The organism is Microbacterium sp. JAI119 (genome assembly GCF_013410135.1).
GTDB classification, from domain to species: Bacteria; Actinomycetota; Actinomycetes; order Actinomycetales; family Microbacteriaceae; genus Microbacterium; species Microbacterium oxydans.
Map to the genome: position 1 here is coordinate 171,393 of NZ_JACCCK010000005.1, position 50,212 is coordinate 221,604.

At 66.6% G+C, this 50,212-nt stretch carries 55 protein-coding genes and 1 pseudogene (1 of these 56 running past the window's edge); 37 read left to right on the forward strand and 19 right to left on the reverse strand.

Annotated elements, in window-relative coordinates; all coding sequences use genetic code 11:
• The 3 genes in view from HDC31_RS18025 to ndk are tightly spaced (at most 1 nt apart) and all read left to right on the forward strand, a layout consistent with a single transcriptional unit that may run on beyond the window.
• Positions 1-643, forward strand: the final stretch of a protein-coding gene (locus HDC31_RS18025; protein WP_141369348.1) for a folylpolyglutamate synthase/dihydrofolate synthase family protein. Its footprint begins 710 nt before the window's first position; the window shows 643 of its 1,353 coding nt (coding positions 711-1,353); the start codon falls outside the window, past its left edge; the stop codon is at positions 641-643.
• Positions 640-1,071: a DUF4233 domain-containing protein gene (locus HDC31_RS18030; RefSeq protein WP_218867904.1), complete on the forward strand. Its 432-nt coding sequence runs from the start codon at positions 640-642 to the stop codon at positions 1,069-1,071. The genes HDC31_RS18025 and HDC31_RS18030 overlap by 4 nt, the downstream gene beginning before the upstream one ends.
• Before the next feature lies 1 nt (position 1,072).
• The gene (gene ndk / locus HDC31_RS18035) at positions 1,073-1,489 is read left to right on the forward strand and encodes a nucleoside-diphosphate kinase (protein ID WP_017830321.1); all 417 of its coding nucleotides are present in this window, start codon (positions 1,073-1,075) and stop codon (positions 1,487-1,489) included.
• Between the two features lie 68 nt (positions 1,490-1,557).
• Here the strand turns inward: ndk and HDC31_RS18040 are convergent, their stop codons facing one another.
• On the reverse strand, positions 1,558-2,175 hold the full coding sequence (locus tag HDC31_RS18040; protein ID WP_046749244.1) for a vitamin K epoxide reductase family protein: 618 nt from the start codon (positions 2,173-2,175) through the stop codon (positions 1,558-1,560).
• A gap of 223 nt (positions 2,176-2,398) precedes the next feature.
• Here HDC31_RS18040 and HDC31_RS18045 point away from each other — a divergent pair, with 223 nt between their 5' ends.
• The 10 genes from HDC31_RS18045 (at position 2,399) to HDC31_RS18090 (ending at position 8,011) form a co-directional block, all read left to right on the forward strand.
• The gene (locus tag HDC31_RS18045; RefSeq protein WP_113681797.1) at positions 2,399-2,725 is read left to right on the forward strand and encodes a hypothetical protein; all 327 of its coding nucleotides are present in this window, start codon (positions 2,399-2,401) and stop codon (positions 2,723-2,725) included.
• Between the two features lie 550 nt (positions 2,726-3,275).
• The gene (locus HDC31_RS18050; protein ID WP_113681798.1) at positions 3,276-3,863 is read left to right on the forward strand and encodes a hypothetical protein; all 588 of its coding nucleotides are present in this window, start codon (positions 3,276-3,278) and stop codon (positions 3,861-3,863) included.
• Positions 3,864-3,940: 77 nt separating this feature from the next.
• On the forward strand, positions 3,941-4,516 hold the full coding sequence (locus HDC31_RS18055) for a hypothetical protein (protein WP_113681799.1): 576 nt from the start codon (positions 3,941-3,943) through the stop codon (positions 4,514-4,516).
• The gene (locus HDC31_RS18060) at positions 4,513-5,118 is read left to right on the forward strand and encodes a hypothetical protein (RefSeq protein WP_113681800.1); all 606 of its coding nucleotides are present in this window, start codon (positions 4,513-4,515) and stop codon (positions 5,116-5,118) included. The genes HDC31_RS18055 and HDC31_RS18060 overlap by 4 nt, the downstream gene beginning before the upstream one ends.
• Positions 5,118-5,495, forward strand: coding sequence for a hypothetical protein (locus HDC31_RS18065; protein ID WP_113681801.1), 378 nt, complete (start codon positions 5,118-5,120; stop codon positions 5,493-5,495). The genes HDC31_RS18060 and HDC31_RS18065 overlap by 1 nt, the downstream gene beginning before the upstream one ends.
• Before the next feature lie 222 nt (positions 5,496-5,717).
• A complete protein-coding gene (locus HDC31_RS18070; RefSeq protein WP_147251396.1) occupies positions 5,718-6,170 on the forward strand; it encodes a hypothetical protein in 453 nt (150 codons plus the stop codon).
• Positions 6,167-6,424: a WhiB family transcriptional regulator gene (locus tag HDC31_RS20625; protein ID WP_113681803.1), complete on the forward strand. Its 258-nt coding sequence runs from the start codon at positions 6,167-6,169 to the stop codon at positions 6,422-6,424. The genes HDC31_RS18070 and HDC31_RS20625 overlap by 4 nt, the downstream gene beginning before the upstream one ends.
• Entirely contained in the window at positions 6,421-6,873 is a 453-nt protein-coding gene (locus HDC31_RS18080; protein ID WP_179516391.1) for a hypothetical protein, read from the forward strand. The genes HDC31_RS20625 and HDC31_RS18080 overlap by 4 nt, the downstream gene beginning before the upstream one ends.
• Positions 6,874-7,005: 132 nt before the next feature.
• Positions 7,006-7,563 (forward strand): recombinase family protein, encoded by a 558-nt coding sequence (locus HDC31_RS18085; protein ID WP_113681804.1) that lies wholly within the window; start codon positions 7,006-7,008, stop codon positions 7,561-7,563.
• A gap of 49 nt (positions 7,564-7,612) precedes the next feature.
• A complete protein-coding gene (locus HDC31_RS18090; RefSeq protein ID WP_147251397.1) occupies positions 7,613-8,011 on the forward strand; it encodes a hypothetical protein in 399 nt (132 codons plus the stop codon).
• A gap of 28 nt (positions 8,012-8,039) precedes the next feature.
• Here the strand turns inward: HDC31_RS18090 and HDC31_RS18095 are convergent, their stop codons facing one another.
• On the reverse strand, positions 8,040-8,774 hold the full coding sequence (locus HDC31_RS18095; RefSeq protein WP_179516392.1) for a DUF3800 domain-containing protein: 735 nt from the start codon (positions 8,772-8,774) through the stop codon (positions 8,040-8,042).
• Between the two features lie 53 nt (positions 8,775-8,827).
• Complete coding sequence (locus HDC31_RS18100; RefSeq protein ID WP_113681807.1) at positions 8,828-9,886, reverse strand: toll/interleukin-1 receptor domain-containing protein; 1,059 nt, start codon at positions 9,884-9,886, stop codon at positions 8,828-8,830.
• A 126-nt stretch (positions 9,887-10,012) separates the two neighbouring features.
• Between HDC31_RS18100 and HDC31_RS18105 the strand changes: the two genes are divergently transcribed.
• The gene (locus tag HDC31_RS18105) at positions 10,013-10,333 is read left to right on the forward strand and encodes a hypothetical protein (RefSeq protein ID WP_113681808.1); all 321 of its coding nucleotides are present in this window, start codon (positions 10,013-10,015) and stop codon (positions 10,331-10,333) included.
• Here the strand turns inward: HDC31_RS18105 and HDC31_RS18110 are convergent.
• Together HDC31_RS18110 and HDC31_RS20440 are read right to left on the reverse strand one after the other, a co-directional pair.
• The gene (locus HDC31_RS18110) at positions 10,330-10,608 is read right to left on the reverse strand and encodes a hypothetical protein (protein WP_113681809.1); all 279 of its coding nucleotides are present in this window, start codon (positions 10,606-10,608) and stop codon (positions 10,330-10,332) included. The two genes, HDC31_RS18105 and HDC31_RS18110, sit on opposite strands and share 4 nt — an antisense overlap.
• Positions 10,605-11,660, reverse strand: coding sequence for a site-specific integrase (locus tag HDC31_RS20440; protein WP_147251398.1), 1,056 nt, complete (start codon positions 11,658-11,660; stop codon positions 10,605-10,607). The genes HDC31_RS18110 and HDC31_RS20440 overlap by 4 nt, the downstream gene beginning before the upstream one ends.
• A 328-nt stretch (positions 11,661-11,988) precedes the next feature.
• Between HDC31_RS20440 and HDC31_RS18120 the strand changes: the two genes are divergently transcribed.
• Positions 11,989-14,586, forward strand: coding sequence for an Rne/Rng family ribonuclease (locus HDC31_RS18120; RefSeq protein WP_113681814.1), 2,598 nt, complete (start codon positions 11,989-11,991; stop codon positions 14,584-14,586).
• Here the strand turns inward: HDC31_RS18120 and HDC31_RS18125 are convergent.
• Entirely contained in the window at positions 14,551-14,817 is a 267-nt protein-coding gene (locus tag HDC31_RS18125) for a DUF4031 domain-containing protein (protein ID WP_113681811.1), read from the reverse strand. The two genes, HDC31_RS18120 and HDC31_RS18125, sit on opposite strands and share 36 nt — an antisense overlap.
• A gap of 246 nt (positions 14,818-15,063) precedes the next feature.
• Here HDC31_RS18125 and rplU point away from each other — a divergent pair, with 246 nt between their 5' ends.
• The 10 genes from rplU to HDC31_RS18175 all read left to right on the forward strand — a co-directional run bounded on the left by rplU (position 15,064) and on the right by HDC31_RS18175 (position 22,427).
• The gene (gene rplU, locus HDC31_RS18130) at positions 15,064-15,372 is read left to right on the forward strand and encodes a 50S ribosomal protein L21 (RefSeq protein WP_028501602.1); all 309 of its coding nucleotides are present in this window, start codon (positions 15,064-15,066) and stop codon (positions 15,370-15,372) included.
• 18 nt (positions 15,373-15,390) lie between these two features.
• Positions 15,391-15,648 (forward strand): 50S ribosomal protein L27, encoded by a 258-nt coding sequence (gene rpmA, locus HDC31_RS18135; protein ID WP_028501603.1) that lies wholly within the window; start codon positions 15,391-15,393, stop codon positions 15,646-15,648.
• A gap of 101 nt (positions 15,649-15,749) precedes the next feature.
• On the forward strand, positions 15,750-17,249 hold the full coding sequence (obgE, locus tag HDC31_RS18140) for a GTPase ObgE (RefSeq protein WP_046749240.1): 1,500 nt from the start codon (positions 15,750-15,752) through the stop codon (positions 17,247-17,249).
• Positions 17,246-18,031: a glutamate 5-kinase gene (gene proB / locus HDC31_RS18145; RefSeq protein WP_046749239.1), complete on the forward strand. Its 786-nt coding sequence runs from the start codon at positions 17,246-17,248 to the stop codon at positions 18,029-18,031. Before obgE ends, proB begins: the two co-directional genes overlap by 4 nt.
• A gap of 9 nt (positions 18,032-18,040) precedes the next feature.
• On the forward strand, positions 18,041-19,294 hold the full coding sequence (locus tag HDC31_RS18150) for a glutamate-5-semialdehyde dehydrogenase (protein WP_113681812.1): 1,254 nt from the start codon (positions 18,041-18,043) through the stop codon (positions 19,292-19,294).
• A gap of 65 nt (positions 19,295-19,359) precedes the next feature.
• A complete protein-coding gene (locus HDC31_RS18155) occupies positions 19,360-19,584 on the forward strand; it encodes a hypothetical protein (RefSeq protein ID WP_021198522.1) in 225 nt (74 codons plus the stop codon).
• A 6-nt stretch (positions 19,585-19,590) separates the two neighbouring features.
• Entirely contained in the window at positions 19,591-20,196 is a 606-nt protein-coding gene (gene nadD, locus HDC31_RS18160) for a nicotinate-nucleotide adenylyltransferase (protein WP_021198523.1), read from the forward strand.
• The gene (locus HDC31_RS18165; RefSeq protein ID WP_046749237.1) at positions 20,193-21,353 is read left to right on the forward strand and encodes a hypothetical protein; all 1,161 of its coding nucleotides are present in this window, start codon (positions 20,193-20,195) and stop codon (positions 21,351-21,353) included. Before nadD ends, HDC31_RS18165 begins: the two co-directional genes overlap by 4 nt.
• Entirely contained in the window at positions 21,353-21,736 is a 384-nt protein-coding gene (rsfS, locus tag HDC31_RS18170) for a ribosome silencing factor (RefSeq protein ID WP_046749236.1), read from the forward strand. The genes HDC31_RS18165 and rsfS overlap by 1 nt, the downstream gene beginning before the upstream one ends.
• Position 21,737: 1 nt before the next feature.
• The gene (locus HDC31_RS18175) at positions 21,738-22,427 is read left to right on the forward strand and encodes an SDR family oxidoreductase (protein WP_058631412.1); all 690 of its coding nucleotides are present in this window, start codon (positions 21,738-21,740) and stop codon (positions 22,425-22,427) included.
• Between the two features lie 18 nt (positions 22,428-22,445).
• On the opposite strand, the gene HDC31_RS18180 is transcribed toward HDC31_RS18175, so the two are convergent.
• A complete protein-coding gene (locus HDC31_RS18180) occupies positions 22,446-24,101 on the reverse strand; it encodes an ABC transporter ATP-binding protein (RefSeq protein ID WP_179516393.1) in 1,656 nt (551 codons plus the stop codon).
• A gap of 169 nt (positions 24,102-24,270) precedes the next feature.
• On the opposite strand from HDC31_RS18180, the gene HDC31_RS18185 reads away from it, so the two are divergent.
• The 8 genes from HDC31_RS18185 (at position 24,271) to HDC31_RS18220 (ending at position 32,517) form a co-directional block, all read left to right on the forward strand.
• Positions 24,271-25,476, forward strand: coding sequence for a dipeptidase (locus HDC31_RS18185; RefSeq protein ID WP_046749234.1), 1,206 nt, complete (start codon positions 24,271-24,273; stop codon positions 25,474-25,476).
• Positions 25,476-27,095, forward strand: a complete 1,620-nt coding sequence (locus HDC31_RS18190; RefSeq protein ID WP_046749233.1) for an ABC transporter substrate-binding protein — start codon at positions 25,476-25,478, stop codon at positions 27,093-27,095. The genes HDC31_RS18185 and HDC31_RS18190 overlap by 1 nt, the downstream gene beginning before the upstream one ends.
• A gap of 32 nt (positions 27,096-27,127) precedes the next feature.
• Positions 27,128-28,090: an ABC transporter permease gene (locus HDC31_RS18195; protein ID WP_046749232.1), complete on the forward strand. Its 963-nt coding sequence runs from the start codon at positions 27,128-27,130 to the stop codon at positions 28,088-28,090.
• Entirely contained in the window at positions 28,087-28,986 is a 900-nt protein-coding gene (locus HDC31_RS18200; protein WP_179516394.1) for an ABC transporter permease, read from the forward strand. Before HDC31_RS18195 ends, HDC31_RS18200 begins: the two co-directional genes overlap by 4 nt.
• A gap of 9 nt (positions 28,987-28,995) precedes the next feature.
• Positions 28,996-30,174, forward strand: coding sequence for a Xaa-Pro peptidase family protein (locus HDC31_RS18205; protein WP_046749231.1), 1,179 nt, complete (start codon positions 28,996-28,998; stop codon positions 30,172-30,174).
• A gap of 28 nt (positions 30,175-30,202) precedes the next feature.
• Positions 30,203-31,102 (forward strand): alpha/beta fold hydrolase, encoded by a 900-nt coding sequence (locus HDC31_RS18210; protein WP_113681540.1) that lies wholly within the window; start codon positions 30,203-30,205, stop codon positions 31,100-31,102.
• Positions 31,048-32,133 carry an Lrp/AsnC family transcriptional regulator gene (locus HDC31_RS18215; RefSeq protein ID WP_242868633.1) on the forward strand — a complete coding sequence of 362 codons (1,086 nt, stop codon included), beginning with the start codon at positions 31,048-31,050 and terminating at the stop codon, positions 32,131-32,133. The genes HDC31_RS18210 and HDC31_RS18215 overlap by 55 nt, the downstream gene beginning before the upstream one ends.
• 99 nt (positions 32,134-32,232) lie before the next feature.
• Positions 32,233-32,517: a hypothetical protein gene (locus tag HDC31_RS18220; protein ID WP_046749229.1), complete on the forward strand. Its 285-nt coding sequence runs from the start codon at positions 32,233-32,235 to the stop codon at positions 32,515-32,517.
• 103 nt (positions 32,518-32,620) lie between these two features.
• Here HDC31_RS18220 and HDC31_RS18225 read toward each other — a convergent pair whose 3' ends face one another.
• The 4 genes from HDC31_RS18225 to HDC31_RS18240 all read right to left on the reverse strand — a co-directional run bounded on the left by HDC31_RS18225 (position 32,621) and on the right by HDC31_RS18240 (position 34,779).
• A complete protein-coding gene (locus HDC31_RS18225) occupies positions 32,621-33,295 on the reverse strand; it encodes a CueP family metal-binding protein (RefSeq protein WP_257022314.1) in 675 nt (224 codons plus the stop codon).
• Between the two features lie 70 nt (positions 33,296-33,365).
• The gene (locus tag HDC31_RS18230) at positions 33,366-33,959 is read right to left on the reverse strand and encodes a DUF305 domain-containing protein (protein WP_257022315.1); all 594 of its coding nucleotides are present in this window, start codon (positions 33,957-33,959) and stop codon (positions 33,366-33,368) included.
• 102 nt (positions 33,960-34,061) lie between these two features.
• Positions 34,062-34,541, reverse strand: coding sequence for a DUF6153 family protein (locus HDC31_RS18235; RefSeq protein WP_218867905.1), 480 nt, complete (start codon positions 34,539-34,541; stop codon positions 34,062-34,064).
• A gap of 61 nt (positions 34,542-34,602) precedes the next feature.
• Positions 34,603-34,779 (reverse strand): hypothetical protein, encoded by a 177-nt coding sequence (locus HDC31_RS18240; RefSeq protein WP_179516395.1) that lies wholly within the window; start codon positions 34,777-34,779, stop codon positions 34,603-34,605.
• Between the two features lie 469 nt (positions 34,780-35,248).
• Here HDC31_RS18240 and HDC31_RS18245 point away from each other — a divergent pair, with 469 nt between their 5' ends.
• Positions 35,249-35,584, forward strand: coding sequence for a helix-turn-helix domain-containing protein (locus HDC31_RS18245; RefSeq protein ID WP_257022317.1), 336 nt, complete (start codon positions 35,249-35,251; stop codon positions 35,582-35,584).
• A 55-nt stretch (positions 35,585-35,639) separates the two neighbouring features.
• On the opposite strand, the gene HDC31_RS18250 is transcribed toward HDC31_RS18245, so the two are convergent.
• The 7 genes from HDC31_RS18250 to mobF form a co-directional block, all read right to left on the reverse strand.
• Positions 35,640-37,973, reverse strand: a complete 2,334-nt coding sequence (locus tag HDC31_RS18250; RefSeq protein ID WP_197464258.1) for a S8 family peptidase — start codon at positions 37,971-37,973, stop codon at positions 35,640-35,642.
• A gap of 205 nt (positions 37,974-38,178) precedes the next feature.
• Positions 38,179-39,144: an AAA family ATPase gene (locus HDC31_RS18255; protein WP_034228238.1), complete on the reverse strand. Its 966-nt coding sequence runs from the start codon at positions 39,142-39,144 to the stop codon at positions 38,179-38,181.
• A 548-nt stretch (positions 39,145-39,692) separates the two neighbouring features.
• Positions 39,693-40,073, reverse strand: coding sequence for a sulfate permease (locus HDC31_RS18265; RefSeq protein ID WP_067162206.1), 381 nt, complete (start codon positions 40,071-40,073; stop codon positions 39,693-39,695).
• A gap of 154 nt (positions 40,074-40,227) precedes the next feature.
• Positions 40,228-41,982 carry a ThiF family adenylyltransferase gene (locus HDC31_RS18270; RefSeq protein ID WP_005049384.1) on the reverse strand — a complete coding sequence of 585 codons (1,755 nt, stop codon included), beginning with the start codon at positions 41,980-41,982 and terminating at the stop codon, positions 40,228-40,230.
• On the reverse strand, positions 41,979-42,974 hold the full coding sequence (locus HDC31_RS18275) for a cyclic GMP-AMP synthase DncV-like nucleotidyltransferase (RefSeq protein ID WP_095376730.1): 996 nt from the start codon (positions 42,972-42,974) through the stop codon (positions 41,979-41,981). The genes HDC31_RS18270 and HDC31_RS18275 overlap by 4 nt, the downstream gene beginning before the upstream one ends.
• The gene (locus HDC31_RS18280; RefSeq protein ID WP_005049382.1) at positions 42,971-44,077 is read right to left on the reverse strand and encodes a CBASS cGAMP-activated phospholipase; all 1,107 of its coding nucleotides are present in this window, start codon (positions 44,075-44,077) and stop codon (positions 42,971-42,973) included. The genes HDC31_RS18275 and HDC31_RS18280 overlap by 4 nt, the downstream gene beginning before the upstream one ends.
• Before the next feature lie 44 nt (positions 44,078-44,121).
• Entirely contained in the window at positions 44,122-47,661 is a 3,540-nt protein-coding gene (gene mobF / locus HDC31_RS18285; RefSeq protein WP_067162861.1) for a MobF family relaxase, read from the reverse strand.
• Positions 47,662-47,986: 325 nt separating this feature from the next.
• On the opposite strand from mobF, the gene HDC31_RS20360 reads away from it, so the two are divergent.
• A complete protein-coding gene (locus HDC31_RS20360) occupies positions 47,987-48,217 on the forward strand; it encodes a DNA cytosine methyltransferase (protein ID WP_255249017.1) in 231 nt (76 codons plus the stop codon).
• Positions 48,205-48,912 (forward strand): DNA cytosine methyltransferase, encoded by a 708-nt coding sequence (locus HDC31_RS20365; protein WP_255249018.1) that lies wholly within the window; start codon positions 48,205-48,207, stop codon positions 48,910-48,912. Before HDC31_RS20360 ends, HDC31_RS20365 begins: the two co-directional genes overlap by 13 nt.
• 322 nt (positions 48,913-49,234) lie before the next feature.
• On the opposite strand, the gene HDC31_RS18295 is transcribed toward HDC31_RS20365, so the two are convergent.
• Positions 49,235-49,705, reverse strand: coding sequence for a CueP family metal-binding protein (locus tag HDC31_RS18295; protein ID WP_218867906.1), 471 nt, complete (start codon positions 49,703-49,705; stop codon positions 49,235-49,237).
• Between the two features lie 128 nt (positions 49,706-49,833).
• Here HDC31_RS18295 and HDC31_RS18300 point away from each other — a divergent pair.
• A pseudogene (locus tag HDC31_RS18300) lies at positions 49,834-49,980 on the forward strand (MFS transporter); the annotation flags it as partial.
• Positions 49,981-50,212: the final 232 nt, after the last annotated feature.

Genomic DNA, 50,212 nt, shown 5'->3' on the forward strand with positions numbered 1-50,212 from the left:
CGAGCAGAAACTCGCGGTCGGTGGGCAACTGCTCACGATCCGTGGCCTGGCGGGGGACTACACCGAGGAGTACCTCCCGCTGTACGGGGCGCATCAGGGGCACAACGCCGCCCTCGCTGTCGCCGCGGTGGAGTCGCTGATCGGGGGCGCCACGCAGCGCATCGCGGCCGACATCGTCACCGCGGGCCTGCAGGAGAGCACTTCTCCCGGCCGACTGCAGCTGCTCGGCATCGCGCCGACCGTGATCGTCGACGCGGCGCACAACCCGCACGGCGCCAAGGCGCTCGCGCAGGCACTGGACGACAGCTTCGACTTCGACGAGTGGGGTCTGGTGCTCGGTGTGCTCGCCGACAAGGATGCCGCGGGCATCGTCGCCGAGCTGGCCCCGAGGGCGGCACACGTCTTCGCCACCGCTCCGGATTCGGATCGAGCGAGCGATGCTGATGCGATCGCCGATCTCGTGGAGCAGAGCGGCCAGCGGGCGACCGTGCACCACTCTCTCGCCGACGCCGCCGACGCCGCGCGCGAGTGGGCCGCCTCCTCCGACCGCCGCGCGGTGATCATCGCGGGCTCGGTGGTGCTCGCCGGAGAGGCGATCGCGCTGTCGCAGGACGAGGACTGGAAGGCGGGGTGGCGCGCATGAGCGCCGATGCCGCACCAGCGCGTCGTCCGCGCCCGCCGCGCACCCTCGTGCAGAAGCTCGCACCCGTCGTGCTGGGGTTCGAGGCGATCGTGGTCTTCCTCGTCGGACTCACGATCTTCGGGTTGCGTCAGCTCCCCGATGGCGTCGAGCAGTGGTGGGCGATCGTCGCCGGGGCGGTGCTCGCCCTCGCGTGCATCGCGATCGCGGGGATGATCACGAAGCCCTGGGCACTCACCGCCGGGTGGGTCGTCCAGGCCCTCGTCGCGCTGTCGGCGTTCTTCGTCCCCTCCATCCTGCTCGTCGTCCTGATTTTCGGCGGGATGTGGGCGTATGCGACCATCGGAGGGGCCCGACTGGACGCACGACGCCCCGTCGAGCCCTCGACCGAGACTCAGACCACGCAGATCTCAGACACAGAGAGTGAATGACATGGCCACCGAAGAAACCCTCGTCCTCGTCAAGCCCGATGGCGTCGCTCGCGGCCTCACCGGCGCGATCCTCGCCCGCATCGAGGCGAAGGGCTACGCCCTCGTCGACATCCGCCTCGTGGAGCCCGACCGTGACCTGCTCGCCGAGCACTATGCCGAGCACGAGGGCAAGCCGTTCTACGAGCCGCTGCTCGAGTTCATGCTCTCCGGCCCGTCTGTCGCGATCCGGCTCGCGGGCAACCGCGTGATCGAGGGCTTCCGCTCTCTCGCAGGCACGACCGACCCCACGACCGCCGCACCGGGCACGATCCGTGGCGACTTCGGTCGCGACTGGGGCCTCAAGGTGCAGCAGAACCTGGTGCACGGCTCCGACAGCCCCGAGTCCGCCGCGCGCGAGCTGGGAATCTGGTTCGACTGAGAACCCGTCCACATGCGAAGAGCCCGTCCACCGAATCTCGGTGGACGGGCTCTTTCCGTGCTGCAGCCTCAGAAGATCATGCCGATGACCTCGCCGAGGAGGTCGAGGCCGCGCAGCTGAGCGAGGAGGATCACGACGGCGTACGCGAGGATCGTGGCGAGCGGGACCCAGGCCATCAGCCGGTTCGCGCGCTCCTGCACCTTCTCGTTGCCGGTGAAGCTGCCGTTTCGTGTCAGGTGCAGCATGGTGGCGAAGAAGGTCGGGATGGTGACGGACCAGGTGAGCATGCACCACGGGCAGAGCACACCGAGGTTGGGGGCGTAGATGCTCTGCCAGATCAGCCAGCAGACGAGGCCGAAGGCGAAGGTCACGCCGGCGCCGAAGGTCAGCCAGAACCACCGGGGGAACCGTGAGCCGGCGAGCAGTGCGACGCCGACGAAGAGGGGTGCCATCCACCCGGCGATACCGAGGATCGGGTTGGGGAAGCCGAAGACCTCTCCCTGCCACGACTCGAGGTTCTTCCCGCACTGGATCATCACGCTGACGTTGCAGCTCAGCACGGCGTCGGGATTGGCCGCGAGGACGAACTTCTCGACCGTCAGCTGGAATGCGGCGAACCAGCCCACCACACTCGCGATGATCAGCCAGACGGCGTAGACGACGGGGCGGGTGCGCTGCTCGCTCATACTGGGGATTATCCCAGCGCCTGCTATGGATGGGGCGAGAACAGGCCGGACAAAACTCGCTGCGGACGACGGGATACCGCGAACCGACCCACTTGGTGCGATAAAGACGGATCGGCCCAAATCGTCCCGCTATTTCTGAAATCAGGCGGAACTCTCAGGCCAACAGTAGCAAGGTGGGCCGTAGATCACGGCCCACCTCACGGCCCACCGATAGGGTCGCTGCATGAGCTACATGGTCCCGAACATCACGCCGGAGATGATGGCGTCGCAGGATCGATACCGGACGACGCTGGCGGCTCAGCGCACCGCACGAGCTGCGGAGGGCACCAAGAAACGACTGAAGCGAGTTGTCGGCGCGCTAGAGGATCAACTAGATGTTGCTCAGGCCACTCAGCTAGCGATGGAGACACAGCTCGAACTAGCCAAAGCCGCACAGGCCTCGGCGGAGGCGGCTCAGCGCTTCTCCAAGTGGATCTCAATCAGCTCGCTGATCGTCGCCGTAGCGTCACTGGGCGCGGCGGTCGCGGCGATAGTCGTCACGATTCAGTGAGCGCGGAGTGCGGCGAGCGCGATCCTGGGGATAAGCCTGTGGACATCTAGCGCGTATGCAGCACTAATTAAGCGCAGATGAGAGGGACTATCCGCGAGGTCGACAGCGCGCCGCCTACGGAGTAGTCTCGCCGGGTAGGGGCTAAGCCAACTTCACACTCATGCCGCCTCGGGTGGGCGCTCGGATACGAGAAAGCCGCCCGGTCTGCCAGGACACGGGCGGCGAAGGAATCTCTATGCTCAGCCTACCTGCCGTCGTACTCCCTCGCACCCCTCGCCGGGTACCCTTCACTCGCGAGCAGCGAGCCCGAAACGAGCGTGCCGACGCGCGTCGCGCACGGCTCCTCCGGCGAGCGCGGTCACTGTCCATCCATCAAGACACGGTAACTATAGGCACCGCACATGATGCGCGTTACGCACTAAACGCGACTCAGAGGGTCTACTCGCTACGCAGCAAGCTCCGCAACTGCGGGCAGGTCGGCCACAAGTGCGGCTCGGCGCTCTGCGCCGTCTGCTCGACAGGCCGGGCCAGCCAGCACCGTAGAGACCTGATGAGCGCTCTGGGGAGCCAGCACCACGGCACCGCACTCATGTGGACCGCCACGATTTCCAGCACGCCCGGACGGGCGCTCAGGCCGCAGTGGGGAGACCTCTCACAGGTCCTCGCAGCGACCCTCAAAGGCGGATGGCTGAGGCGCAGGGGCGTAGCCGGAAGCGCTCGCGCCATCGAGCCCAAGCGGGGCAGTGAAGCGTGGCACGTGCATGCTCACAGCCTGATCGTATTTTCAGAAACGAAGAGCCGGGAGGATTCCGTCGCGTTCGCGCTATCCCTCCGAGATCGCTTCCTCCAGCAGGCCGAAGCGCTGGACATCGACGCCGGGCCTCAGGGGCAGCATGTCCGCGTGGTGACAGACCTCAGCATTGCCGTGGACTACATCACGAAGGATCGGGTTAGCGCGAACGGCACGAATAGCGCTTCTCGCCTGTGGGCATCGGTTCACGCCGGTGACGCAGACGCCCTCTCGCTCATTCACGAGCTGGAGGCTGGGGCGTTCCGCCGCCGCGCGTGGGAGGTGACCGGCGTCTGTCAGCCGCCCCTGGACTTTGATGATCTTCTCCGCCGTGGGGCTATGGGTTAGCGCGTACGCGCGCGATAGAGGACCGGGTATCGGTCGCTGATGACCGAACGATGACGGTGCGGTCGATTACTTAGTACATGAGCATCGAGATCACCGCAGCACGTACCCGCAGCGCGGGGAGACCGTGCGCGGTGTGCTCTCTCCCCTCCGCGCAGCGCACAGCCTTGGAGACCGCCCTCGCCGCAGGCAGCTCGATTTCCAGCATTGCCAAGCAGGATTGGGCCCCCGGACGCGAGTCGATCACGCACCACCTGAAGGGTGGGCACCTTCCCGCGCAACTCCAGCAGCAGGCTGAGCGCGCCACCGGCCTGGACTACACCTCCGTGGTGGGCCGGATCTCCGACATCGCGGAGCGAGCACGGAGCACCGCTATCGAAGCCGCCGAGGCAGGCGACCGTGCAGGCGTCCTACGAGCTGGAGACAGCGAGCTACGCGCCCTGTCGATCCTCGCCACGAGCGGGGAGACCTCCGAATTCGAGATCACGCAGCGGAGCGCGCACCGTGACCTGAGCGTCGCAGTCGTGCGCCTCGCCCGTGAGGGCTCTGTCGCCGTCCAGGCCATCGCAGACGAGCTGGAGAGCATGCACCGCCCGCTCCTCGCAGATGAGATCCGCGAGCAGTTCCCTGAATCAAGAAATGAGATCGCATCATGAGCAGCAAGCAGACTGAGACGCCGAGCGAGAAGCTGGACCGACTGCGCGCGGAAGTCGCCACTCACCAGAAGAGCGAGACCGCCGTGCCTGTGGTCCAGGCGGGCGATGTCATCCACGCCCTGGCCACCGGCCTCTCGATCTCGCGCACCGCATCCCTTTGGGGAGGTCTCCCGCCGCTCCTCCTCACCCGCGGCGACCGCATCGTGGTCACCGCGGAGATGGTCGCCGCCGACCGCGACAGACACGGTCGCCCCGGTTGGACGTCCATGGTCCACGACCCCGACCGGCAGCTCCGCCGCTGGGGGAAAATCTTCCTGGCACCGGGCGAGCCGCCCGAGGGCATCGAGCCTTGGGAATACGGCTCCAGCGAGTGGGCAGAGGCCCGTGAGACGGCACGGAAGGCCGCGTGGAACGAACCGAACCCGCAGCGCCGCGCCGTGGCCCTGGACGACGTGCAGCGCGTCTACGGGGCCGCGCCGACGACGTCCACGATCACGGCGACGATCAAGGGCGATGCCGACTATGACGCGCAGCAGCAGCGCATCGCGGCGAGCGCGACCACTGGCGGTCCGAACCTCGGCCCTTCTCGGACGAGCTACTGATGCCCGCGGCGTACGGCAACAAGAGCAGGTCGGTGCACACAGCCGTCCGCGATCTCGTGAGCCTCTACCTGGACGCCCGAGGCATCCCCTCGACGTCGAAGCGCACGCCGACGAGCCTGTCGGACTCGCTGGGGGAAGATGCACTGGACCCTGATCTCGCCCTCGATGGCGTAGATCTGAAAGTGACCTCGCGGCTCCGCCCGTTCCGGATCTCGGAGGATCTGGAGATGGCGCAGCGCACCGCCGCGATCAGGGGCACCATGCTGGGCGCACTCATCCAGTGGAGGTCCGAGCAGCCCATCGAACAGGCGTACGCCATCGTCAGCCTGGACGACTTCGCCAAGCTCGTCCGCGGCGATCACCTTCCGCCGCCTTGACCCGCAGACTCCCGTGCAGCCGCGCTCCTTCCTTGGCCTCCTGCACGGGTACCGCTGGGTGAGTTTCAGAATCCTCACCTGGCACCCGGCCCCGCGGCGGATTCGGACACGTCGCGGGGCCACCCCCTCAGCCCCGGCCCCTCACAAACCACCCCCATGGGGAAGCTGGCAGTGAGGTCGAAACCCTCGTGAGGGGTCGGTCTCTCACTACCTGGAGTCATGATGAGCAGCAGCAGAGCAGCCAGAAAGATCCACCCCCGCGCGCCGTGGGTGAAGCATCCCGGTGTGTACGCCGCGCCCGATCCCTGGCTGCTGTGGGAGGCTCCCCGCGGACGTACGGCGCACCCGGCTACCCCAGGGGCACGGGGCACCAAGTCGAGCGCTCAGGCGCGTGCAGACGCCGCCACGGGGGTCTCTCTCGTAGACCCGCCGAAGGTGCCCGCGACGAGCACCTTGGTCCCCGTCTTCATCGACGGCAAGCGTGTGCGCGTACCAGTCGATTGGGACATCGCAATCGACTCCAGCCACGAGCGGAGTCAGCTCTACCTCCGCGAGCCGGGCGGGACGCTGCACGTGCTTCTCCTCGACCAACAGGGCCTTCTCCGCGAAATGGCCGGACTCCCTGCGGATCTCGTCTCCGACCTCGTCGCCAAGTACTTCCCTGGACGACGATGAGCGCAGCAGCGGCCTGGGCGGAGCTGAGCCGAGCCCTCCTGGTACTCGCGCCCGCGTGCGACGGCGACGACCGGTTCATCTCAGACGGTCGTAGCTCAGCCACCTCCACCGAGCTGGCTTCGATCTGCGCTGACTGCCCAGTGCTGACCGTTTGTCGCTCGTACGCATCCGAGGCGAGGCCACACACGATGGCTGGATTCTGGGGAGGGCGCTGGAGGGGCAAGCCGCTCCAGCATGAGGCGGTGAAGACGTGACCTTGATCCCCATCGGGCGCAAACTCGTCTCCGCCGATGCTCGACCTCTTGGCCCTGACGCCGTGGTGGATGCTGTCCTCGCGGTGAAGCACTCACGCGCGACGCCGACACCCGATCTCCTCGACGCTCTCCGTGACGTCGGCCCCGTCGCCGTCGATCTCGTCGTCGTCAGCTCGGAGTGGATCGAAGGCAGGCCGGTGCTCACTTTTGGAATCGAGAACTACGAGCCCCTACCGACAGTGCCGCCGCAGCTCTTCCGGTACGCAGAGACCGCCGCGGGCGTGTGGTGGAGTGGATCGAAGTTCGACGCATGGCGTGAGGGCTCAGGCCGTCACGCACAGCCGAGCGTGTGGATGGCCGATACCGATGACCTCGATGTGCTCGCATCGCTCCGATGCCGGTTCGGGAGACAATACGCGCCGAGGGAGTTCGTCGCTATCAGACACTGACCGGCGTTGAGTGTCCGTAAACGATCATCTACGGACACTCAACGTAGCGCTCCGAAATCTCGGCGTGTCGTCGTCCAAAACTCGTGTACGAAATCTATGTAACTCCAGCACCGTTTCTGTTACATTTGATCCATGAGCACTCGACGCATCGGCATGGGCCGCGTATCCACCACCGATCAGAACCCTGAGTCACAGCACGACGCTCTGACCGCAGCCGGGTGCGACAAGGTCTATGTGGAGAAGTACACCGGCACCAAGTCCGAGCGCCCCGTGTGGTCCATGGTCCGTGACCATGTACTCACCGAGGGCGACACTCTCGTCATCACCCGGCTGGACCGTCTGGGCCGATCCACCAAGGATCTCCTCCAGATCGCCGCCGACCTCGAAGCGCGAGGCATCAACCTCGAAGCGACCGAGCAGCAGATCGACACCACGACGCCGGAGGGGAAGTTGTTTTTCACCATGGTGGCCGCGTTCGCAGAATTCGAGCACAGCATGATGCGCGCCCGCACGATGGATGGACTCGCAGCAGCTCGTGCACGTGGTCGCAATGGTGGACGTCGAGCCAAGCTCACCCCGCAGAAGGTCGCTGACATCCGCGAGCGCGTCGAGAAGGGCGAGTCGATCACCGACATCGCCGCCTACTTCGACGTGAGCCGCCCGACGATCTATCGGGCGCTCAGTGCCTGAGATCCACCGAACCGAGGTGACGATTCGGAGCCTCGTGGCATCGGTTGTAATGCTGGGCATCATCACCTCCGCCGCCGCTTGCGCACCGACCGCGACCGGGCCAACGCAGCCAGTGGAAGAGCAAGCGAGCGTCACCCTCGCTCCTCACCAGGTTCGCTCGTTCATGATCGACGGTACGGGCTCCGTTGAGAGCAACACGGACTATTCGACCACGACGCTATCCATCGACGTCACCAAGCTGGACAACTCCATCGCGAGCGACATGGGCGTCGCGATCATGTTCGGTGACGTGCGGTGCGAGAGCCGCCGCCCCTTCTCGGTGTACGCCGCCGACCAGATGGGCGGGAAGCTGTTCGAAGGTGAAGCCGGTTACCACCTGCTAACGTGCGAACCGTTCACGCCTGCTAGTGAGTTCGCGGATCTCCCTCCCGGTGAGGTGGAGCGATGATGTCGGCGCAGCCTGTCGGGCACGCGCGTTAGGGCCAAGAGCCAAGGGCGTAGAGCTTTCTCGATGTCTCAGCTCTCTTCCACAGCTCTTTCATGGCTGCCTCGGCGAGAGGGTTGCTCTCTTTGCCCGCTAGCCGGCGTCGGTAGAGAAATGCGAACACGTCAGCCGCCTGCAAAGCCCGCGAGCGATGGCTAGGCGCGAAGTGGATCGTATCGATGACGCGTTCTAGATTGGTGCGCATGTACGCGCCCGGCGTGCCGATCAGCTTGAAATCACTGAAGAGGTCGCGCATCTCGGCACTGTCGTGCCGTTCGTCAGCGATGACAAGCGTCGTACGCTTCCGCGCAATTTGCTCGACGCGTTGTAGCAGGTAGGTCAGCGCAACTCGTTCCGCGGAGTAGACCTCCGGGTAGTTTTGACGCGTCTGCTTACGCAGCAGCCGTTCACGTGAAACACCCTGCAGGACGATCCGCTGGCTGTGCCCGATCACAGCATCAAGCACCTCGGTGAAGATCCTGATGCTATCGTCCGCGGAGATACCTGCCCAGTCATTCTTCATGTGGAAGACGTCGTAGGCGTGGATCTCAGCCGTCCTCGGCACTCCAAGCTGTCGAGACGCCCGGGCCACGATCCCGTCTAGATCACGCGTCAGTCGGAGAACTCCCTTGCCCTTCAGGATCACGCCCGAGAACACGAAGAAGCCACCCTCGTCGGATTCATCCGTGTAGCAGAGCAGCATCTGCTCATAGTCTCGGATGGCCACCTCGCTACTTGGCGACACTCCGGGAACGGAATGAAGCACCGAGAGCATCTAGATCAGCGACGTCGGCGTACGAACGCCTTCAGCGCGGCCTCATAACGCTTGCTCACTGCCTTTGTGATCTCGAACTCAATGCGCATGGTTAGGTTGACGTTCTCGCCCGCCAACAGCCGAGCCGACATCCCATCCATGTTCTGTTGAAACTCGGAGACGAAGGCGTAGATAGCCTCAATCGGTTGCGCGGCATACTCAGCCAGAGCCTGGAGGAGTTCTCGACCTTCATCACTTCCTGTCGCTGTGCTCCGGATGCGGTTCGACCAGTCCAGGAGGGCCTGGTAGACGGCGATCATGCGTGATGCCAGGTGCTTGATAAGGGCGGGATCACCCGGCTCACCCGGAGCGCCGAGTGCTGCCACCTGAGCCGGGCCAAGCAACAGATCTTCAAAGCTCTGGGCGAGAGCGAGAAGTTGAGCTTGCTGAGACTGCGCGAACGCGACCAGCGCGTCTTCTGGGATGGTGTCAGTGGGCAAAGCGAACCGAAGTCGGTGATCGTTGAAGGCGTCTTGCCGTGCATCGATTCCCTCGCGGAGCCAGTACGCGAGGGCCAAGTACTCCCACGCCGGAGGGCGCTCGCCCAACATGGTCGCGAATTCGGTGTCCGTGCGCGGAACGCGCCCGTTGAACTTGCGCTCGCCCGACGTCGCCGGAGCACCCAGCTTGGCCTTCAGCGCGTTGGCCACCCCCGTGGGCGTCTCTCTGAGCCCGTCCAGATAGCCGATGGTGGATCTCACGCCGGGGAGCTCCGTCGAGTCCAAACGGACGGGAAGCAGGTACGGCGATGATTCCTGCATCGCTCGCGCAAGCACGCTCCGACGTTCGAGTCGGGTCCACGGCTTGGCGGCGTAATGGACCGAGACGAACATCATCGCGTACCGAGCGCGGCGCTCGTAGATGTCCGCGAAGAACTCGGGGAGGTCCACGCCCCACATCTCGGACTTGGCGTCCTCGTCATAGAACACCGTGAACCCCGACGCCTTCACCTGGGCGACCACGGCCTCAACAAAGGCGCGGTCCTCCCCAGCGAAGGTGACCGCGACGTCGTAGTCGTGCGACATGTGAATTCCCCCTCGTGAGTATCACGAGGCTACTAGGCGGTAGAGCCAATCCTGATCCCGAATCCCGAATAGAACGTATGTTCGACTCTTGCTACCCTCGATTTAGGTCGCGAGAGGAGGCTGACCGTGGGCGCGAGCGACCGACTGAAGTACGCCACCGACGTCCGCAGCGCGCGTGCCTCCGTCTCAGCAGCGGCCCGGCGCGGCCCGCTCCAGACCCTCTCAGATCGAGAATTAGCCCTGCGAGAGCATCCTGTCACGGTCTACCCGCACGCCTTGCAGCGGCGGGTGCAGGCGTGGGTGCGATTCGGCGCTGAAGCCGTGCGGGTGAATGCCAAGATCATGCGCTCCACGCCGCTCGCAGCCGGGATCGAGTTCCAGGGGGAAGACGAGACGTTCCGGTGCTGGGTGTGGGGGAATGCCGTGACCGTCAGCGAGGATGTTTAGCCCTCGGCGGCATCGCGCTCCGCCTTCCGTGCCGCTCTTGCAGCCACACCGAGAGCACTGGCCTTCCGGGCGCGCTCGCTACGGGCGGTGCTATCCCGCTCGAACTCGATCACTCGATGCACCTCGTTGGCCAGCTCGATGACGAGGCCGACATCCGAGCGAAACGCTGCCTTAGCCTCCGCCCAGAGGGCCGCGAATTTTGACTTCATCCGCGCGTCTGCCTCTCGCTTCTCTTCCTCTCGCAAAATCGCGTCAAAGTCCCGGGGCTCAGTCACGAGAACGCCTGCGCCATCTTCTCGACCAGCGCACGGTCGCGCTCACGGCTGGCGTGCTGGTAACGGAGCGCCGTTCTCATGTCGGAGTGTCCGCCCCTCTGCATGATCTCGGCCAACGTCGCGCCGGTCTTGCCGAACTCGGTGAGGGCGAGATGGCGGAGGTCGTGAATCGTGAAGGCGTCCAGTCCTCGGGACCCCCGGATCGAGTCGAAGATCCGGCGCGCGGTGTCGTAGTGCATCCGGCCTCCGCGGCTGTGGGTGAACAACGGCTGGTGCATCACCCGCTTGCACTCCTCCAGGTGGATCTTGATGGCCTCCCGGGACTGCGGGAGGAGCGAGAGGTGGCGGATCTGATCGGCATGGGCCTTCGTGCCCTCCACCATGGTCGTGCCGACCACGTGGGCCTTGACCGTGATGTCGCCGTTGCCCAAGTCCACGTCCTCCACATTGAGCGCGAGGGCTTCACCGATGCGGCATCCCGACCCGGCGAGCACCCAGAGGAGGGCGCGCTCCTGGTTGTCCGCTGCGGCCTCCACGAGGACGTGGAAATCCTTGATGCTCCACGTAGGCCTCCGCTTCGATTTCGTCGCGCTGACGCCCTCCAGGACGCACGGGTTGGAGGTGATCTCCTCCATGATGACGGCGCGGCGCATGATGAGGGACAGCACGGCGTACCGCTGGCCGTTGCTCGGGGAGCCCTCAGGCAATACGTGGTTGAACCACCGGTCCACATCACGGGATCGGATGTCTCGGAGCTTCATCTGGCCGAAGGTGGGGATGATCCAGCGCTGGAGCATCGAGTTGTAGTTGGTCCAGGTGCTCGGGCTGACGCGGCGCTTACGGTCCAGGACGGTGCGTTCCGCGAAGGTCACGAACAACTCTCCACCCTTGGCCCTGTCTTCAATCACCCTCGGGAGGCGGCCCTGGCTGCGCTCCAGGCGGGCCTGTGCGATGACTAGGTCTCGCTCCTCCGGGGTCTCGTAGTAGCCCAAGTCATCGTGCTTCTGGGCGGCGGGATTCCAGATCCTCGCGCGGTGCTTCTTGGTGGACACAATGTGCTCCCTTCTGACCGTGTTACGTCTGAGAGAGAGCCGCCGAACACCTTCGGAGCGGGTGATTTTGGCCCACCGCCTTCGGCCCACCACCCCGACATGCCATGTGCCGACTGGGAAGTAGGCGGTTGGCGTGCAGCGTGCGATAATGGCCTGTGATGCGATGAACGGCGTTTGCCGCGACACGCGTCGAGAAGACTTCGGGGTCCAATGCCCCACGCGATCAGAGCCATGAGCCGGTCGCAGACCGAGTGAGTTCGCGGAACCCGCGGGTACCGCATGAGATTTCACGGGGCACCTAGTGTCCCGTGCAGGGAGTAAGCCAGAGATGGCCGATGAGAACAATGACAACAACGCCCCCACCCTCGACTTCCCGGCTGACGCCGCGGGAGAGCTGACGGAGCCCACCGCTCCGGATGTCGACGGCCCTGCAGAGGCGTCGATCGAGGGTGACGAGAACTCCGACGCCGCTGAACGGGCCGAGGACGCCGCTGCCGATGCTGTGGCCGCCGGCTACGCCGCGGCGGACGATGCCGCGGCTGCTGCCGACGATGCCGCTGCCGCGGCCGATTCCGTCGCTGATGCCGTGGCTGAGGCGGAAGCCGAAGCTGCCGCTGACGCGGAAGCGGCTGCCGAGGCCCAGGCTGCTGCTGAGGCGCTCGAGGTGCCGGAGGGGGAGTCCGCCGTCGCGGAGAAGCCCTCGGAAGCCGGAGTCGTCGAGGAAGCCACCGCAGAGGAGTCGGTCGCGCAGTCGACGACCGCCGTCGAGGCGACCATCACCGAGGAGGAAGCTCCGGCCGCTCCCGAAGCTCCGGGTCTGGTGACTGCTGTGTCGCTCGGTCTGCTTCCCGAGGTGTTCGTCTCGCAGGTCTCCACACAGCTGCACTTCTACGCGCCTGAGATCGTCCCGCTCCCCGCGCAGCCGGGGCGCGAGCGCATCTTCGACCGGATCGCCGAGCGCGAGCAGTCGCAGGACGAGCCCGCGGGTCGCGGCCGCGGCCGTCGCCGCCGTGGCGGTTCCGAGGGTGACGACCAGCGCGAAGAGCCGCGTCAGCGTCAGCGCGTCGTCGAGTACATCACCGAGCCGAAGGCCATCAAGGGATCCACCCGCCTCGAGGCGAAGAAGCAGCGTCGCCGGGACGGGCGTGACGCTGGTCGTCGTCGCCCCGTCGTGACCGAGGCCGAGTTCCTCGCACGTCGCGAGTCCGTCGACCGCAAGATGGTCGTGCGCTCCAAGAACGGCCGCACGCAGATCGGTGTCCTCGAAGACGGCGTGCTGGTCGAGCACTACGTCGCCCGGAACCAGGACGCGTCGTTGATCGGCAACGTCTACCTCGGACGCGTGCAGAACGTGCTTCCCAGCATGGAGGCCGCGTTCGTCGACATCGGTCGTGGACGCAACGCCGTGCTGTACTCCGGCGAGGTCGACTGGGACGGCGTCGAGACGGGCAACCAGCCGCGCCGCATCGAACTGGCGCTCAAGCCCGGCGATCGCGTGCTCGTCCAGGTCACCAAGGACCCGGTCGGACACAAGGGTGCTCGTCTCACCAGCCAGATCTCCCTGCCCGGCCGCTACCTGGTCTACGTGCCGGGCGGTTCCATGAACGGCATCAGCCGCAAGCTTCCCGACAACGAGCGGGCACGCCTCAAGCGCATCCTCAAGGAGGTGCTGCCGGAGTCCTCCGGGGTGATCGTCCGCACGGCGGCCGAGGGTGCCACCGAGGACCAGCTCACTCGTGACGTGCAGCGTCTCACCTCGCAGTGGGAGCACATCCAGAAGCAGGTCGAGAACCAGCAGGCGCCCGCGCTCCTGCACGCGGAGCCCGACCTTCTCGTGAAGATCGTCCGCGACGTCTTCAACGAGGACTTCACCAAGATGCTCATCCAGGGCGAGGATGCGCAGCAGACCATCCGCGCCTACCTGGAGAGCGTGGCTCCCGACCTGCTCGAGCGCGTCGAGGCGTATGAGGACGAGACCGATCCGTTCGATGCGTTCCGCATCACGGAGCAGATCGAGAAGGCTCTCGATCGCAAGGTGTGGCTGCCCTCCGGTGGCTCGCTCGTGATCGACCGCACCGAGGCCATGACGGTCGTCGACGTCAACACCGGCAAGTTCGTCGGCTCGGGCGGAAACCTCGAGGAGACGGTCACCAAGAACAACCTCGAGGCAGCGGAGGAGATCGTCCGCCAGCTGCGCCTGCGTGACATCGGCGGCATCATCGTCGTCGACTTCATCGACATGGTCCTGGAGTCCAATCGCGATCTCGTGCTGCGGCGCCTGATCGAATGCCTGAGCCGCGACCGGACCAAGCACCAGGTCGCCGAGGTCACCTCGCTCGGGCTCGTGCAGATGACGCGCAAGAAGCTGGGGCTCGGCCTGCTCGAGACCTTCAGCGAGGCCTGCGAGGTCTGCGCAGGTCGCGGCGTCATCGTGCACCACGACCCGGTCGTGAAGCACCGCTCCAACGGCAACAACAACGGCGGCGGCAACGGGCAGAGCGGGCGTCGTCAGCGCGGCGGCGGTGGCAACGGGAACGTTCAGAACCAGAGCGCTCCGGCTGCCTCCGCGGTCACCCACAGCATCACGGAGGGGGCGAAGTCGGCCCTCGCGCAGATCGCCGCCTCCACCATCGCTCCGGCGGCGGATGGGGCGCCGGAAGCCGAGGCGGCCGACGTCACGTCGGAAGCGCCCGCAGGTGCCGATCGTCCGAAGAAGGCTCGCAAGAAGCGGGGCGGCGACCGCAAGGGCCCGAAGTCTCCCGCCGAGGCGCTGCTCGACTCCGTCCTCGACGCTCTCCCGGAGCCGAAGGCGCCGGGTCAGGGGCGAGGACGTCGTCGGGTGAGCACAGCGGCGCTCACCGGCACGCCCGTCTCGGTGAACAACGAGCCGTCAGCGCCGGTCGCGGCTGCGGACTCGGAGTCCTGAGGCGATCAGTCGGCGCACCAGCTCCTTGCCCGTGACGTGCTGGGCGCCGGCGGCGACGAGCCGGGGGATGGTCTCCTCCGGCACGTCGTAGTGGTCGAGATCGAAAGCGCGTGCGGCGACGTCGTTCTCGCGCGCGAACGCGTGCAGCTCGTCGAGGCTCTCGTCGCTCACGAGGTGCGCCCACAGGCGTCCGTGGGCGGGCCAGAGCGGGTCGTCGACGAGTACGGTCACCCTTTCAGCCTAGGTCCGCGCCGGTGGGGCAGGGGCTGCTGGAGCGAGCCGCGATGTACGGACCCACCTCGCTTTGCGACACCGACCCGCATCCGGTAAAGTAGTCCCTTGGTGCGTATGCCGCGTCGTCCTCGTCGGTCGAAGCGGAGAGCCTTGCGTTCGCGCCCGCCGTTCCACGGTGCATGCAAGCAACAGTCTTCCCGTGAGATCTCGGAGCCGCGAGCTCCCCAACGAAACAGGTATGAAGTGGTTTACGCAGTAGTGCGCGCCGGTGGGCGGCAGGAGAAGGTCGAGGTCGGCACGATCGTTCAGCTCGACCGTGTCAAGGCTGCCCAGGGCGAGAAGATCGAGCTGGCCGCGGTGCTGCTCGTCGACGGCGCCACGGTGACCACCGACGCTGACTCGCTGGCCAAGGTCAAGGTCACGGCTGAGGTCATCGGCAACCTCCGCGGCCCGAAGATCATCATCCAGAAGTACAAGAACAAGACCGGCTACAAGAAGCGCCAGGGCCACCGTCAGGAGCTCACGCGCGTCAAGATCACCGGCATCAAGTAAGCCAGAGGGGACTAGGACATGGCACATAAAAAGGGCGCAAGCTCAACCCGTAACGGTCGTGACTCCAACGCTCAGCGCCTCGGCGTGAAGCGCTTCGGCGGTCAGCAGGTCCTCGCCGGCGAGATCATCGTCCGCCAGCGCGGCACGCACTTCCACCCCGGCGTCAACGTCGGCCGTGGCGGCGACGACACGCTGTTCGCTCTGGCCGCCGGTGCGGTCCAGTTCGGCGCGAAGGGCGGCCGCAAGGTCGTCAACATCGTCGCCGCAGCTGAGTGATCACAGCGCGACACTAGTTATCCGGTTCGGGGCGGGCTTCGGCTCGCCCCGTCCGTGTATCTGCACGCCGAAACACCACTCACATACAGGGGAATCCGCACATGGTCACGTTCGTCGACACCGTCACACTGCACCTTCGTGCGGGTAAGGGCGGCAACGGCTGCGTTTCCGTGCACCGCGAGAAGTTCAAGCCGCTGGGTGGTCCCGATGGAGGCAACGGCGGCGACGGCGGAGACGTCGTCCTCGTGGCGGACCCGCAGACCGGAACGCTGCTGTCGTACCATCACTCGCCGCACCGGTCCTCCGGCAACGGCGGTCCCGGCATGGGCGATCACCGTTCCGGCTTCCTGGGTGAGACGCTCGAGCTCCCCGTGCCGGTCGGCACCGTGGTGAAGAACACCGCGGGTGAAGTCCTCATCGACATGATCATCCCCGGCGAGCGGTTCGTCGTCGCGAAGGGCGGGATGGGCGGGCTCGGTAACGCCGCTCTCGCCACCCCCAAGCGCAAAGCACCGGGCTTCGCCCTGCTCGGCACGCCCGGATACGAGGGCGACGTGGTCCTCGAACTGAAGACGGTCGCCGATATCGCTCTCGTCGGCTACCCGTCCGCCGGCAAGTCGAGCCTGATCGGCGCGATCTCGGCGGCGCGGCCCAAGATCGCCGACTACCCCTTCACGACCCTGCACCCGAACCTCGGCGTCGTTCAGCAGGGCGACTTCCGCTACACCGTCGCGGACGTGCCGGGTCTCATCGAGGGCGCCAGCGAGGGCCGCGGGCTCGGTCTCGAGTTCCTGCGCCACGTCGAACGCTGCTCCGCACTGCTGCACGTGCTCGACTGCGCGACTCTCGAGCCGGGGCGCGATCCGATCTCCGATCTCGACGTCATCCTCGCCGAGCTCGGCGCGTACGAGGTCCCCGAGGGGCAGACTCCGCTGCTCGAGCGCCCGCAGCTCATCGCGCTGAACAAGATCGATGTGCCGGAGGCGCGCGACCTCGCCGACCTCGTCCGCCCCGATCTCGAGGCTCGTGGGTTCCGCGTGTTCGAGATCTCCACCGTCTCGCACGAGGGGCTGCGCCCTCTCACCTTCGCACTGGGTGAGCTGGTGGAGAAGGCCCGCGCCGAAGCGGCGCTCGAGACACCGCCGGAGCGCGTCGTGATCCGCCCGCGTGGTTCCAAGAAGGACTTCACCATCCGGGTCGAGGGCGGCACCTACGGCAACGTGTACCGCATCCTTGGCGAGAAGCCGGTCCGCTGGGTGCAGCAGACCGACTTCCAGAACGAGGAGGCCGTGGGCTACCTCGCGGATCGACTCGAGAAGCTCGGCGTGGAGGACGAGCTGTTCCGACTCGGCGCCGTGCAGGGGTCGACCGTCGTGATCGGCGAGGGCGACAGCATCGTGTTCGACTGGGAGCCCACCATGACGTCCGCCGCCGAGGCGATGGCCGCGCCGCGCGGAACCGACCCGCGTCTGGCTCCGAACGCACGCCGGACCACCTCCGAGCGCCGTGAGCAGTACTACGAGCGCATGGACGCGAAGGCCGAAGCCCGCGCCGAGGTGGAGACGCAGCGTCTCGCCGCGTACCGCGAGGACGGCGAGTGACAGCACGCACCCGCGCGGACCTCGCCACCGCGTCCCGCATCGTCGTCAAGGTCGGGTCGTCCTCGATCAGCGGGGACTCCTCATGGCGGATCCCCGTCATCGTCGAAGCCCTGGCTGCGGCGCACGCGCGGGGGATCGAGGTCGTGCTGGTGTCGTCGGGTGCCATCGCGTCCGGCATCCCCTTCCTGCGGCTGGATGCTCGTCCGACCGACCTCGCGACCCAGCAGGCCGCGGCCGCCGTCGGCCAGAACATCCTGATGTACCGCTATCAGGAGTCGCTGCGTCCGTTCGACATCGTCGCGGGCCAGGTGCTCCTGACGACCGGTGACCTCGAGAACCCGACGTCGCGTTCCAACGCCCGTCGCGCGATGGAGCGCCTGCTCGGCCTGCGCACGCTTCCGATCGTCAACGAGAACGACACGGTCGCGACACAGGAGATCCGCTTCGGTGACAACGACCGGCTCGGTGCGCTGGTCGCTCAGCTGATCGAGGCGGACGCCCTCATCCTGCTCAGCGACATCGAGTCGCTGTACACGAAGCCTCCGACCGATCCCGGCGCCGAGCCGATCGACGTGGTCGCGCCGAACGCCGATCTCACCGGCCTGGAGTTCGGGGCGACCGTCGTCAACAGCGTGGGCACCGGGGGAGCGGCGACCAAGGTCTCCGCCGCCCGTCTTGCCGCGGCGTCTGGCATCGGTGTGCTGGTCACCAGCGCCGACCTCGTCGCGCAGGCCCTGGCCGGCGCCGAAATAGGGACCTGGTTCGAGCCGGCCACCTCATAAACTGGGCGGATGACCGACCAGACCCCGCAGGTGCGCCTGGAGCGCGCCAAAGAGGCCTCTCGCGCCACGGCTGCACTCACGAGCGATGACAAGGCGCGAGTGCTCGAAGCGATCGCTGTGGCGCTGAGCGATTCCGCTGTGCAGATCATCGAGGCGAACGGTCGTGACATCGCCCGCGGACGCGCGGAGGGCATCGGGGAGTCACTCATCGATCGGTTGCGTCTCGACGAGAAGCGTGTCGCGGCACTGGCGGCCGCCGTGCGTGAGGTCGCCGCTCTCGGTGACCCGGTCGGGCGCGTCGTCGGCGGCCACCGGATGCCCAACGGTGTCGCCCTCGAGCAGGTGCGCGTACCTTTCGGCGTCGTCGGCGCGATCTACGAAGCCCGCCCCAACGTGACGGTCGACATCGCCGCTCTGGCGCTGCAGTCGGGCAACGCCGTCGTGCTGCGTGGCGGGAGCGCCGCCCGGGAGTCGAACACCGTGCTCGTCGACGTGATGCGGCGGGCGGTGGAGAGTGCAGGGCTCACAGCCGAGGCGATCCAGACGATTGACGACTTCGGCCGGGACGGCGCGAAGGCGCTCATGCACGGGCGAGGGTTCATCGACGTCCTGGTGCCGCGGGGAAGTGCCGGCCTCATCGAGACCGTCGTCACCGAATCGACCGTGCCTGTGATCGAGACCGGGGCAGGCAACGTTCACATCTTCCTGGATGAGACCGCCCCGGACGACTGGGCGAGCGACATCGTCGTGAACGCCAAGGTGCAGCGGCCGAGCGTGTGCAATGCGGTGGAGACCGTGCTCGTGCATCGACAGGCGGCACCGCGTCTGATCCCGCTGGTGGCCAGCGCGCTGCAGAGCGAGGGCGTCGCGATCCACGGCGATGACATGGTCGTCGGCCTCATGTCGAACGTGATCCCCGCCACAGAGGAGGACTGGAAGACCGAGTACCTCAGCCTCGACATCGCGATCAAGGTCGTGGAGTCCCTGGACGAGGCGCTCGACCACATCCGCCGCTACAGCACGGGTCACACGGAGTCGATCATCACGACCGACACGCGCAATGCGGAGCGCTTCCTGGCCGAGGTGGATTCCGCCGTCGTGATGGTGAACACGTCCACCCGCTTCACGGACGGCGGCGAGTTCGGCTTCGGCGCGGAGGTCGGCATCTCGACCCAGAAGCTGCACGCTCGAGGGCCGATGGGCGTCGCAGAGCTGACCAGCACGAAATGGCTCGCGCGTGGGTCGGGGCAGACCCGCGGCTGAGGGCTAGACTGGGGGACGCTGTACCTCACAGGATCCCGAACAGCACGCCACGAAACGGAGTCAGGATGAACCTCGTCGCACAGATCGCGATGGCCGCTGCCGAAACAGAGCACCACGGCAACGTCGCGCTCGAAACGGTGATCTTCGGAGCCATCGCTGCGGTCGTGTTCGCCTTCCTCGGACTGGTGACCTTCTCCTACAAGAACGTCGCCAACCGCCACTCGGCCAAGGCCGAGGCCTGGGCCGCACAGCACGGCAAGGACGGCCACGAGGCGGGACACGGCCACTAGGCCCCCATGAACGACGCTGCGACCACGCGCCCCCCGCGCATAGGTGTGATGGGCGGCACGTTCGACCCCATCCACCATGGCCACCTGGTCGCAGCCAGCGAGGTGGCGAACTCCTTCGGCCTCGACGAGGTGGTGTTCGTTCCCACCGGTCACCCGTGGCAGAAGTCGGGCGTCTCGCCGAGCGAGCATCGCTACCTCATGACGGTGATCGCCACCGCGTCGAATCCGCAGTTCACCGTGAGCCGGGTCGACATCGACCGTGAGGGGCCCACCTACACGATCGACACGCTGCGCGATCTGAAGCGTGATCGCCCGGATGCGGACCTCTTCTTCATCACCGGAGCCGACGCCGTGGCGCAAATTCTCAGTTGGAGGGACCATGATGAGTTGTGGGAGTTGGCCCACTTCGTCGCGGTCTCGCGCCCGGGACATGTCCTGAGCACCGACGGCCTCCCGAGCGACAACGTCAGCCAACTGGAAGTGCCGGCGCTGTCGATCTCATCGACGGACTGCCGTGAACGCGTTCGCGACGATCAGCCGGTCTGGTATCTGGTCCCTGATGGGGTCGTTCAGTACATAGCGAAGCATCATCTGTATCGGAGCAAGGCATGAGTACATCGGATCGCCAGGAGCAGGGTCCGCTGACGCGCAAGCAGCTGCGGGAGATCCGTCTGACGGGTTCGACCCCCGTCATCACCAGCGAGGAGGCCGCCGCCGCGGCGGAAGCCGCGCCCCCCGCGCCGCCGCTGCCTCGGGCCGCCGACCCCGTGGAGGTCGCACCGGCACCGGTCGTCGACGCCGCGAACGGTGACGCACCGCTCACGCGTCGTCAGGTGCGCGAGCTCGAGAAGGTCCGCACGGCCTCCGTGCCGGTGGTCACACCGGAAGGCACCTCGGAAGACGGCGTCGCTGCTGCCGGCGACGGGGAAGCGGAGCAGCCCGCCGAAGCGGGCCCCTCCGACGCCGCTGCCGCGCCCGCGGAGATCGTGTCGGGCGTTCCTGACTTCACCCGCAACGAAGAGCCGGGCGATGCCGACGACGACGATGATGATGATGTCGCCGTAGAGCCCGTCCGGGCATCGGTCGCCGCAGACGCGGTGGGCGAGGTCCCGCTGGAGACCACGGCGGCGTCCACGGGCGATGAGGACGATGTGGCTGCGGCCCTCGGGCTTCCCGCCCAGGCAGAGGACGCCGGCGAGCAGGATCCCGACGACGTGCTCGCCGATGTCGACGACGCCGGGGATGAGGTCGTCGGCGACGCACGCCCGACCGTCAACTCCGCTTTCGGCGAGGGGCTGCTCGCAGACGCTCCCGACCCGCACGCGCCCTTCCGCCCGTCTTTCGATGAGCTGCTCACGGTCGGCGACTCGACCGGCTCCCAGCACTCCGCGCCGAATGCGCTGATCTTCACACCCTCTCCCGGAGAGGGATCGCTCTCCGGTCCCGTCGCATCGACCGGCGAGATCCTCGTGACGGGGTCGTACGAACTGCCGCAGGGCATGGGTTCGCAGGGCCACGCACTCGGAACCACCGACGGCAAGGATGTCGACGCCGTTCTCATCGACGGCGAGCTTCCCCCCGCGTCGTCGCCTACGCCGATCGCCGCCAGCTCGGCGGTCAGCACCATCAAGCCCGCCGGCGAGGTGATCCGTCCGCCGGCGCCTGAGAAGGGCAACCGGCTGATGATCACCCTGGCGATCGTCGCCGGAGGGCTTGCCCTCGCTGTCGGTGTCGTCGTCATCATCGCCATCACCACGAATGTGTTCTGATGCAATCACCTGAAACCGCCGAAGAGATGCTGCGTCTGGCAGCACAGGCCGCCGTCGACAAGGGCGGAGAGGATCTCGTCGCACTCAACGTCTCCGAGCCGCTTCCGCTCGTCGACATCTTCCTGCTCGTCACCGGAAACAGCGAGCGCAATGTCGCCGCGATCGCCGACGAGATCGAAGACCGCCTGATCGAGTCCGGGCACAAGCGCGTCCGCCGAGAGGGTCGGGCGGAGGCTCGCTGGGTGCTGCTCGATTTCGGTGACCTGATCGTGCACGTGTTCCACCAGGAGGAGCGCGTGTACTACGGGCTGGAGCGTCTGTGGAAGGACTGCCCCGTCGTTCCGATCGACGTGGCGGTGCCTGCCGCCACCGACCAGGGCTGACGTGTCAACGCACCTCGTCACCGGTGCGGGTTCCGGCATAGGGGCTGTTCTCGCTAGACGGCTCCTGGATCGCGGCGACGACGTCGTGGCGCTCGCCCGCGATGCCGGGCGTGCCAGACAGATCGCGGAGACGCTTCCCGGAGCTTCCGTCCTCGTCGGAGACCTCTCCCAGCCGGGGCGACTGTCGTGGGCGCTGTCGAAGCAGCAGCTGCCCGAGCGGATCGATGCGCTCGTCCACGTCGCCGGCGTCGTCGACCTCGGCGATGTGGCTGATCTCGCTCCCGCGCTGTGGGAGCAGCAGCTCGCCGTGAATCTCATCGCCCCTGCCGAGCTCACGCGCCTGCTTCTGCCCGTCCTGCGCGTGTCACAGGGGCAGATCGTGTTCGTCAACTCGGGAGCGGGCCTCCGCGCCAACGCCGGGTGGTCGGCGTATGCGGCGTCGAAGCACGGTCTCCGTGCGCTTGCCGATGCGCTGCGCGCCGAGGAGGCCGCGCACGGAGTGCGGGTGACGTCGATCTATCCCGGCCGCACAGCCACTCCCATGCAGGAGCGCGTGCACCAGCAGGAGGGCCAGGACTACGACGCCGAGCGGTTCATCACGCCGGACGCGGTCGCCACGACCATCCTCACGGCGCTCGATCTTCCACGCGATGCGGAGATCACCGACCTCACGGTGCGACCGGGGCGCTGACTCCGCGCTGCTCCGCGTTCACGCGCTCATTCGGGTGCGGCGCGCGAGCATGCCCCGGTCGGCGCGTGTCTGGGGAGGAATGGCCGAGAGCAACGACCGGGTGTAGGGGTGCTCTGCGCGAAGGTAGACGTCTTCGGTCTCACCGATCTCGACCATCTCGCCCAGGTACATGACCGCGACGCGGTCGGCGATGTGCCGCACGAGGGAGAGATCGTGCGCGATGAAGACGATCGACATTCCCAGTCGCTCCCGCAGCTCGCACAGCAGGTCGATGATCTGTGCGCGGATCGACACATCCAGCGCCGAGACGGGTTCGTCGCACACCAGGACGTCCGGGTCGAGTGCGAGTGCCCGAGCGATGCCGATGCGCTGACGCTGTCCGCCGGAGAACTGGTGCGGGAAACGCGAACCCATCTCGGCGGTGAGGCCGACGAGTTCCAGCAGCTCGGCGACGCGCTCGCGCCTGCTCGACGGCGTTCCCGAGTGCGTCGCGGCGAGCGGTTCGGCGATGATCTGCTGCACGGTCATCCGGGGGTTGAGTGACATGTAGGGGTCCTGGAACACCATCTGCACCCCACGCCGCAGGATCTTCCGATCCTGGAGCCGCCCTCTCGTCACATCCTGGTCGCGGTAGCGCAGGGTTCCCGCATCGGGGGAGTCGAGCCCGACCAGCATCCGCGCCAGAGTCGACTTGCCGCTTCCGGACTCGCCGACGATCGCCAGGATCTCGCCCTGGCGGAGGTCGAGGTCGACGTCGGCTACCGCGGCGACCCGGTGCGCACGGCGCCCGCTTCCCGAACGGAAGGTGCGCTCGAGGCCGCGTCCCTCCAGGATCGGCGGGGTGTCGGCATCCTGCGCCGCCGGGCTCACATCTCGCGGCATCGAGTTCAGCAGCTGCACCGTGTACGGATGCTGCGGCTCGGTGAGCACGACGTCGGCGGATCCCGTTTCGACGATGCGACCGGTGCGCATGACGGCGACCTGATCCGCGACCTCCATCACGACACCGAGGTCGTGCGTGATGAGCAGGATCCCCATTCCGAGTCGATCACGCAGGGAGAGCAGCAGATCGAGGATCTGGGCCTGCACTGTCACATCGAGCGCGGTCGTCGGCTCATCCGCGATGATGAGATCAGGGTCCAGCGCGATCGCCATGGCGATCAGGATGCGCTGGCGCTGGCCGCCGGAGAACTGGTGCGGGTAATCGTGCACACGCTTGTCGGGGGAGGGGATACCGACGAGGGCCAGCAGCTCGACCGCGCGCGCCTGGGCGGCGCTCCGGCCGATGCTGCGGTGAGCACGGATCAGATCGATGATCTGATCGCCGATGCTGAGGACCGGATTCAACGCGGAAAGGGCGTCCTGCATGACCAGGCTGACGTGCACACCCCGCAGGCGCCTGTGCTGTTCGGCGGAGAGGGAGAGGAGATCGGTCCCGCTGAGCGTCAGGGTGTCCGCCTCCACATCCCCGTTGTCGATGAGGCCCATGATCGCGCGGGCGGTCATGGACTTTCCTGATCCGGACTCGCCCAGCAGCGCGAAGACCTCGCCCCGGCGCACGGTGATGTCGATGCCATCGACCACGCGGTTGCGCCGGCCTTCGCCGGTGAGGGTGACGGTGAGTCCCTTGACGTCCAGGACGACGGTGTTCCGGGGGGCGGGTGCGTTCTCCATGGGTGCCATCATGCCAGCTTCCAGCCTCTGAATTGTTTCGAACAGGAAACATTTCGTCTGGAAATAATCACAGTGGTTGACATCTATGCCGAAATCCTCCAGATTCGAGGAAACTCCCGCTTGGTGACCGAGTGGGACACCCGCATCATCGAACCGAAGGAGCGCATCCGTGCTCGAACAAGCTGGCCGGTACACCGGCTACACCGCGTACGACTATCTGGAAGCCGGCAAGGACTACCGCGAATTCCGCTACGCCAAGCAGATCGGCCGCGTCCCGGCTTACGATCTCGGCCTGAGCGATGCGCAGCGCGAACGCACCGAGCGCCTGCTCCGCGAGGAGACCGTGATCTCCCTGCACGAGCACGTGCAGGTCTTCCCCGAGGACATGGGCGAGCTACGCGACCACATCCGCCAGGGTCGCGAACCCACCGGCTACCAGGGTCTCGCCCGTTCCGGACTCACGGCCGTGTTCGACAACGGTATGGACGGCACCTGCTGCATCTCGAGCGACGCAGGGTGGAAGTACCAGGACGTGCTGTTCGACCTCGGTGTTCGCATGGCCGACCTCGCGCACCAGGACTTCGTGATCAAGGCCGAGTCGATCAAGGACATCCGCCACGCGGCGGAGACCGGCCGAGTCGCGCACATCTTCGCGCTCGAGGCGTCGACCATGATCGAGAACGAGGTCGACCGCCTCGACGTGCTGTACGGCTTCGGCGTGCGTCAGATGGGCATCGCCTACTCCGAGGCCAACATGCTCGGAGGCGGACTGAAGGAGCGGGGCGACGGCGGACTGACATACTTCGGCGAGCGCGCGGTCGAGCGGATGAACAAACTCGGCATCGCGATCGACATCTCCCACTCCGGGGACCAGACGTGCCTCGATGTGATCGCCCACTCGACGAAGCCGGTCTTCATCACGCACGCCGGTGCTCGTGGGCTGTGGCCGACCAACCGCATGAAGACCGACGAGACGATCATCGAGTGCGCCAAGCGCGGCGGTGTGATCGGCATCGAGGCGGCTCCGCACACCACCATCTCGCCCCAGCACCCGAAGCACTCGCTGGAGTCGGTGATGGATCACTTCCAGTACTGCGTCGACCTGGTGGGCCTGGAGCACGTGAGCTTCGGACCGGACACGCTGTTCGGGGACCACGTCGGCCTTCACGACGCGTTCTCCTCGAACCTGTCGCTGGGGCAGGCGCACGCCAACGTCGACTACGAGAAGCAGCCGTACGTCGACGGCATCGAGAACCCGGCCGAAGCCTTCTACAACATCATCGGCTGGCTTGTGAAGCACGACTACTCCGACGACGAGATTCGCGCCGTCGTCGGAGGGAACACCATGCGCGTACTCGAGGAGGTCTGGGTCTGATGAAGTACAGCAAGTTCCTCGCCCTCGGTGCGGCCGCGGCTCTCGCCGTCGGTCTCGCCGCGTGCGCCCCGTCCGCGCCGGAACCGGGGGAGTCGTCCGGCTCCGCCGGTCCGAGCGACGAGACGATCAGCATCGGCACGACGACGGATGTCGTGAACTTCAACCCGGTGCTCGGCAACAGCAGAACGGATTCGTGGATCACGAACCTGATGTATCCGCACCTGCTGAGCATCAGCGATGACGGCAGCAAGGAAGCCCACGTGGCCACGGATTGGGGCTACGTGGATGACACCACGGGCTTCTACGAGATCCGCGACGACCTCACCTGGAGCGACGGCGAGCCCCTCACCGCCGAAGACGTGGCGTGGACCCTGAACGCGGTCAAGCGCGATCAGGCCCCCGGCACGTTCTACGGACAGCTCGGCAACCTCGACACCGCGACAGCCGTGTCGGACACCCGTGTCGAGCTCACTCTCACCCAGCCGGACTCGTCCATCGTCGAGGAGATCGGGTTCTGGGGTGTCGTCGTCCCGCAGCACGTCTTCGAGCCGAAGGGATCGATCGCCGAGTTCGCGAACGACGGCAGCGACGGGGGATGGGTGGGCATGGGCCCGTTCATCATGAGCGACTTCCAGGTGGGTCAGCACTACACGCTGAAGCGCGTCGAGGACTACCCGCTCGTCAAGGGCGGCGTCCCTGGACCCGCCGAGGTCGTGTATCGCGTGTATCCGGACGTGAACACCGAGATCCTGGCACTGCAGAGCGGCGAGATCGATGTGATCGCGAACGCGCTGCCGCCGGCACAGGTCGAGCAGCTCGGCAACACCGACGGTCTGCAGGTCATCGAGGCTCCGGGGCTCGGCTACGCCCACCTGGTCTACAACATGGACAGGCCGGACCTCGCGAAGACCGAGGTCCGTCAGGCACTCGCCCATGCCGTCGACTACGACGCGATCCGCACTGTCGTGCTGCAAGGGCAGGCCGTCTCGACGGGCTCCAGTGCGCTGATGCCGGTGCTCGCGAAGTACTACGACAAGTCGGTCAAGGAGTACGAGTTCGACCCCGAGAAGTCGCGCTCGCTCATGGAGAAGGCCGGCTACGCGGCGGACGCGAGCGGGAAGTTCCCGGTCTCGTTCCGGCTGATCTACTCGCTGCAGGACAGCGTCACCAGCCAGTGGGCCCAGATGGTGAAGGACAGCGCGGCAGAAGCCGGCATCACGATCGAGCTGCAGGGCACCGAGCGCAACACCTACCTCTCCATGACAAGCGAGGGCGACTACGACATCTATGCGGGCAACTTCGCCATCATGGACGACCCGGTGACGAACTTCTCGCTGTCGTATCTCCCCGGCGGGGCGATCAACTACACGCACGTGGACGATCCCGACCTCAACGCCCTGATCGAGGAGGGAATGGTCACCTTCGACCAGGACGAGAAGATCTCGATCATGCGCAAGGCGAACAAGATCGTCCATGAGCAGGTCTACGACAACATCATGTACACGCAGAACCTGTTCTTCGCAGCCAGCGACGAGTGGGCCGGCTTCATCGCGAAGCCGAGCGAGCTGCTCTCGATCGTGAACCCGCTCTCGCTCGCGAGCGCGCACCCGGTCGAGTAACAACCACCGAAATCTCGAGGAAGGTCGCCCGGGTGTCCCGAGCATCGTTCATTCTCCGTCGCGCCGGTCGCGGTCTGCTCACGATCTGGTTCGCCGTGACCGTGACGTTCCTGCTGCTGCGTCTGCTTCCCGGTGACCCGGCGCTGGCGCTGGCGAGTCCGAACATGACGGACGACATCCGGGCGACCATCCTCGAGCAGTACGGTCTGGACCAGCCCCTGATCGTGCAGTACGGGCTCTACATGTGGCAGCTGCTGCAGGGGAACCTCGGCATCTCTTTCACACAGTCGATCCCGGTCACGGACGTCCTGCTGCAGCGGTTGCCGTGGACGCTCCTGCTGACCATCACGGCGCTGGTGCTCACGATCCTCATCGGAGTACCGCTGGGTGTGGCCGCGGCTTCCCACAAGGGACGGTTCGTCGATAGGGCGGTGCAGGTGCTCGGAGTCACCGGGCAGTCGCTGTTCGTGCCGAGCGTCGCGATCCTGCTGCTGTTCGTGTTCGGTCTGAATCTGGGGTGGTTCCCGATCGGTGGGGCCTACACCAACAACACCTACGGCTTCGAGTGGTATCTGAGCGTCGCGCAGCACCTCGTCCTGCCTGCGGTATCGCTCATGCTGATCCAGGTGGGCTCCTACGTCCTGACGATGCGATCGACGTTGATCGAGACGCTCGGCGAGGACTACATCCTCCTCGCCAAGGCGAACGGCATCCGCGGCAGCCGCATCCTCTGGAAGCATGCGTTGCGCAACGCCCTGCTCCCGACCACCACCCTGATCGGACTGCAGCTCGGCTTCCTGGTCGGCGGCGCCGTGCTCACGGAGACGGTGTTCGCCTACCCCGGCATCGGCCGTGGCATCTACGAAGCAGTCACCCAGCTCGACTTCCCCGTCCTGCAGGGTGCGTTCCTCATGCTCGCCGTCACGGTGGTCGTGGCGAACACCATCACCGACATCATCTACGGCTACCTGGACCCGAGAGTGAAGACCTCATGACCGCTCCGATGCCCTCCGCAGAGGCCCTGACCCCGAGTGAGCCGACCGCTGCAGGCAGCGAGCGGGCGAGCGCCCACACCTGGCGTGCGTTCCGCCGTGACCCGCTCGGCATGATCTCCCTCGGACTGCTGATCCTGCTCGTGATCGTGGCTCTCGTCGCGCCTCTGATCGCTCCGTATCCGGCCAGCTACGGACCCGACGTACTGCGTCCGCCGAGCGGTGACCACTGGTTCGGCACCGATGCTCTCGGGCGGGACGTGTTCTCCGAGGTGATCTGGGGCACGCAGCAGAGTGTGCTGGTGGCCGTGGCGGCCTCGCTGATCGCGATCGTCTTCGGCACGATCATCGCGGTCCTCGGAGCGTACTTCCGCAAGCTCGACAGCTTCATCAGCGTGATCGTCGACATGACGCTCTCGCTCCCCGTGCTGCCGCTCATGATCCTGATCGCCGCGTTGGTGGGGCCGAGCACATCGACCATCATCTTCGTGGTCGCCGCGTTCTCCTGGCCGGAGGTCACCCGCCTCGTGCGTTCTCAAGCGCTCACGGTGGTCGGTCTGCCCTACGTCGACGCGTCGCGGCTGATGACCACGTCTCCGGTGTGGATCATCACCAAGCACGTGCTGCCCGCTGTGACCCCGGTGGTCGTCGTCTCCGTGGTGGTGACGGCCTCACGGGCTGTGCTCTCGGCCGCGGGACTGGCCTTCCTCGGCCTCGGCGACCCGACGACCTGGTCCTGGGGGCGCATCCTCTACGAGGCGCAGCAGGCCGGTGCGATGGTCAGCGCCTGGTGGCTGACGCTCTTCCCCTCGATCGCGATCCTCATCCTGGTGCTCTCCGCGACACTGCTCTCGATCGCCTACAACGACGCGCGCAACCCGCGCCACCTCGCCCGATAGGAGACCGTGATGACCGAGTTCGACCAGCGTCTCGCGCCCGAGTTCTTCGACCGGGTACAGACCAGGGTGCGCGAGCGGATGGCCGAAGCGGGTTTCGATGCCTTCCTCACCGATCACCCCGAGGACATCGCGTACCTCACCGGTTTCTTCCACCACCCGTCCGAGCGTCCGGTGGCGATCTGGCTCGAGGCGGGAGGCCGCGTGGTCATGCTGCTGCCCGAGCTGGAACGCGAGTACGCCGAATCGCAGTCTTCCCGTGCGGAACTGGTCGCGTTCTTCGAGTATCCCGGCGTCGTCGCGCCCTTCGAAGTGCTCGCCCGTGCGGTCTCACCTCGCGGGCGGGTCGGGTTCGCGGCGTCGATGCCGTCCGCCCGCCTGTCTGCGGCGAGGGAGGCGATGCCCGATGCCGATCTCGTCGCCTCGGGGCTGCTCACCCGCGCCCGCTACGTGAAGTTCCCCGAGGAGGTGGAGCTGCACCGTGAAGCGGCCCGTGTCACCGACCGGATGCTCGACGCCGGCGTGCAGCTGGTGCAGGCGGCGGTCGCGGCCGGGGGAGATCTTCCGACCGAGGCCGAGCTCGAGCGACACGTCACCGCGACCGGCACCGGCATCATGTACGCCGAGCACCGCAATGTCGTCGTCGCGTCACTGCTGGCCGGGGGACTGGTCTATTCAGGGCCCAATTCCGCCTTCCCGCACGGGCTCCCCTCGGTGAACCGTCTCAAGGCCGGCGACACCTTCATGCTCTCCCTGGGCTGCGCGGTCGGCGGTCGGTTCATCGAGGGGGAGCGCACCTTCGTGCTGGGCGAACCCACTGCGCAGCAGCGGCGGTACCACGACGCGATCCACGCGGCACAGCTGCGCGGTCGCGAGACCATCCGTGCGGGGCTCGAGTGCCGTGAGGCCAACCGCCTGTGCCTCGATGTGATCCGCGACGCCGGACTCGGAGAGTACATCCGGCACCGGCAGGGGCACGGCATCGGTCTCGGCATGCACGAGGCGCCATGGCTGGAAGACGGAGACGCCACGCAGCTCGAGGCAGGAATGGTCGTCTCGAATGAACCCGGTATCTATGTGCCGGGCCACGCCGGCTACCGGATCAGCGACAGCATGCTCGTGACCGCCACCGGCGCCGAACCCCTGACCACCTTCCCGCGCAGCCTCGACGAGTGCACGATCGCGCTCTGACCCACGGAATCCGAGAGAAGCAGAGAACATGACATCCACCCCGCCGGTATCCCCGGAGTTCGCCGCAGCCACCAGTGACCACGAATGGGTCGAGATCAACGGGAACCACCTGGCCGTCGAGGTCCTCGGTCCCGAGGGCGCTCCGGTCATCATCACCCATCACGGAGCCCCCGGCCTCGGGTCCCGCGCCGAACCGCGCGCCAGTTTCGGTCGACTCGCCGACGAATACCGCGTCGTGGTGTTCGATGCGCGCGGCAGCGGAGCGAGCGAGGGCCTCGGCACCTACAGCCACGAGCAGTGGGCGGCGGACATCGACGGTCTGCGGGAGTGGATCGGTGCGGAGAGGATCGTGATCGCCGGTGGCTCGTACGGCGGTTTCATGGCCATGGAGTACGCGCTGCGATACCCGGAGCACGTACAGGCGATCGTGCTGCGCGACACCTCTCCGGACAACTCCAACGCTCACCTGGCGCGTGAGAACGCCCTCGCCTCGGACCGTGTCACGATCGACATGGAGAAGTTCGACCGCATCGACGCCGGACAGGTCCACGACGACAAGGACCTGAAGGACTGCTGGCGCGAGATCCTGCCCCTGTACGACTTCGTGTACGACCCGGAAGCGACCGAGCGCAAGGTGCAGGCGACGCCGTACCGCTATCGCGCACACAACTACGCCTTCTCGGTGAACCTCCCGAACTACGACCTCAAACCGCGCCTGCCCGAGATCGGTGTGCCGACACTCATCACCGTGGGCCGGACGGACTGGATCACGCCAGTATCGTGTAGCCAGACGATCGCCGATCTCATCCCGGACTCCGAGATGGTGGTGTTCGAGAAGTCGGGGCACTCCCCGCAGATCGAGGAGGCAGAGGCGTGGACGAAGACCGTGCGCACGTTCCTGCACCGGGTGTACCCGCCGACCCGATGAGCAGCGTCGATCTCACGAGGGAAGTGAGCGACCTCGACCGACGGATCGTCGTCGCGCTGCAGCAGGACGGCCGAGCGAGTTGGACGTCGATCGCCGAGTTCGCCGGAGCCGCCGTCTCCACGGTCACCCGACGCGGACAGCAGCTGCTCGCCGAGGGGCTGGTGCGGGTCGGGATCGTTCCGACGCTGGGCAGTGAAGGCCATGTAGAGACCTTCTTCGTCCGGATCAACTGCACGCCCGGTTCCCAGCTGAGCGTCGCGCAGGCTCTGATCGGTTCGCCCTACGTGCGGTTCGTGACGCTGGTCACCGGCAAGTTCGACGTGTTCGCCGAGGTCGTCATCCCGGGGGATTCCGCCACCTACGCGCACGTCCTCACGGACCTGCAGGCGATACCGGGTGTCGAGCGTTGGCGCAGCGACCTGGTCGTGCACACCTACAAGGTGAGCTTCGACTGGGGGAGGCAGCTCTACGACGCGCACGCCGAAGCCGCGAGCGATCCGCAGTCGTACATGCCCGCGCCGAACACCTGCGATCCCACGCACTTCGATGACGCGGACCGCGCGATCGTCGAGGAGCTTCGACACAACGGTCGTGCCTCCTTCCAGTCGATCGGCGACAAGCTGGACATGAACGAGAGCAGCGTCCGTCGCCGGTACGAACGCATGCGCAACGGCGGGTGCTTGACGACCGTGACCATGGTTCCGGCGTCCGCACTCGGCATGAGCGCCGAGACACTTCTCATCCTTCGGGTGGAACCCTCTCGGATCGCCTCGGTGGCACGCACCCTCGCCCAGCACGTCTCGGTGCGCTTCCTGGCCGCAGCGCTCGAGGAGAACTCCCTCTACTGCGAGATCATCCTGCCGAGCACCGAGACCCTCCACGACTTCCTCACCGGGACCATCGCGCACCTCAAGGGAGTCAGAGGATGGAACGCGGCCATGGAACTGGTGTTCATGAAGCGAGGATTCATCGAGACACCCTGGTGGCGCGCGCAGGTCGCCTCGGCCGAGGCCGCCGACAACGCCTCCTGACCCCGCGGCGGCATCCTTCGCGAGCAGTGTCAAGGGGCTTTGCGCGAGCCGAACCGTGGCGCACTCTTTGAGGAAGAGAGAGTCCTGGAGGGCCCGCACATGTCTGAACTTCCGGATCCACGTTTCATACTGAATCGCATCACGGCGTCGGAGTGGGTGATCAACGACCTCCGTTACTCGCCGAACGATCCGCGCCATGTGGTGGCGTGCGTGTACGAACTGGCCGAGACCGAGGTCGAGGTCACGTGGCTTCGCGACCTTCCCCTCGCGTCCCGATACGGTACGGCCTTCGAAGTGCTGGAGGACGTCGAGAGGATGCGCGGGTCGAGCAGGGCCACGCGTCCGATTTCGATCTCGCACGTGCCGCCGCTGCTCGCGACCTAGCAGGCCGCACGTCGACAGCAGAAGCGCACCCCTCCGTACACGGAGGGGTGCGCTTCTTCATGCCACGCGGCGGCAGGACGAGCTCAGCGCGTCGTCGGTCGGCTCACCGCAGCTGGAGATCCGTGATGCAGGTGCGGTCGTCGGGAGAGGTCGTCGACAGTGGCACGGAGCCGATCAGCCCCTGGCTCTCGACGGTCAGCGTCGCCTCGAGGCCGCGGGGCACCCATACGCCGACGAAGCCGTTGTCCTGGGTTCGTCGGGTCTCGTCGACGACAATGCTCCCGTCGTCGGTCGTCAGGGTGACACGGACCTCCGTGTCGGCGAGCTCGCCCACGCACGTCGTGAGGCTGTGGAAGTGGCACTCGTGGGTCTGATCGCGGAACGGCGCGATCGAGACGTAGACAGCGTCGTCGGGCAGGGGAAGTCTGCCCTCTCTGCCCCTGGCGTCTCGAAGCACGAGCGTGTCGGGCTGCACCGAGGCGAGGAGGTCATCAGGACGATCCACGAGGGCCGTCGCCTCGAGCCGCGCGATCACCTCGCGGACGTCGAGCGCCGCCAGATCGTGTACGGCGAGCAGCTCTTGTGCCACTGCCGCCGATCCGGCGTCCGTCGATGGCGTGGAGGCCGATTGCGAGGGTGAGGTCTGCGAGGGCGTCGTCTGCACGCCGGCCGAGCATCCGGTCAGGGCGATACCGGTGGCAGCGAGGGCGGCGAGCGTGACGGACAGCCGACGCCGCTGGAGCGTGTGGACGACGGCGGGCATGGTGGGGAGGTTCATGGCGTGGTTCCTTCGTGCGGAGGAGGGCCGGTGCCGCACTGCGCGGCGCCGACACCGGCCCGGGGATGGGTCAGAGAGAGGAGAGGAGGTCCTTCATCTCCTGGATCTCCTCCGTCTGCGCGTCGATGATCGTCTGGGCGAGCTCGACCGCTTCCTGGTCGCTTCCTTCGTCGACCTGGGTCTGCGCCATCTCGACGGCCCCCTCATGGTGCGCGATCATCTGCTCGAGGAACAGTCGGGAGGCCTCGGCGCCGTCGGCCTCGCGGAGCGCCGCGAGGTCGTCGTCGCTCATCATCCCGTCCCCGTGATCCATCGCACCCGCGTCGCGATCGTCGGGGCCGACGCCCCACTCGTCGAGCCAGCCTTCGAGCTGTTCGATCTCCGGTCCCTGAGCGGTCTTGATCCGCTGGGCGAGAGCGGTGACGGCCGGGTCGACCCCGGGAGTCGCGAGCACGATGTCGCTCATCTCGATGGCCTGCTGGTGGTGGACGATCATCATCGAGGTGAACATGATGTCCGCCTCGTCGACGCCGGCGGGTGCCGACGACGAGCCGTGGTCCATCCCCGGCATCGAGCCGTCAGTGTCGCCGGTCGCGCAGCCGGACAGCAGCAGGACCGTGGACAGGGCGAGTGCGGTCGTGACCGCAGCACGGATCTTCTTCATGGTGTTCTCCAATACGCATAGTCGTCGCGCGCACGCCGATGACGGCGCGCGCAAGGTGAGTGGTGTGGAGCCGGGCACGAAGAGTGCGGGCTCGACTGCCGCTCAGGTGCGACTGATGCAGAGAACGTGAAGCGAGGGGGTGCGGGGGAGCAGGCGTGAGGTGAGAGCCCCGGCCGGAGAGGACCGGAAGACGGTGTTCGCCCAGGCGCGGAGCACACCGGGAGCGATGATCAGCGCGAGTGCGAGCAGCAGAGCGAGCACGCACATCATCGCCATGCCGGCGTGGTCGTCACTGCCGCAACCTGCACAAGACATGTCGCCGGCGTTCGTCGAGTTCCCGGAGGGGTGAGCCTGCGCCGCGCCGTGCGGAGCCGCCGCATGGTGAGCGGGCGTCGTGGCGGTGTCGCTCACCGGCATCGCGACTGCTGCCGGCGCCTCGGCGGATGGCGTCCCGTGCAGATTCAGGGTGTGCATCCCCAGGAGTCCGAGGATGATCGCGGCTACGAGGAGAACGGCGGACAGCACACCGCGGAAGACGCTCGATGAGCCTCTTCCTGACCACGTCGCCACCACCGGTGCCATGAGGCAAGTCTAGGCGGAGCGGTGGGAGTCGACGGGGTCCAGGGCGGATGCCTCCGAATGCTCAGTCGTCGTCGTCCGCTGCTGCGGCGATACGGTCGGCCTCGGCGCTGTCGACGAGTGCATCGTCGACGTCGGCATCGAGGACACGCTCGCCGTCGACATCTCGCGTCGGTACACCGGCGGCGTCATCGTCATCGGGGCGGATCGGAGGCACGGGAGGAATGATGGGGTTCGACATGGTCGCGTCCTTTCGTGGAGATGCCTTCACGGTAGGGCGCGCGTCGACGATGCTGCATCGGGTTGACGGTCGGGAAGGGGCGCGCTAGGCGCCTCAGCGCTCTGCATCGACCGAGCGGTCGGGGCGGGGTGATAGACCGACTGGCGCTCGACAGCGGCCGCAGCGAAATCGCCGTCGCCGTTGACGACCTGTCCGCGACGCAGCACGATCCGAGCGGCGCGCCCCTCGGCCCTTGAGAACGGCGCCACGCAGATCGGGGTCGGCGTCCCGGTACACGTCCCGTGAGACGAAGAAAGCCCCCGGAGAACCGGGGGCTTTTTCTGTGGACCTCCGTAGAGAGTTCGAGAACCCCTGCCCGGCCTTGAAAACCGTGGCTTCTCGCAGGTCGCGGGGCGTCTACCGGCGGGACCGGAGGCCGCTGGAGCCGTCTGTAGTGGACGAGCGGGGGCGGATGGTGCGTGCAGTTGGGATGACTCAAACCTTTCTGAGCCCGGCGCAGGTGGACGAGCTGGTGGCCTCGTATGAGTCGGGCGCGACACTCGTGGAGTTGGGCGAGCGGTTCAGCATTCATCGCCGCACCGCGGCGGCGCACCTTGTCCGCCGCTCGGTACCGATACGCCAGCGGGGGCTCGATGAGTGCCATCTCGCCGAAGCGGTCGAGCTGTACGACGAGGGCCTTACGCTAATGGAAGTCGGGTTGCGGTACGGGGTCAGCCAGCAGGCTGTCCGACGCGCGCTGGCCGTAGAGGGCGTCACGATTCGACCGGCTGGTCGGCGCGCACAGGCCGTCGCAACGAACGTCTGAGCTGCGAGTCCGGCGGTGTTATCCGTTATCCGCGGGATTCGGAGCGAATCGGACATCACTCGATCGGAATCTCGATCGGGGTGTGGAGGAGGTTCGCCACTGGTGTGTACAGGTCGACGTCGGTGGCGTCGGTCTGGAGTGATACGACGAGGGCGTATCGGATCTTCCGGTCGACGCGTTCGCGGTTCTTGTTGTTCTTCCACCAGCCGCCGACGGGGTAGACGGCGATCTTTCCGGTGTCGGCGAGTGCTGAACCGTAGGTCTCCCAGATGTCTTGATGCAGTGAGCCGTACAGGCGTTGGTTGGCGCCGACGAGCCACGACACTTGTCCGCTTGCGGGGCGCCCGCCGGCTTCCTCGGTGCGGGCTTCACGGTTCACTCGCTGAACGAAATGGGCCTCAGATTCAAGGGGGTCTTGTAGCTCGAACCGGAGTCCGTGTGATGCGTACTTGTACCGCTGACGCCATCCTCGTCGGGACGCCGTCGGCTCGATGAAGTAGGAGAGGGTGACGCGCAGGGTCACGGAAGCGGAGCCCAGGTCTTGCAGTACTTCGCGCGGCCAAGGAAGGTCGTGTAGCCGGAACGACGGGACCTTGAACTCATCGCCCTCGAAAGGGGTGAACTCGTCCTGTACGACCAGGGTTACGGACCGATCGGAGGAGAACAACACGCGTTCCTCGGTCGGGACGCCCCAGCCGTATCGGCGTAGCAGCATCTGTTTGGCTTGAAGTCCGCTCTGCCCCGCACGATCGATTTCGTCGCGCATGATGGGTGTCCACTGCGCGGAGTGGACGAGGAGTGCTCGGATCGTCTCGGGCCAGTACTCGGGATAGGTGGCCATGACGAGGGCTGCGAGCCGGGAGGCTTGCGCGGTCGCGGCGCTGGTTGCGTTGGCCGACGCCAGAGCCTGGTCGTTTGTGTGCCCGGTGGTTCGCAGGGACAGCGCCGGGTGATTCGGCTCGAACATGGAGGCGGTGTCATGGAGGACGTTGCCGCCTTCCATGACGATGTCGGGCTTGATCGGCCAGGGCTTGTTCCCGAACGGCAGAGACGTGCGACTGTGGGGCGAGAGGTCGCCCTTCCGCGCGACAGGGGTCCAGCCTGCGAAGGCCGGATCGGTCGGGACCGCGTCGAGGTCGGTGTAGGCGCCGACGGTGAGTGCGTTCCAGGCTTGGCCGGGATCTCGAACCGGAGAGGTGTCGGATTCGGCGAGGTGGTCGGCGACGTAGCCGGTTACGTTTCCGGCGGACACGATCAGGAGTCTTGCTGCTTCGCTGTCTGGTGGCGCGAGTAGCCGGAGTTCGTCGCCGTTGCTGACGACGTTGGCGCCGACGGCCAGTGCGTCGACGGTGGCCGACCACAGCGTGGGCTGACCTGGGTTTCCGGGGGTGTCGGTACTGGTGCTGACCGGCATGCAGAACACCCGGCGCCGTGTCGCTGCGATTTCGGGCAGCGAGACGGCTTGGGCGGTGACGTCTCCGTACGCGCGGGGTTCGTGCGGCTTCTCGGTCTTGGTCGGAAGGATGCGAACCGACTCCAGTCGGTGTCGCAGCACAACGGAGTCCGATCCGAGCAGGTGGCGGTCGACCGCGGCTCCCAGCAGCGCGATGCCGGCCATCTTGGTGCCATGTCCGTCTTGATCGAAGCCGCTGACGCCGATCACGGTGTGCAGGTCCTGGGGTGCCAGGGACTGCTCGATGAGGACGTGAGTTCTCGCTACGCCCGTGTCGAGGTGGCAGACGGCGGGCTGGAGTTCGTCGGCAGGTTCCAGTCGCTTGGCCAGGTCGTCGACGTACTCGGCTTGCTCCTCGGCGGTGAGGTCTTCTATGGAGTCGATGAACTCCGGGCGCCGGATTTCGGCCAGCGGCACCGCGGTGAACGGTAGGACTTCAAGCTGCGCCCACGTCGCCTCGACCCACATGACGTCGCGGTCGACGAGCCGGAGGAGACGCTGCGAGATGGTCAGTCCGGAGGCTTCGGCGAAGCGCCGTAGCAGATCGGGGCCGTCAGCGTTTGGGCGTAGCCATAGTTCCCACCATGTCGTCGTACCTTCTGGCGGGCGACCCTCGGACTGCCAAAGGTCACCCAGGATGGTGGCGCGGATGCGTGCGATGTTCGCGACGAGTTCGTTGTTGCGAGGTTTGCCTTTCGGTGACTCCTTCGCCAGGTAGTCCTCGAAGAGCTGCAGGAACTTCGCACGGTAGTCGTCGCTGACCCAGACGGTTGCTCGCTCGGGGATGCCAGAACCCGAGTCCGCGGGGAGAACCGAGAGAAGGAGCCACTTGGGGCGCCTGCGCTGCGGATCGCGGTGCGAGGTGAGCTGTTGGAGAGTGTCGAGCTTGAGCGGATACGCGGGGTCAGAGCCCTCCAACGTGATGATGGTGCCCAAGGCACGTAGCTCGTCGTCTGGGAGTTGTTCTTCACGGGTCTCGTCACCGCTAGAGAACGCGGACTGCAACTCGTTCAGCCGCCCGCCGCCGTGACCGGCACGGTCTTCGACCGGACGAATCTTCGGGTCCGGTCCACCCCGTCGGCGAAACTCCTCGTCTGCCGCTCGATCTTCTACCAGAAGGTGACTGAGGTGTTCCTGCCCCTCAGCCAAGGCTCGCCGCCTGCCGCGATTTGAGCGACTGTCGAATGTCGTCGGCACTCACTCGTGTTCCGCCAGCGAGGATGACGCTCTTGGCGGCAGACTCCGCAGCCCTTACGAGGTCCGCATGGGAGAGCCCTGCCATGTGCTCTGCCAGTGCGGCCCAACGGACGCCCTTGGCGAGAGACCCGAGCCTGCCGCGCATCACGGCGGCGGCCTGTTTCGCGTCCGGCAGTGAGTAGTTGAGAACCATGTCGAAACGTCGGAACAGGGCCTTGTCCAGAATCGACCGGTGGTTGGTGGCAGCGATGACGATGCTCTCGGGAGAACTGTTCTCCAGGAACACCAGGAAGGAGTTCAGGATGCGTCGGGCCTCACCGACGTCGTTTCCTGCTCGGTCGCCACCGAGCGCGTCGAACTCATCGAACAGGTACACCCCGCGCTGCGCGCCCACTGCATCGAAGATGACGCGCAGCTTACTGGCGGTCTCGCCCATGAACTTGCTCAGCAGGCTGTCGAGCCTGATCGTCAGCAAGGGCAGAGAGAGCTCGTGAGCCAGGACTGCCGCGGTCATCGTCTTGCCCGTACCAGGCGGCCCCTCGAACAGGAGGCGATGCGCAGGCTCAAAGCCGTGATCCAGAAGCTGCTTGCGTTGGCGCTGTTCGCTGAGGACACGTCGCACCTGCGCGGCCAGCTCATCCGGCAGGACCAAGTCTTTCAAGCCAACGGCTGGGTGAGAGGCGATAACGAGTTCTGAAAGATCGCCTCGCGGTTGAGCGATTGAGGTGACCTTTTTCGGCCGCTCGACACGTGAGTGATCAACTGCGGCTTTGAGGTCAGCCGCGAGATGGTGGTGCCCCTGCCGAGCCGCCTGAGCGGCAACCTGTAGCGCGACTGAGTAGAACGCCTCGTCGTCGCCGCTCCCGTGGCTTCGTACGAGCGCCTTGAAGTGCTCTCCTGATCCGGCCACCACTCACCTCCCGCCGTACGCCGCGTGTTGTCCCAAGTCTACGGGCCAGGACCGTCAGAGCATCGCTGATCCCCCGCATGCCGACCACTCGGGTCAGCCAGCAGGCCGCCAAGCGCACTGGCCGGGACTGGCGCCGCGATTCGGCCGAGTCCACGCCGTGCTCAGGGTCAGCGCGTGAGGTGCCTTCCGCACGTGCACGGTCGGATCGTGGCGGTCAAGATGTCTGCCAACGTCATCCGGTCAGTGAGGGCGTACGTGCCACGATCGACCGCACAGACGCACACACCAGCAGTGTCGAGGTCTGCCAGGACGTGGGGGGCAACGGGGATCGTCCGCCCGAGACGGTCCAGCCGCGCGATCACCAGGGCTGAGAACTTGCCGGTTGCAGAGTCAGCGAGCAGTCATGTCAGCTCCGAGCGATCGCCGGCTTCATCGCTGTATCTGCGAGTGACATCAAGGTCGAGGTCGCGGGCAGCGCCAGACAAGCGGTCTGCTGCCGCTCGTGCGCCTCGGAGGTAGGCGAGCGGCGTAGGTGTAGGTGGGGGCGTTCATCGGGCCGCCCCTACGGTCATAGGCACCTGGGACTCCGAGCGGTCGCGGGTGCCCTGCCGGTCGCGGTGCCGGGCAATGGCTTCCTGGGTCCGGGCGCGGATCAGGAGGATCAGGCTGACCGGTCCAATGACGATGAACTTCATCGCGTTCCACACCGCCCACAACACGACCAGATGCAACCAGCCTGGTGCCCCCTGGTCGAGGGCGTTGGTGCAGATGCTCGCGATCAGCAGGTAGGGCACCGCGAGGAGCGTCGCGGGGATGCCCCACTTAAAGTTGCGTCGGCGTCGGATCGCGTCGAGCAGCCGGTTGGTGGGCATGTAGCGGCGCAGGTAGTAGCGGGTGCGGGCGCTGAGCGTCCAGATAAGGCGGATCATGGCGGGCCTCTCGTCACACGTGTCTCTCCGTCGAGGAGGCAGTACGTGTATGAGCGCCCAAGCTGGGCCGTCCCGAAGGACCCGCAATCGAGGAGAACCTGCCTCGGCCCCCAACTTTACGCCCAAGCCCGGACAGACGTAAACCCGTGCTATCTCATCCGCGAGTGTCCGACGCCGCGGGAAGGAAGTGATGCCGTGGGCCGGCTGGTGCGTGTGGCAGGGCGATGAGGTGGGTCCCTGAAACAGGTGCCCCTGCCTGTTGGAGGTGCAGGCCGATCATGTTGACGAGTGTCGCGGCGACAGCAGCGAGGTCCGCGGCCGAGCCATGGAACGTGGGTACGGAGCATCCCCTCGTGGGAGTCAGTTCGTCGCCTTCGGCTGCGTCCTCCCAGAGCCGGTGGTACAGCTCTAAGCCACCATCGGCCAATACCGAGCGGCCTGCCTGGTCGTCAAGCTCAGACGGCGTACAGGTGTCACCGGGCGCGCAGATGTTGGCGATACCGAGCGATCCTGTCCTGGCGTCGGTGGCGACCTGGGCGATGAGTGCCGTGCGGTCTTCGCCGGCGAGGGTGTCGAGGTAGGTGGTGATGCTGTGGCTGACGGTGGCGTCGATGATGAGGTCCGCGGAGAGTGAGACGGCTGGGTCGGGGACGCTTCCTTCTGCGACGGTCACGGTCAGGTCGTCGCGGATCGCGCGGAGGCGTGTGGCGAGGGCATCGGCCTTGGTCTGGCCGATGTCGGCCTCGGTGTAGTTCTGTCGCACGAGAAGTCCGCCGGTGATGGTGCCGGGGTCGCAGACGGTGATGGCGCTGGCTCCGGCGCGTGCGATGAACTCGGCGAGCCATGAGCCCAGGCCGCCGCAGCCCCAGATGTGGACGGCTCGTCCTTGGAAGCCGTTGACGGGACGGTTGTCGTCGCGTCGGGTTGTGACCTCTTGCCGTTCGTCGGACATGTTGCACCATTCGATGGGGATGTCGGCGTTGATGATCGCGGGGTCGAGGTTGACCGCTGTGCCGTGCTTCTTGGCGAGGCGTCGCAGGGCGTCGGCGGTAGTTGCGGGAAGGCGTCCGCCGAGAAGATGGTGCGGTCCACCTGCGGGGTGCGGAACGGCGAGCACGAAGTACTGCTCGGTGCCGTCAGGGTTTCGTAGAGCGCTGGCGAGGAGCGAGGTAAGGAAAGCGGGCGATTGCGGTGAGACCTCTGGCGGTCGTCCTTCGGCGCGGTCAAGATGCGGGTCGTCCAAGAGCGTCAGGAATAGCGCGAAGGTGGATGCCGCACCGAACGGGAGGTCCCTCGCGAGGACAAAGACGGGTGTGCGGTGTCCGTCGCGGTCGGTCGAGTAGGTGAGGTCGTAGCGGTGCGGTGAGCGGGCGACGAGCCGAGCGATCTGCTGCCGCTTCGGCGGCCCAGGTTCGCGGACGACGATGGTGGGTGTGTCATCGGCGTGGTGGAGCACTCCTCCGACAGCGTGGTACATCGCGGTCGAGGGATCGAACGCTCCGCCGGCAGCATCGGTGAGCCAGTCCCACAGTCGGCTGAGAAATCCGGCCATCCCGGCGGAAGGGCGCCACTCGCGGGAGGGGTCGAGATAGATGCAGAGCCGCTGCCCTTGGAGGACGTGCGGGAAACCGAGGAAGCGTGTGTGGTCAACCTCGGCGCTCGGGGGTGCGAACAGCGAGGGGCGAATCTTGACGATGAACTCCTCGTCGTCTCCAAGTCCCAGCCCACCGGGGCGATGAAGGATATCTGCGGTGTGGAGCCGAAGTCGGAGGGTGGCGTCGCCGTCAGAGTCGAGCCGAGGCTGCTCGACTATCCGCACGTCGCTGGGGTGCTCCCTGGCGAGTGACCTCAGCTCATCGAAGAGGTGCTTCTGCCAAGCCGACAGCGTGGCCCGGTTGCGGCGGCTCATCCCGCGCGGCCAGACCGCCCCACGGTGGAAGCGGCCGCGGGAGCTGCTGCCGGGAACTTCGCGCTGCTGGACGAGGTGGCCGGGGCCTTGAAGCCGTCACCGAAGATGCCCTGCCACAGCTCGATGCTGCGCTCCTTGTTCTCCTCCTCGTAAGCCTCCTCGATCTCGGCGGCGTGAACATGAATACGGTCCCGGAAGTAGCTGTAGCTCGACTGCTCCCACCGATGGTCGAAGGTGACCCCGGACCCGGACGGGTCCGGAATGGAGGGCTTGATCGGGCGCGCCTGGAGCCAGGCGTCGAGGTCCTTTACGAGGTGCAGGAGAGTCGTGGGGACGTCGCTGTAGTAGCCGGGGTCAAGCAGCGTGCGCAACTCGGTGACCTGCTCACCGAGCAGTGTCGTCAGGAGGATCGACCGGGTCCCGGTGAAGGAGTTCTTGTGGTCACGCAGGTACTTCATCAGCCGGATGACCTTGCGGAGGTTGCCCTTCGCGAGCGCGTCCTTGTCCCTCATCCAGTCCGTGAACCCCTGGGGGTCGGTCTGCTCCCAGTCGTTGTCGTCGCGATTGACGATGACTTCGCGTCCATCGGCGAGGTTGAGGTGCGGAACGATGTCCAGGTGCATGGAGTTCGCGTAGACAACTCGGACGCAACGGCACTTGCGTGAGTGCGGCATGTTTCCGTAGGTGCTGTGCCGGTGCAGAGCCGCGTAGACCTCCTCGATGTACTTCTTGGGATCGTCGGCCCAGTCCGCGTTCTCGCTCATGTCGAGCATGAAGTCCGCGTCGAACTCGTTGCTGCCCACCGGATTGATGATGGTCTTGTGCGCCCACGAGCCCTGGGGCGTCTTGCCGAGGATCAGGTGCCCGATCTGCTCGTCGGCCTTCAACGCCTTGTAGACCGCCTCGACGCGAGAGTCGAGCGAGTCGAGCTTCACCTGGCCAAGGTTGACGGTGTCCTTGAGCAAGACGTTGAAGTAGTCAGTGAGCTTCATCGGGAGACCTCCGTGGTCGACGTGCTGGTCGGGTCGCCGCGGTGTCGGTCTCCGATCAACGGTGTGTAGTCCGCCGCGCGATGATCTGCGAACCGCGCGGTGTAGATAGGGCTGAGCTCGCGGCTCACGGACGCGGCGAGGCCGGCGACATCGCTCGGGTCTGCCGAGTCGAGTGCGTACAGTCCGCTCGGCACGAGAGCATCGAACCTGGTGAAAGCGGCCTTGCCGATCAGATGTTCAGCGATGCCCTGTCCGCCACGGCTGCCGGCTGTGAGGATCAGTGGCGCGATCGGCTTCGCCCAGTTGAACAGCCCGCCGCGGTCGAGGCGCTTGGGGTGGTTCGTGAGCTGGTCGATGGTGCCGACGTTGAGCACCCTGATCGAGGCGAGCGGTACGTCGAGCATGCTCACGGCCTCGGCAATCGCGACGACGGAAGGGTTGTTCGCCCACACGCCGCCGTCAATGAGGCGGTGTCCATCGACACGCGCGGCAGGGAAGTAGAGCGGCGCCGCCGAGGTCGCCATCGCGATGTCCACCATCGGGATGCGCCAGTCTCGGGCGAGCCGTGTGTGGTGGGGCGTCTTGAAGATATGCACGGAGCCTCGTTGCACGTCCCACGCCGGGATGACCAACCGCTTCGCGCTGTCTCCCAGCAGCCTTTGGCCGAGCACTTTCGTCAAGGCAGTGCGCAGCGCATCGCCGTCGTAGATGGGTGCAGTGAGTTGGCGAGGCCGCCGCCACAGTCGCCGGCGCACGGCCGGGAAGACCGCCTCGACCAGTTCTTCGTAGTGCCCCACGATCTCGCTCGGGGCGAGACCGGCACCCAGCCCAAGCGCGACGATCCCACCCGCCGACGTGCCAGCGATCAAGTCGAACGAGTCCTTGATGCTGACGTCGAGGTCCTGTTCCAGCCGCGCCAGCACGTGAGCGGTGAACAGTGCCTTGGCTCCCCCGCCATCGAGGGCGAGAATCTGGAAACGATCGACGGATGGGGTGCTTGACTCGATCGTCGTGGATGGAGGGTCCTGCCGTCCGGGCGCGTCGGCCTGTCCGGTCGGCGTCTCGCCTCCGGGATCGGTCGAACTTGCAGGAACTACACCCATGTAACTATTCTACGCTGCCGCACCGACATTCCCTCGGGCTCAGATCACAGGCTCCGCCCGGGAGAAATTCGCTCGATCGAGCGACGCTCGGTGACGGCCGCGGATCGGCGGGCGGCTTCATTTACCCGTGCGAGTGCGCTTCTTGCGCGAGCCGCGTCGATCTTCTGCGCCGCGTTCTCCGGTTCCGGGCCGAGGGGCGAGTCATCGGTGATGCCGTACCGGTCGCGGTAGGCCGCGACGGTGTGGGCGTGCCGTCGCCACGCCGCTTCCTTGCGCGGATCACGGGGTGGCTCACCGAGCGGTTCCGTCCAGGGCTCGCCAGCCTGGCGTGCGGTGTCGAGCACCGCGTCGGCACGGGCTTCGATCAGCTCGCGCCGCTCATCAAGCGCCTGGCGCATATCGTCGGTCATCGGGCCGTCCGCGGATGGGATCAGCCCTGCGATCATTCGTGGTGCGTTACGGGTGCGACCCGAGCCAGCCGGGCGGGCAGTGGCACGAGCCACTCGGTAGTGCAGGACGGAGGCGATGTCGTCGGCATCGGCAAACCCGCGCGCCGCGACCAGCCGAGGGAACAAGGTGTCGAGGTTGTGGTGGTTGGCCTCGGCTCGGCGGAGCTCGGAGGTGAGTGCCCCGAACGCCTCGGACTCGATCGCGGTGTCGGCTTGCTCGGCAGTCAGACCAGAGGCACGGATGAGGGTGGCCCAGCGGTCTCGTTGGGCTGCGGCAGCAATCGTCTCGTACTCGGCGGCGAGCTGGGCGATTGAGCCCCAGTGCTCCTGTTCTGCGGTGATGGTCTCGTGCGCGGACAGCTCAGCACCGGTGTGTTGAAGCACCCCGAACAGGACGGATCGGCCAGTGGCGTCGGGGTTGTCGCCCGGATGTGGCTCGGCGTGCTCGTCGGCCCGGTCGAGGATCACGTAGGCGTTGTTGGCCTGCTTGCCGCGGGTCATCGCGACGTAGAAGTTCTCCCTCGTCGTGGTCGGCTCCACCAGCACATGCGCGGTGTCGACAGTGACGCCTTGCGCCCTGTGCGCCGTGACCGCATAACCCAGATCGACGTGATCGGCCACATAGGCGGCGGGCAGGACGATGGAGCCGCCGAACCTGCGGCCGGCCTTGCGGATCGTGACCGAGCCGTCGTCACGGACGCCGGTGATGGTCCACGTGTCACCGTTGCGCACCCAGTCCTTGCCGTTGCGCAGTCGGCGGTCGTTACGGCGGGTGATGATCGTGTCCCCAGCCCCCGCCGTGGTCCCGTCGTTCAGCTCGACCTCCCGACCAGGCTTCAACGCGCCGTCGAGAATCAGATCGGCGCGGGCGCGGGTGTTGAGGCCGGTCACGTCCTCGCGGGTCTCGGCGACCAGCACCGACACCAAACCTTGGTTCCGGTCCGCGCGCCACGCGGTGTAGGCGGCATCGGTCATCGCGTCGCCGTCGCCGTCGCGGATGCGGTCATGGTCGAGGTAGGTGTCGATCACCTGCGTACGGCCGTGCCGCAGGGCGAGGGACGCGGACTTCTCCCACTCGTGGATGAACCGGTGCACGTCGACCAGCTCGGGTACATCATCCCGGTCACCGACGAGGAGCCCGAACGCGCCGCCAGCATCCACCGACTGGAGCTGGGCGTAGTCGCCGACCAGCAACACCTTCGCGCCGGCCCGTTCGGCGAGCTGGGTGATGCGATCCAACGAGAGGGTTCCAGCGAGGGAGGCTTCATCGATAATGACGAGCTGACCCGCCTGGAAGTCAGTTCCGTGGACGAGGTGGTTCTGCCACCACTTCGCTGTGTTCTCCGTCGCAATCCCCAGGTCGTCAGCGAGGACCTGCGCCGCCACGGCGGACGGTGCCAGCCCGACCACGGACCCGGCGCCGTGTTCCTTCTCCCACGCCCTGCGCAGCGCGTTCATGGCAGTGGTCTTCCCGGCGCCCGCCGGGCCCACCAGCACATCGAGCATCCGGCCAGAGACCGCGATCTTCATGAGTGCGTCGGCCTGATCCTCACCGAGCATCCGCCCTTCACGATCAGGCTTAGTGGTGACGTTCTCGACCGTCGCCAGCGGCACGGTGGGAGCGGTCAGGGTGCGAGAGCGGTCGAGTAGCCGGTCCTCGGCCGCGAGCAGCAGCTCGGAGGAGAACACGGTGGAGTGCTTGGGCAGGAACACGCTGGTGCCGTCCGCCCGCCGGAACGCGACCGGGCTGGTGGCGAGGTCGGGCGGCGTCAACCGCAGCGAGGCTTGCTCGGCGGCGTCGGCGATCATCCCCACGACCGCTTCGCGGTCGTGCATGGTGGCGAAGCGCCAGCCCATCGTCTGCCGGGACGCCTCGGCCATCAGGTTCCACCTGCGCCAAGTGGAGCGCTTCTCGCCCACCATCTCGACCACGGTCTGGCCGAGTTCGCCAATCGCGTCCAAGGGCACGTCATCGGCTCGCAGCAGCAGCGGCTTGTCGTTGTCCATCACCCCACGTGCCCAGGTGGTGGCGTCGTGGCCGAGTACCCCGGTGGCGCGGGTGCGCCACTCGGCAGTCAGGTCAGCCATCGACCGCACCTCCTTCTCCGGGCGTGTGGCGAGGGTGGCTTGGGCGCGGAGCTTGATGATCGTGGCCGTGGAGGGTTGGCGGCCATGCCGGGCGACGTACTCGGCGATCAGCCGGTCCTTCTCGGCGTCGATGTACCTGGCACGGGTGGAGAACTCCCGGACCAACTCCTCCGGCACGCTGCTAATCGCCCAAGCCGGGTTCCGGTCCCGGCCCATATCGCGGGCCTCCCACTCAACGCCGAAAGTGCGGGTCATGTGATCAGCGAACACCGCCTCGTGCAGCTCCGAGAGCGCCACCACGGCGGCGTGCATGGGACGGCCATCCAAGCTCCGCCACTTGCCGTCGAACGCGGTCTGCACCTTGTTGGAGATGACGACGTGCGTGTGCAGATGGGGGTCGCCGGCGCGGGAATCGAAGTGATCGAACGCCGTCGCCACCAACCCGGTCACATCGACCTGCGCAACCGCACCGTCACCGGCAGTTGCACCCGACCGGGTGGCTGCAACCTCCCGCTCCATGAACGCAACCACCTCCGCAACCGCCGCATGATGCGCCTCACCAATCAACGCCTGCGTCCCGGCATCCGCGACCGCCCACAACGCCGAGGCCGACTTCGGAACCGAGAAGGTGAAGTCGAACCCCGCCACCGCCCGCCGCTTCCCACGTTCGGTCTCCTCGACCTCGATCCGCGCGACCGCCTCGCCCTTGGCACCCGGACTCAGGCTCGGGTCGAGGTCGGCGATCCGAGCCTCGATCCGCTCCGGCACCGACTTGTAGGCCGGGAACGCATGCCCGAGCGGGTCGCCGGTGATCGGGTCACGCCCCATCCCGACCAAGAGCTGGAGCTGGGCCTCCGACACCCGATCCCCGACCGCGAGCTGCCCCTTGCCGAGCGCGGCGACGCCAGAGCCGAGCCACTGGCCCGGCGGTGTCCCCGCCTCCACGTAGTACCTGGTCAGTGGTGTTGAAAGAGCGCGGTCGCCGTCTGCGGCCGCGACGGTGCGCAGCAGGTACATGTAGCCGTCCCCGGCCGACATCACGCGCATCGAGACCGTCACCACGCCACCGCCTTTCGACGGTCAGGTGAGCGGGCGTTGACCGCGCGAACGCTCCGTCAACTTTGGTTGACAAACCTCGACCTGCAAGACGCGTGGCGGCTCGTTGGGGCGGCGAGAGCGACGGGTCGCGGAGACGGTCGAGTAACGCGCTGCCGAGGGTTCGAGGAGGCAGTCGGCCGAAGGCGTTTCGGGGTCGCGGTAGTTCGATGCGCGCTGGTCGTCTGGTGGTGCACCTGGCAGGTGTTCAGCCCGGAGAGTCGGCGCCCGTTCGGTCGCGTCGAGGTCCGGGGTTCACGAAGCCTGCGGAGCCCTCATGCGCGACGATCATTCCCAGCGCGGCCGCCCTCTCCGGGTCGGGTCGCTGTTCTCCGGCTACGGCGGCCTCGACCTTGCCGTCGAGTACGCCACCGGCGGGGAGACGATCTGGTTCTCCGAGATCAACACCCCATCCATTCGCGTCTTCGCCCACCACTGGCCGGGCATCCCAAACCTCGGCGACATCACATCCGTCGACTGGGCGACGGTCCGCCCGTGGACGTGCTGATCGGCGGGTTCCCCTGCCAAGACGTCAGCACGGTCGGCAAGGGCGCCGGACTCGCGCCCGGCACGCGCTCCGGGCTCTGGTCGCACATGGCGGCCGCGATCGACGCGCTGCAACCCGAGCTCGTCGTCATCGAGAACGTCCGCGGCCTGCTCTCCGCACCCGCAATCCGCCCCAACCCGGAAGGAGCAACCCCCGATGCACGCAACCCAGACGATGCAACCGACGAGCGCGCAACCGCCGTTCGCAACCTGGAACCCGACCCGTGGCTGCTGGGAGACCAGCCAGCGCGACCTCTTCGGGCGCACGGCGCCGTACTCGGAGATCTGGCCGACCTCCGGAGAAGTGCACGATGGATCGGCCTACCGGCGTCACTGGCCGGCGCACCGCATCACCGGTTCCGCATCTTCATCACCGCCTACCGCGAAGGCGCTGTTCCGGACGCCGCTGGCATCGGACTCCTCACGCGGTGGCGAGACCCTGGATCAGGTACGGGCTCGGCGGGGCACGATCGCGCTGAGTCACCAGGTGATCGACCTGGCGCTGCACGGGCCGCATGGCTCGCCCGCCAGCTGGAACGAGTCGGAGACCCTGTTCTCGCTGATCGAGGACATCTTCACCGCTGGGGGCGATACACCCAGGCCATCGCCCGATGGGAGCACATCACCGGACGGGCAGCCCCGCCCCCGCGATCCTGAACGAGGAGAAAGGCCCACGCCCGGCTCCCAAGTTCGTGGAATGGCTCATGGGCCTCCCTGCCGGCTGGGTCACCGACCCTGAGCACGGTATGACCGCGGCCCAGCAGAACACAGCCCTGGGCAACGGCGTCCTACCCCTGCAAGCAGTCGTCGCGCTTGACGCGCTGCAGGCAGGCACTGAGCCACGATGAGAACGGGGTTCCCGGCTCAACGTGGCAGCACCTGCGTTGTATTCGGCCACCTGCAACGCTCACGTAGCTTGCACTCGTGAAAAACAGAACAAGTCCCCGGGACAGTTCATGGAGTAGTTGATGCCCTGGGTTCAACTCAGCTGCAAGGTGATGCAGCTCGGGTTGTCCTCGTCGGTCGTGGAGATGGTCGCGGTGTCCGTCTGGCCTTCGTGCTCGATCGTGAGTGTCGCCTCGATGCTGCGGGGCGCCCAGATGCCGACGAAGCCGTTGTCGTAGGTCTGCCGTGCTTCGTCGATGAGTACCTCGCCGTTTTCCCCGGTGAGCGTGATCCGAACCTCCGCGTCGGCGAGCTCCCCGAGGCAGGTGGTCAGGCGGTGGAAGTGGCAGCCGTGGGTTTGCTCCCGGTACGGGGCGATCGAGATGAAGACCTCGTCGTCTGACATCGGCAGCCCCGTCTCGCGTTCCTGGTCGTCGGTGAGTACGAGTGCGTCGGGTTGCACGGAGGCGATGAGGTCGCTCGGACGTTCAGCGCCGGGCATCGTGTCGAGGCGTTCGATGATCTGCGCGGCGTCGAGGCCGGCCAGATCATGGTCGGCCAGCAACTCGGCGTCGATTGACTGGGAAGTGGTTGGCGGGGGTTCGGGTTGGGTCGATGTCGTCGAGCATCCGGAGAGGATGAGGGCAGCGGCGAGGGGTTACGTGTTCTTGAGAGGGTTTGAGGAGAAGATGGATGCGCCTGTTCGCGATTCGCGACATCCGCCACCTGTTCGGTGCGCAGATCACCGCGCTGTTCGGCACTGGGCTGGCGACGGTCGCGCTGGGCCTCCTCGCCTACGACCTTGCCGGCCCGAGCGCGGGACCGGTGCTTGCCGCCGCTGATCCCCTGCAACCGTCGCGCCAGTCCCGATCCTATTCGGCAATGAAGCAGCCATCTGCAATTGGTTCCTAGTGGTGCACTACGGACATCACTCATCCCGACCCTACTGTGTTCGGCATACCGTTGGGCCCATTTCTGGCTCTTCGGACATCCGGTGGGGTGAGGGTGGCCGGGCGGTGATTCGGCGGTAGGGGTCGAGGTCCCCGAGGATCAGAAGCGCTAACTCTCTGAT

Coding starts and splice junctions, on each gene's coding strand:
- HDC31_RS18030 (WP_218867904.1), top strand. CDS start 640: ATGAGCGCCGATGCCGCACCAGCGCGTCGTCCGCGCCCGCCGCGCACC.
- ndk (WP_017830321.1), top strand. CDS start 1,073: ATGGCCACCGAAGAAACCCTCGTCCTCGTCAAGCCCGATGGCGTCGCT.
- HDC31_RS18040 (WP_046749244.1), bottom strand. CDS start 2,175: ATGAGCGAGCAGCGCACCCGCCCCGTCGTCTACGCCGTCTGGCTGATC.
- HDC31_RS18045 (WP_113681797.1), top strand. CDS start 2,399: ATGAGCTACATGGTCCCGAACATCACGCCGGAGATGATGGCGTCGCAG.
- HDC31_RS18050 (WP_113681798.1), top strand. CDS start 3,276: ATGAGCGCTCTGGGGAGCCAGCACCACGGCACCGCACTCATGTGGACC.
- HDC31_RS18055 (WP_113681799.1), top strand. CDS start 3,941: ATGAGCATCGAGATCACCGCAGCACGTACCCGCAGCGCGGGGAGACCG.
- HDC31_RS18060 (WP_113681800.1), top strand. CDS start 4,513: ATGAGCAGCAAGCAGACTGAGACGCCGAGCGAGAAGCTGGACCGACTG.
- HDC31_RS18065 (WP_113681801.1), top strand. CDS start 5,118: ATGCCCGCGGCGTACGGCAACAAGAGCAGGTCGGTGCACACAGCCGTC.
- HDC31_RS18070 (WP_147251396.1), top strand. CDS start 5,718: ATGAGCAGCAGCAGAGCAGCCAGAAAGATCCACCCCCGCGCGCCGTGG.
- HDC31_RS20625 (WP_113681803.1), top strand. CDS start 6,167: ATGAGCGCAGCAGCGGCCTGGGCGGAGCTGAGCCGAGCCCTCCTGGTA.
- HDC31_RS18085 (WP_113681804.1), top strand. CDS start 7,006: ATGAGCACTCGACGCATCGGCATGGGCCGCGTATCCACCACCGATCAG.
- HDC31_RS18090 (WP_147251397.1), top strand. CDS start 7,613: ATGCTGGGCATCATCACCTCCGCCGCCGCTTGCGCACCGACCGCGACC.
- HDC31_RS18100 (WP_113681807.1), bottom strand. CDS start 9,886: ATGTCGCACGACTACGACGTCGCGGTCACCTTCGCTGGGGAGGACCGC.
- HDC31_RS18120 (WP_113681814.1), top strand. CDS start 11,989: ATGGCCGATGAGAACAATGACAACAACGCCCCCACCCTCGACTTCCCG.
- rpmA (WP_028501603.1), top strand. CDS start 15,391: ATGGCACATAAAAAGGGCGCAAGCTCAACCCGTAACGGTCGTGACTCC.
- obgE (WP_046749240.1), top strand. CDS start 15,750: ATGGTCACGTTCGTCGACACCGTCACACTGCACCTTCGTGCGGGTAAG.
- HDC31_RS18150 (WP_113681812.1), top strand. CDS start 18,041: ATGACCGACCAGACCCCGCAGGTGCGCCTGGAGCGCGCCAAAGAGGCC.
- HDC31_RS18155 (WP_021198522.1), top strand. CDS start 19,360: ATGAACCTCGTCGCACAGATCGCGATGGCCGCTGCCGAAACAGAGCAC.
- nadD (WP_021198523.1), top strand. CDS start 19,591: ATGAACGACGCTGCGACCACGCGCCCCCCGCGCATAGGTGTGATGGGC.
- HDC31_RS18165 (WP_046749237.1), top strand. CDS start 20,193: ATGAGTACATCGGATCGCCAGGAGCAGGGTCCGCTGACGCGCAAGCAG.
- rsfS (WP_046749236.1), top strand. CDS start 21,353: ATGCAATCACCTGAAACCGCCGAAGAGATGCTGCGTCTGGCAGCACAG.
- HDC31_RS18180 (WP_179516393.1), bottom strand. CDS start 24,101: ATGGAGAACGCACCCGCCCCCCGGAACACCGTCGTCCTGGACGTCAAG.
- HDC31_RS18190 (WP_046749233.1), top strand. CDS start 25,476: ATGAAGTACAGCAAGTTCCTCGCCCTCGGTGCGGCCGCGGCTCTCGCC.
- HDC31_RS18200 (WP_179516394.1), top strand. CDS start 28,087: ATGACCGCTCCGATGCCCTCCGCAGAGGCCCTGACCCCGAGTGAGCCG.
- HDC31_RS18205 (WP_046749231.1), top strand. CDS start 28,996: ATGACCGAGTTCGACCAGCGTCTCGCGCCCGAGTTCTTCGACCGGGTA.
- HDC31_RS18210 (WP_113681540.1), top strand. CDS start 30,203: ATGACATCCACCCCGCCGGTATCCCCGGAGTTCGCCGCAGCCACCAGT.
- HDC31_RS18220 (WP_046749229.1), top strand. CDS start 32,233: ATGTCTGAACTTCCGGATCCACGTTTCATACTGAATCGCATCACGGCG.
- HDC31_RS18225 (WP_257022314.1), bottom strand. CDS start 33,295: ATGAACCTCCCCACCATGCCCGCCGTCGTCCACACGCTCCAGCGGCGT.
- HDC31_RS18230 (WP_257022315.1), bottom strand. CDS start 33,959: ATGAAGAAGATCCGTGCTGCGGTCACGACCGCACTCGCCCTGTCCACG.
- HDC31_RS18235 (WP_218867905.1), bottom strand. CDS start 34,541: ATGGCACCGGTGGTGGCGACGTGGTCAGGAAGAGGCTCATCGAGCGTC.
- HDC31_RS18240 (WP_179516395.1), bottom strand. CDS start 34,779: ATGTCGAACCCCATCATTCCTCCCGTGCCTCCGATCCGCCCCGATGAC.
- HDC31_RS18245 (WP_257022317.1), top strand. CDS start 35,249: ATGACTCAAACCTTTCTGAGCCCGGCGCAGGTGGACGAGCTGGTGGCC.
- HDC31_RS18265 (WP_067162206.1), bottom strand. CDS start 40,073: ATGATCCGCCTTATCTGGACGCTCAGCGCCCGCACCCGCTACTACCTG.
- HDC31_RS18270 (WP_005049384.1), bottom strand. CDS start 41,982: ATGAGCCGCCGCAACCGGGCCACGCTGTCGGCTTGGCAGAAGCACCTC.
- HDC31_RS18275 (WP_095376730.1), bottom strand. CDS start 42,974: ATGAAGCTCACTGACTACTTCAACGTCTTGCTCAAGGACACCGTCAAC.
- HDC31_RS18280 (WP_005049382.1), bottom strand. CDS start 44,077: ATGGGTGTAGTTCCTGCAAGTTCGACCGATCCCGGAGGCGAGACGCCG.
- mobF (WP_067162861.1), bottom strand. CDS start 47,661: ATGCGCGTGATGTCGGCCGGGGACGGCTACATGTACCTGCTGCGCACC.
- HDC31_RS20360 (WP_255249017.1), top strand. CDS start 47,987: ATGCGCGACGATCATTCCCAGCGCGGCCGCCCTCTCCGGGTCGGGTCG.